Annotated in this window: 50 protein-coding genes and 1 pseudogene; 30 read left to right on the top strand and 21 right to left on the bottom strand. The window is 74.1% G+C overall.

Going from position 1 to position 48,418, the window contains the following annotated elements:
* The 7 genes and pseudogenes from V6V16_RS22060 to V6V16_RS22030 form a co-directional block, all read left to right on the top strand.
* Positions 1-403: pseudogene (locus V6V16_RS22060) on the top strand (nitrate- and nitrite sensing domain-containing protein); the annotation flags it as partial.
* Positions 403-822: a roadblock/LC7 domain-containing protein gene (locus V6V16_RS22055; protein WP_334564888.1), complete on the top strand. Its 420-nt coding sequence runs from the start codon at positions 403-405 to the stop codon at positions 820-822. The pseudogene V6V16_RS22060 and the gene V6V16_RS22055, both read left to right, overlap by 1 nt.
* Positions 812-1,201 (top strand): DUF742 domain-containing protein, encoded by a 390-nt coding sequence (locus V6V16_RS22050; RefSeq protein ID WP_334564886.1) that lies wholly within the window; start codon positions 812-814, stop codon positions 1,199-1,201. The genes V6V16_RS22055 and V6V16_RS22050 overlap by 11 nt, the downstream gene beginning before the upstream one ends.
* The gene (locus tag V6V16_RS22045) at positions 1,182-1,784 is read left to right on the top strand and encodes a GTP-binding protein (RefSeq protein WP_334564884.1); all 603 of its coding nucleotides are present in this window, start codon (positions 1,182-1,184) and stop codon (positions 1,782-1,784) included. Before V6V16_RS22050 ends, V6V16_RS22045 begins: the two co-directional genes overlap by 20 nt.
* Positions 1,785-1,931: 147 nt before the next feature.
* The gene (locus V6V16_RS22040) at positions 1,932-2,969 is read left to right on the top strand and encodes a lactonase family protein (protein ID WP_334564883.1); all 1,038 of its coding nucleotides are present in this window, start codon (positions 1,932-1,934) and stop codon (positions 2,967-2,969) included.
* Between the two features lie 143 nt (positions 2,970-3,112).
* Entirely contained in the window at positions 3,113-4,873 is a 1,761-nt protein-coding gene (locus tag V6V16_RS22035; protein ID WP_334564882.1) for a substrate-binding domain-containing protein, read from the top strand.
* A 212-nt stretch (positions 4,874-5,085) separates the two neighbouring features.
* On the top strand, positions 5,086-6,567 hold the full coding sequence (locus V6V16_RS22030; RefSeq protein ID WP_334564880.1) for a sugar transferase: 1,482 nt from the start codon (positions 5,086-5,088) through the stop codon (positions 6,565-6,567).
* A gap of 10 nt (positions 6,568-6,577) precedes the next feature.
* Here the strand turns inward: V6V16_RS22030 and V6V16_RS22025 are convergent, their stop codons facing one another.
* Positions 6,578-7,708 carry a PP2C family protein-serine/threonine phosphatase gene (locus tag V6V16_RS22025; RefSeq protein WP_334564878.1) on the bottom strand — a complete coding sequence of 377 codons (1,131 nt, stop codon included), beginning with the start codon at positions 7,706-7,708 and terminating at the stop codon, positions 6,578-6,580.
* Positions 7,709-7,765: 57 nt separating this feature from the next.
* On the opposite strand from V6V16_RS22025, the gene V6V16_RS22020 reads away from it, so the two are divergent.
* A complete protein-coding gene (locus V6V16_RS22020; protein ID WP_334564876.1) occupies positions 7,766-8,335 on the top strand; it encodes a MarR family winged helix-turn-helix transcriptional regulator in 570 nt (189 codons plus the stop codon).
* A gap of 13 nt (positions 8,336-8,348) precedes the next feature.
* Here the strand turns inward: V6V16_RS22020 and V6V16_RS22015 are convergent, their stop codons facing one another.
* Positions 8,349-10,013 carry a PP2C family protein-serine/threonine phosphatase gene (locus V6V16_RS22015; RefSeq protein ID WP_334564875.1) on the bottom strand — a complete coding sequence of 555 codons (1,665 nt, stop codon included), beginning with the start codon at positions 10,011-10,013 and terminating at the stop codon, positions 8,349-8,351.
* Positions 10,014-10,139: 126 nt separating this feature from the next.
* A complete protein-coding gene (locus V6V16_RS22010; RefSeq protein ID WP_442934130.1) occupies positions 10,140-11,405 on the bottom strand; it encodes an ROK family protein in 1,266 nt (421 codons plus the stop codon).
* Between the two features lie 49 nt (positions 11,406-11,454).
* On the opposite strand from V6V16_RS22010, the gene xylA reads away from it, so the two are divergent.
* The 4 genes from xylA to V6V16_RS21990 all read left to right on the top strand — a co-directional run bounded on the left by xylA (position 11,455) and on the right by V6V16_RS21990 (position 16,733).
* Positions 11,455-12,642: a xylose isomerase gene (gene xylA, locus V6V16_RS22005; protein ID WP_334564872.1), complete on the top strand. Its 1,188-nt coding sequence runs from the start codon at positions 11,455-11,457 to the stop codon at positions 12,640-12,642.
* A gap of 11 nt (positions 12,643-12,653) precedes the next feature.
* Entirely contained in the window at positions 12,654-14,102 is a 1,449-nt protein-coding gene (gene xylB / locus V6V16_RS22000; protein WP_334564870.1) for a xylulokinase, read from the top strand.
* A 40-nt stretch (positions 14,103-14,142) separates the two neighbouring features.
* Positions 14,143-15,246, top strand: a complete 1,104-nt coding sequence (locus V6V16_RS21995) for a DUF5925 domain-containing protein (protein WP_334564868.1) — start codon at positions 14,143-14,145, stop codon at positions 15,244-15,246.
* A gap of 62 nt (positions 15,247-15,308) precedes the next feature.
* Positions 15,309-16,733, top strand: coding sequence for an MFS transporter (locus V6V16_RS21990; protein WP_334564866.1), 1,425 nt, complete (start codon positions 15,309-15,311; stop codon positions 16,731-16,733).
* Between the two features lie 47 nt (positions 16,734-16,780).
* On the opposite strand, the gene V6V16_RS21985 is transcribed toward V6V16_RS21990, so the two are convergent.
* From V6V16_RS21985 to V6V16_RS21965, 5 genes are all read right to left on the bottom strand, one after another.
* Complete coding sequence (locus V6V16_RS21985; protein ID WP_334564891.1) at positions 16,781-18,457, bottom strand: glycoside hydrolase family 13 protein; 1,677 nt, start codon at positions 18,455-18,457, stop codon at positions 16,781-16,783.
* A gap of 60 nt (positions 18,458-18,517) precedes the next feature.
* Positions 18,518-19,564 carry a LacI family DNA-binding transcriptional regulator gene (locus V6V16_RS21980; RefSeq protein WP_334564864.1) on the bottom strand — a complete coding sequence of 349 codons (1,047 nt, stop codon included), beginning with the start codon at positions 19,562-19,564 and terminating at the stop codon, positions 18,518-18,520.
* 67 nt (positions 19,565-19,631) lie between these two features.
* Complete coding sequence (locus tag V6V16_RS21975) at positions 19,632-20,600, bottom strand: carbohydrate ABC transporter permease (protein WP_334564862.1); 969 nt, start codon at positions 20,598-20,600, stop codon at positions 19,632-19,634.
* A gap of 1 nt (position 20,601) precedes the next feature.
* A complete protein-coding gene (locus tag V6V16_RS21970; protein WP_334564860.1) occupies positions 20,602-21,651 on the bottom strand; it encodes a carbohydrate ABC transporter permease in 1,050 nt (349 codons plus the stop codon).
* 70 nt (positions 21,652-21,721) lie between these two features.
* A complete protein-coding gene (locus V6V16_RS21965; RefSeq protein ID WP_334564858.1) occupies positions 21,722-23,065 on the bottom strand; it encodes an ABC transporter substrate-binding protein in 1,344 nt (447 codons plus the stop codon).
* 246 nt (positions 23,066-23,311) lie between these two features.
* Between V6V16_RS21965 and V6V16_RS21960 the strand changes: the two genes are divergently transcribed.
* A complete protein-coding gene (locus V6V16_RS21960; protein ID WP_334564856.1) occupies positions 23,312-24,085 on the top strand; it encodes a M23 family metallopeptidase in 774 nt (257 codons plus the stop codon).
* A 63-nt stretch (positions 24,086-24,148) separates the two neighbouring features.
* Here V6V16_RS21960 and V6V16_RS21955 read toward each other — a convergent pair whose 3' ends face one another.
* The 5 genes from V6V16_RS21955 to V6V16_RS21935 all read right to left on the bottom strand — a co-directional run bounded on the left by V6V16_RS21955 (position 24,149) and on the right by V6V16_RS21935 (position 26,592).
* Entirely contained in the window at positions 24,149-24,658 is a 510-nt protein-coding gene (locus tag V6V16_RS21955; protein ID WP_334564854.1) for a TspO/MBR family protein, read from the bottom strand.
* A 156-nt stretch (positions 24,659-24,814) separates the two neighbouring features.
* Entirely contained in the window at positions 24,815-24,958 is a 144-nt protein-coding gene (locus V6V16_RS21950; RefSeq protein WP_165947907.1) for a GPGG-motif small membrane protein, read from the bottom strand.
* Complete coding sequence (locus V6V16_RS21945; protein ID WP_334564852.1) at positions 24,949-25,725, bottom strand: metallophosphoesterase family protein; 777 nt, start codon at positions 25,723-25,725, stop codon at positions 24,949-24,951. The genes V6V16_RS21950 and V6V16_RS21945 overlap by 10 nt, the downstream gene beginning before the upstream one ends.
* 10 nt (positions 25,726-25,735) lie before the next feature.
* Entirely contained in the window at positions 25,736-26,011 is a 276-nt protein-coding gene (locus V6V16_RS21940) for a hypothetical protein (RefSeq protein ID WP_334564850.1), read from the bottom strand.
* Positions 26,008-26,592, bottom strand: a complete 585-nt coding sequence (locus tag V6V16_RS21935) for a nucleotidyltransferase (RefSeq protein ID WP_334564849.1) — start codon at positions 26,590-26,592, stop codon at positions 26,008-26,010. The genes V6V16_RS21940 and V6V16_RS21935 overlap by 4 nt, the downstream gene beginning before the upstream one ends.
* A gap of 155 nt (positions 26,593-26,747) precedes the next feature.
* Between V6V16_RS21935 and V6V16_RS21930 the strand changes: the two genes are divergently transcribed.
* The 4 genes from V6V16_RS21930 to V6V16_RS21915 all read left to right on the top strand — a co-directional run bounded on the left by V6V16_RS21930 (position 26,748) and on the right by V6V16_RS21915 (position 30,939).
* Complete coding sequence (locus tag V6V16_RS21930) at positions 26,748-27,497, top strand: dTMP kinase (protein WP_334564847.1); 750 nt, start codon at positions 26,748-26,750, stop codon at positions 27,495-27,497.
* Between the two features lie 140 nt (positions 27,498-27,637).
* Positions 27,638-28,552 carry a MurR/RpiR family transcriptional regulator gene (locus tag V6V16_RS21925; protein WP_334564845.1) on the top strand — a complete coding sequence of 305 codons (915 nt, stop codon included), beginning with the start codon at positions 27,638-27,640 and terminating at the stop codon, positions 28,550-28,552.
* On the top strand, positions 28,549-29,505 hold the full coding sequence (locus V6V16_RS21920; protein WP_334564843.1) for an N-acetylmuramic acid 6-phosphate etherase: 957 nt from the start codon (positions 28,549-28,551) through the stop codon (positions 29,503-29,505). Before V6V16_RS21925 ends, V6V16_RS21920 begins: the two co-directional genes overlap by 4 nt.
* Before the next feature lie 444 nt (positions 29,506-29,949).
* Positions 29,950-30,939 (top strand): sigma-70 family RNA polymerase sigma factor, encoded by a 990-nt coding sequence (locus V6V16_RS21915; RefSeq protein WP_334564890.1) that lies wholly within the window; start codon positions 29,950-29,952, stop codon positions 30,937-30,939.
* 75 nt (positions 30,940-31,014) lie between these two features.
* Here the strand turns inward: V6V16_RS21915 and V6V16_RS21910 are convergent, their stop codons facing one another.
* Positions 31,015-31,989 carry a C40 family peptidase gene (locus tag V6V16_RS21910; protein ID WP_334564841.1) on the bottom strand — a complete coding sequence of 325 codons (975 nt, stop codon included), beginning with the start codon at positions 31,987-31,989 and terminating at the stop codon, positions 31,015-31,017.
* Positions 31,990-32,514: 525 nt separating this feature from the next.
* On the opposite strand from V6V16_RS21910, the gene V6V16_RS21905 reads away from it, so the two are divergent.
* On the top strand, positions 32,515-32,997 hold the full coding sequence (locus V6V16_RS21905) for a DUF6232 family protein (protein ID WP_334564839.1): 483 nt from the start codon (positions 32,515-32,517) through the stop codon (positions 32,995-32,997).
* A gap of 50 nt (positions 32,998-33,047) precedes the next feature.
* Here the strand turns inward: V6V16_RS21905 and V6V16_RS21900 are convergent, their stop codons facing one another.
* Together V6V16_RS21900 and V6V16_RS21895 are read right to left on the bottom strand one after the other, a co-directional pair.
* Positions 33,048-33,377: a DUF3817 domain-containing protein gene (locus tag V6V16_RS21900; RefSeq protein ID WP_334564837.1), complete on the bottom strand. Its 330-nt coding sequence runs from the start codon at positions 33,375-33,377 to the stop codon at positions 33,048-33,050.
* Positions 33,378-33,403: 26 nt separating this feature from the next.
* Complete coding sequence (locus tag V6V16_RS21895; RefSeq protein WP_334564835.1) at positions 33,404-33,832, bottom strand: hypothetical protein; 429 nt, start codon at positions 33,830-33,832, stop codon at positions 33,404-33,406.
* A gap of 120 nt (positions 33,833-33,952) precedes the next feature.
* On the opposite strand from V6V16_RS21895, the gene V6V16_RS21890 reads away from it, so the two are divergent.
* Genes V6V16_RS21890 through V6V16_RS21880 form a run of 3 tightly spaced genes read left to right on the top strand, consistent with a single transcriptional unit; the run spans position 33,953 to position 35,169 of the window.
* Positions 33,953-34,276, top strand: coding sequence for a DUF6158 family protein (locus tag V6V16_RS21890; protein ID WP_334564889.1), 324 nt, complete (start codon positions 33,953-33,955; stop codon positions 34,274-34,276).
* Positions 34,276-34,596, top strand: coding sequence for a hypothetical protein (locus V6V16_RS21885; RefSeq protein WP_334564833.1), 321 nt, complete (start codon positions 34,276-34,278; stop codon positions 34,594-34,596). The genes V6V16_RS21890 and V6V16_RS21885 overlap by 1 nt, the downstream gene beginning before the upstream one ends.
* Positions 34,597-34,632: 36 nt before the next feature.
* Positions 34,633-35,169, top strand: a complete 537-nt coding sequence (locus V6V16_RS21880; RefSeq protein ID WP_334564832.1) for a DUF1360 domain-containing protein — start codon at positions 34,633-34,635, stop codon at positions 35,167-35,169.
* A 60-nt stretch (positions 35,170-35,229) separates the two neighbouring features.
* On the opposite strand, the gene V6V16_RS21875 is transcribed toward V6V16_RS21880, so the two are convergent.
* The 3 genes from V6V16_RS21875 to V6V16_RS21865 all read right to left on the bottom strand — a co-directional run bounded on the left by V6V16_RS21875 (position 35,230) and on the right by V6V16_RS21865 (position 37,270).
* Positions 35,230-35,439 (bottom strand): hypothetical protein, encoded by a 210-nt coding sequence (locus V6V16_RS21875; RefSeq protein WP_334564830.1) that lies wholly within the window; start codon positions 35,437-35,439, stop codon positions 35,230-35,232.
* 69 nt (positions 35,440-35,508) lie between these two features.
* Complete coding sequence (locus V6V16_RS21870) at positions 35,509-35,769, bottom strand: hypothetical protein (RefSeq protein WP_334564828.1); 261 nt, start codon at positions 35,767-35,769, stop codon at positions 35,509-35,511.
* A 412-nt stretch (positions 35,770-36,181) separates the two neighbouring features.
* Positions 36,182-37,270 (bottom strand): 3-deoxy-7-phosphoheptulonate synthase, encoded by a 1,089-nt coding sequence (locus V6V16_RS21865; protein WP_334564826.1) that lies wholly within the window; start codon positions 37,268-37,270, stop codon positions 36,182-36,184.
* A gap of 366 nt (positions 37,271-37,636) precedes the next feature.
* Here V6V16_RS21865 and V6V16_RS21860 point away from each other — a divergent pair, with 366 nt between their 5' ends.
* A complete protein-coding gene (locus V6V16_RS21860) occupies positions 37,637-37,852 on the top strand; it encodes a hypothetical protein (RefSeq protein ID WP_334564824.1) in 216 nt (71 codons plus the stop codon).
* Here V6V16_RS21860 and V6V16_RS21855 read toward each other — a convergent pair.
* Complete coding sequence (locus V6V16_RS21855; protein ID WP_334564822.1) at positions 37,819-38,559, bottom strand: phosphodiesterase; 741 nt, start codon at positions 38,557-38,559, stop codon at positions 37,819-37,821. The two genes, V6V16_RS21860 and V6V16_RS21855, sit on opposite strands and share 34 nt — an antisense overlap.
* Before the next feature lie 89 nt (positions 38,560-38,648).
* On the opposite strand from V6V16_RS21855, the gene V6V16_RS21850 reads away from it, so the two are divergent.
* From V6V16_RS21850 to V6V16_RS21830, 5 genes are all read left to right on the top strand, one after another.
* The gene (locus tag V6V16_RS21850; RefSeq protein WP_334564820.1) at positions 38,649-39,941 is read left to right on the top strand and encodes a M16 family metallopeptidase; all 1,293 of its coding nucleotides are present in this window, start codon (positions 38,649-38,651) and stop codon (positions 39,939-39,941) included.
* Entirely contained in the window at positions 39,941-41,287 is a 1,347-nt protein-coding gene (locus V6V16_RS21845; RefSeq protein ID WP_334564818.1) for a M16 family metallopeptidase, read from the top strand. Before V6V16_RS21850 ends, V6V16_RS21845 begins: the two co-directional genes overlap by 1 nt.
* Before the next feature lie 246 nt (positions 41,288-41,533).
* Entirely contained in the window at positions 41,534-42,559 is a 1,026-nt protein-coding gene (locus V6V16_RS21840; protein WP_334564817.1) for an aspartate-semialdehyde dehydrogenase, read from the top strand.
* 119 nt (positions 42,560-42,678) lie between these two features.
* Positions 42,679-43,119: a PPOX class F420-dependent oxidoreductase gene (locus tag V6V16_RS21835; protein WP_334564815.1), complete on the top strand. Its 441-nt coding sequence runs from the start codon at positions 42,679-42,681 to the stop codon at positions 43,117-43,119.
* Positions 43,120-43,238: 119 nt separating this feature from the next.
* A complete protein-coding gene (locus tag V6V16_RS21830) occupies positions 43,239-43,655 on the top strand; it encodes a CBS domain-containing protein (RefSeq protein ID WP_334564813.1) in 417 nt (138 codons plus the stop codon).
* 86 nt (positions 43,656-43,741) lie between these two features.
* Here the strand turns inward: V6V16_RS21830 and V6V16_RS21825 are convergent, their stop codons facing one another.
* Positions 43,742-44,848: a DNA glycosylase AlkZ-like family protein gene (locus V6V16_RS21825; RefSeq protein ID WP_334564812.1), complete on the bottom strand. Its 1,107-nt coding sequence runs from the start codon at positions 44,846-44,848 to the stop codon at positions 43,742-43,744.
* Between the two features lie 146 nt (positions 44,849-44,994).
* On the opposite strand from V6V16_RS21825, the gene V6V16_RS21820 reads away from it, so the two are divergent.
* The 3 genes from V6V16_RS21820 (at position 44,995) to V6V16_RS21810 (ending at position 48,331) form a co-directional block, all read left to right on the top strand.
* Positions 44,995-45,372, top strand: coding sequence for an SCP2 sterol-binding domain-containing protein (locus V6V16_RS21820; protein WP_334564810.1), 378 nt, complete (start codon positions 44,995-44,997; stop codon positions 45,370-45,372).
* Positions 45,372-47,432, top strand: coding sequence for an amylo-alpha-1,6-glucosidase (locus tag V6V16_RS21815; RefSeq protein ID WP_334564809.1), 2,061 nt, complete (start codon positions 45,372-45,374; stop codon positions 47,430-47,432). The genes V6V16_RS21820 and V6V16_RS21815 overlap by 1 nt, the downstream gene beginning before the upstream one ends.
* 140 nt (positions 47,433-47,572) lie before the next feature.
* Positions 47,573-48,331 carry a lysophospholipid acyltransferase family protein gene (locus tag V6V16_RS21810; protein WP_334564807.1) on the top strand — a complete coding sequence of 253 codons (759 nt, stop codon included), beginning with the start codon at positions 47,573-47,575 and terminating at the stop codon, positions 48,329-48,331.
* Positions 48,332-48,418 lie beyond the last annotated feature (87 nt).

Raw genomic sequence — 48,418 nt, 5'->3', positions numbered from 1 at the left:
TTGCCCGGCCCCGGGGGGCGAGCCCGCCGGCGGCCCCCCGCCCCCGGGCGAGGCGGTCGGGGAGGTCGACGGGCTGCCCCGACGGGTGCGCCGGCGGGGGCCGGTGGCCCGGCCCCGGAGACCGGCCGTGGACGCCCCCGGCGCCCGCCCGTCCGCCGGGGACGCCCCGGGACGCCGGTCGGTGCTCGACGGGCCGACGGTGCGGCAACCCGTCATCGACAGCCCCGCCCCGCGGAGCCCGGAGGAGGCGCGGCGGACCATGTCGGCCCTGCAGTCGGGCACCGCCCGAGGCCGGGCCGCGGCCGCCAGGCCGGCGCCGGAGACGGCCGCGGACCCGAGCCCGACGCCGGCCGAGCGGCCGGCGGACCCCGAACCGATGACCGCGACTGAGAGGGACGCCTGATGCATCCGACGAGGCAGAGCGCCGATCTCGACTGGTTGCTCGACGACCTGGTGGAGCGGGTGCCGCCCGCCCGCCAGGCGGTGGTGCTCTCGGCGGACGGGCTGCTGATCGGCTCCTCCGCCGTTCCGGACCGCGCCGACGCCGAGCACCTGGCCGCGCTGGCCTCCGGCTTCTCCAGCCTGGCCCGGGGCGCGAGCCGGCACGTGGCCGGCGGGGCGGTCCGGCAGACCGTGGTGGAGATGGAGTCGGCGTACCTCTTCGTCACCGCCGCCGGCCAGGGCGCCTGTCTGGCGGTGGTCGCCGAGGCGGACGCGGACATCGGCCTGGTGGCGTACGAGATGGCGATGCTCGTCACCCGGGTCGGCGAGAACCTGAGCGCCCCGGCCCGATCCACGGCGGGGGCCGCCGATGCGGGCTGAGTCGCCCGGGCCGCAGCACGAGTGGCTGGACGACGACGCCGGCCCGGTCGTGCGGCCCTACACCCTCACCGGTGGCCGGGTCCGGTCCGCCGGCGACGGCTTCGACCTGGTCGCGTACGTGCTGGCCGAGCCGGGCGCCGACCCGGCGGTCCATCCGGAACTGCACCCCGAGCACCGGCGCCTGGTGGAGCTGGCCGCCCGCCCGGTTCCGGTGGCCGAGCTGGCGGCCGATCTAGACCTCGCGGTGGGCGTGGTCCGCGTGCTCCTCGGCGACCTGCTGGCGCGGGGACTCGTCGCGGTGCACCAGCCGACGGCCGCCGCCTACCTGCCCGACGACGACATCCTCAAGGCGGTGGTCAGTGGACTCCGTGCGCTATGACCGACCCGGATCCGGCTCCCGGATCCCGCTCGCGCTGAAGATCCTGGTCGCCGGGGGGTTCGGCGCCGGCAAGACGACACTGGTGAGCGCGCTGAGCGAGGTGCGCCCGTTGCAGACCGAGGAGGTGCTGACCGGTGCCGGCATCGGCACCGACGACCTCTCCGGCGTCGAGGCGAAGTCGACCACCACGGTGGCGATGGACTTCGGCCGGATCACGATCAACGACGACCTCCAGGTCTATCTCTTCGGCACCCCCGGCCAGGACCGCTTCTGGTTCCTCTGGGACGAGCTGGCGTTCGGGGCGCTCGGCGCGGTGGTGCTCGCCGACACCCGCCGGCTGGCGGACTGCTTCCCCTCGATCGACTACTTCGAGCAGCGGGGCGTCCCCTTCGTGGTGGGGGTGAACTGCTTCGACGACGCCCGCCGGTTCAGCCTGGAGACCGTACGCCAGGCGCTGGACCTCGACCCCGACGTGCCGCTGGTGCTCTGCGACGCGCGCGACCGGCAGTCCGGCAAGGAGGTGCTGATCGCGCTGGTCGAGCACGTGGCGCGGCAGCGCGGCGAGCCGGTGCCGGCGGCCTGAGAGCCGCGCGGTGGTGGTCGCGGCGGTCCCGGCGCGGCGGCGGTCGGGCCGGGAGCGCGTGATCCGGCGCGGTTTTCGGGGCTAAGAAGGTGCCCGACCGGGAAGGCTCTGGTGGGATCGACGGAGGAAGCGGCGAAGGGTGGACCGGTGACAGGTCAGGGCGGGATCGTCCATATCGGCGGCTACACGGCACACAGCGGCGGCCGGGGCACGGGCATCGTCGCCGCCCGGCGCGACCCCGGCTCCGGCGAGCTGTCCCCGCTCGGCACCGTCGCGGTCACACCCTCGCCCTCCTTCCTCGCCCGGCATCCGCGGCTGCCGGTGCTCTACGCCGTTAACGAACTGCCCGACGGGCAGCTCAGCGCGTACCGGATCGGCGCCGACGGCGGCCTGGCCCCGCTCGGCGTCCGGCCCACCGGGGGCGCGGAGCCCTGCCACCTGGCGGTCCTGCCGGACGGCGGTCACCTCGTGGTGGCCAACTACGGCGGCGGCAGCGTGACGGTCTTCCCGCTGGACGCCGACGGGGTGCCCGGCGAGCGCAGCGACCTGGTCGAGCACGAGGGGCACGGGCCGGATCCGGAGCGTCAGGACCACGCCCACGCCCACATGGTCGTCCCCGCCCCGGGACGCGGTCCGCTGCTCGCCGTCGACCTGGGCACCGACTCGATCCACCCGTACGACCTGGACGCCGCCGCCGGCCGGCTGGTGCCCGCGGCGCCCCCGGTGCGCACCGCCCCCGGCGTCGGCCCCCGGCACCTGGCCCGGCACCCGGACGGGCGGCGCTGCTGGGTGGCGGGGGAGCTGGACGGATCGGTCACCGCGTACGAGCTGACCGCCGACGGCGTGCCGCGCGAGCGGGGCCGGGTCGAGGCCAGCGACCGGTCCGGGCACGTCCAGCCGTCGGAGATCGCGGTCGAGCCGGGAGGGCGCTTCCTCTACGTCGCCAACCGCGGGGTGGGCACGATCGCGGTCTTCACCGTCGACGGCGAGCTGCCGGAGCTGGTGGCCGAGGTGGACACGGGCGGGGAGTGGCCCCGGCACTTCGCCCTCGTCGGGGAGCACCTCTACGTCGCGGACGAGCGGGCCGACATGGTCCGGGTCTTCCGGGTGGACCCGGCCACCGGCGTACCGGCCCCGGTGGGGGAGCCGGTCGCGGTGCCGAGCCCCACCTGCGTCCTGCCCTGAGCAGGCACTTTGCCCCGACAGATCAACTAGCAGCGGCGAACCGGTTACCCAGGGTCACGATTTTGTGATCAACTGACTATTCTGCGTAACTTTCGTCCGAACGGTTGTGGCAGTCCCACCTGCGGGTACGCAAGATGGTCAGCGTGTCAGCAGGTCGCCATCGCATGCGTACGAGTCTCCACGCAACCACCGCCGCCGCCGCCGTGGGCGTCCTCGCCGTCACGGCCGGCGGCTGGTTCGGCTACCAGCAGCTGGCGCAACCGGACTGCTCGGGGCGGATCGAGCTCTCCGTCGCCGTCGCCGCGGAGCTGGCCCCGGCCGTCGACGACGCCGCCGCCCAGTGGGTGAGGGATGGCGCCGCCGTCGGTGGCACCTGCATCGCGGTGAACGTCTCGGCGACCAACCCGGTCGACGTCGCCGCCACGGTCGCCGCCAAGCACGGCGTCACCCTGGCCGGCGTCGGGCAGGCCAGCGGCACGTCGGTGAGCCCGGACGTCTGGGTCCCCGACTCCTCCACCTGGCTGCTGCGGCTCAAGACCGGTGGCGCCACCGCCTTCGACCCGGGCAACGGGGCGTCCATCGCGCGCAGCCCCGTGGTGGTGGCGATGCCGGAACCGGTCGCCGCGCGGCTGGGCTGGCCGCAGAAGAAGTTCAGCTGGACCCAGCTGCTGGAGCAGGTGCAGAGCGACAAGCCGCTGCGCACCGGCATCGTCGAGCCCACCCGGGACGCCGCCGGGCTCTCCGGCCTGCTCTCGCTGACCGCCGCCGCCAGCGCCTCCGGCGGCCCCGACGCCGAGAAGGAGAAGGTCGCCGCGCTGCGCGCGCTGGCCACCGGTCGCTCGGCGCTGCGCCAGGACCTGCTCGCCCGCTTCCCGACCGCCTCGGACGCCACGACGATCGCCAGCAGCCTGGGCGCGGCGGCGCTCTCCGAAGAGGACGTGATCCAGTACAACAGCAAGAAGCCGCCGGTGCCGCTGGCCGCGCTCTACCTGGAGCCGGCGCCCGCGCCGCTGGACTACCCGTACGCGGTGCTGCCGGGCATCGAGCCGGCGAAGGCCTCGGCGGCGCGGGTGCTCTACGAGGTGCTCACCGCCGCCGGCTTCCGCGACCGGCTGGCCGCCCGGGCGCTGCGCGCGCCGGACGGCAACTGGGGCGCGGGCTTCGCCGCGCCGCAGGGGGCACCCAGCCCGGCCGGCGGCGCGCCGGCCCCGCCGGCCAACGGCGGCGGCTCGGCTCCCGGCGGGCTCGACCCGCAGGCCATGGACCGCGCGGTCTCCAGCTGGTCGATCGCCACCCAGTCCGGCCGCATGCTCGCCGTCATCGACGTCTCCGGCTCGATGAAGGAGAAGGTCGCCAACGCCGGCGACGCGACCCGGCAGCAGGTCACCGTCGAGGCCGCCCGGCGAGGGCTGAACCTCTTCGACGACTCCTGGTCGATCGGCCTCTGGACCTTCTCCACCGAGCTGGTCGGCCCCCGCGACCACCGGGAGCTCCTCCCCATCGCGCCGCTGTCCCGCCAGCGCGGCAGGCTGGAGCAGTCCCTCGGCTCCATCCGCTCCTCCGACGGCAGCACCGGCCTCTACGACACGGTGCTGGCGGCGTACCAGGAGGTGCAGGAGAACTGGGAGCCGGGCCGGGTCAACTCGATCGTGCTCTTCACCGACGGCAAGAACGAGGACAGCAAGGGCATCACGCAGCAGCGGCTGCTGACCGAGCTCGACAAGATCAAGGATCCGGAACGGCCGGTGCAGGTCGTGATCATCGGCATCGGCGGGGACGTGAGCAAGGCCGAGCTGAAGTCGATCACGGACGTGACCGGTGGCGGCGCCTTCGTCACCGAGGACCCTACGAAGATCGGCGACATCTTCCTCAAGGCGATCGCGCTGCGCAAGGCCCCGGCCTGAGCCGCCGCGCAGGGCGAAACGGGCCCCTCGTACCGTGACCCGGGGCCGCGGCCCCCTTCCGCGCGTGCCGGGGGATCGGGAAAAGTGACGGCAATGTGTCCGAGGCGATGGGCGAGCATGGTTCTCGGGGCACGATGACATGGTGCCCTGACGGTCGGCCCGCGCCACGAACCCGGCGGGCGGGCCGTCGGCGACCGGAGTGGGGAGGGTCGATGACCTCAGCGACGCTGTTGACCCCCGCCAGCACGTCGTCGAGGCCCGACGAGGCACGCTCCGGGCCGGCCCGCGCCCGCGAACGCGCCTACGTACGTTCACTGGTGGTGCTCGACACCACCGTGCTGACCGTCGCCGTGCTGGTCGGCTACGTGGCGCGGTTCGGCGACGAGGCCCCGGGCGGCTCGAAGATCCCCTACATCCTGGTGGCCCCCGGGCTGGTCCTCGTCTGGCTGATCTCGCTGCGGGTGCTGCGCTGCTACGACGACCGTGTCCTCGGCTACGGCGCCGACGAGTACCGCCGGGTCGGCACGGCCAGCGTGCGCCTCGCGGGCGGCATCGCGATCTTCGGTTACATCGCCGACGTCGCCGTCTCCCGGGGGTTCCTCGCCATCTCCCTCGCCGTCGGCATGGTCGGCCTGGAGACGGCCCGGTTCGCCGCCCGCAAGCGGCTGCACCGGGCACGGTCCGTCGGCGCCGGCTGGTCGCGCAAGGTGCTGGTGGTCGGCGACACCGCACACGTCCTGGAGCTGGTGCACACCCTGCGCCGCGAGCCGTACGCGGGTTACCAGGTGGTCGGTGCCTGCATCCCGGACGCGCTGCTCGCCCCCGTCGCGCAGCGGCTGGGCGACGTGCCGGTGGTCGGCTCGTTCCGGGGCATCCCCGAGGCGGCCGCCGCCATCGGCGCGGACACCGTCGCGGTGACGGCCTCCGGTGAGCTGACCGCGACCCGGCTGCGCCGGCTGGGCTGGCAGCTGGAGGGCACCGGCATCGACCTGGTGGTGGCGCCCGCTCTGACGGACGTGGCCGGTCCGCGCATCCACACCCGGCCGGTCGCCGGCCTGCCGCTGATCCACGTCGAGGCCCCCGAGTTCCGGGGGGCCCGCAAGCTGGTCAAGGGCTTCGTCGACCGGGCCGTCTCGTCGGTGGCCCTGACGCTGCTGCTGCCGCTGCTGGCCGCCGTCGCGCTGGCGATCAAGATCGACAGCCGGGGCCCGGTACTGTTCCGTCAGACCCGGGTCGGGCAGGGCGGCCAGGAGTTCGGGGTCTACAAGTTCCGCACCATGGTGGCCAACGCCGACGCCCTGCTGGCCGAGCTGGCCGCCCGCAACGAGACCGACGGCCTGATGTTCAAGATGCGCGACGACCCCCGGGTGACCCGGATCGGGCGGCTGCTGCGCAAGTGGTCGCTGGACGAGCTGCCACAGCTGGTCAACGTCCTGCTCGGGCACATGAGCCTGGTCGGCCCCCGCCCGCCGCTCCCCTCCGAGGTGGCCCGCTACGACGGCGACGTGGCCCGCCGGCTGCTGGTCAAGCCCGGCATGACGGGACTCTGGCAGGTCAGCGGCCGCTCCGACCTGAGCTGGGAGGACGGCATCCGGCTGGATCTCTACTACGTGGAGAACTGGTCGCTCGCGGCCGACCTGACGATCCTCTGGAAGACCTTCGGCGCGGTGCTCAACAGCCGCGGCGCGTACTGAGGGAGTGGCCTCAGTCCTGCGGGCCGGTCCAGTCCAGGCACACCACCACCGCGTCGTCGATCAGGTCGCCGGCGACGAACGCGCGCAGGTCGCCGATCAGTGAACGCACGGCGTCCAGCGGCTCCATCGGCCCGGTCCGGCGCAGGAACCGGTCCAGGGCGGTCTCGCCGTACCGGACGTCCTTGCCGGTCGCGTCGATGACGCCGTCGCTGACCACGAAGAGCCGGTCGTCGCGACACAGCTCGAAGCGCTGCTCCCGGTAGTCGGTGGCCTCGAACATGCCGAGCGGGAACTGCGCCTCCAGCGGCAACTCGCGGCTCTCCCCCTCGCGCAGCAGCATGAGGCGGGGCGACCCGGCGTCGACCACCGTGAGCACCCCCGAGCGCAGGTCGAGTTCCATCAGCAGCGCCGCGAGGTGCCGGTCGCCCCGGTGCAGGTCGTAGATCGCCTGGTCGGCGAGGGCCGCCTGGTCGGCGAGGCCGAGCCCGGACCGGCGGGCGTTGCGCAGCGCGTGGGTGGCGAGCGAGGTGAGCATCGAGGCGGCCACCCCCTCGCCCGTGCCGTTGATGGTCGAGAGCCAGACCCGGGCGCCGTCGTCGGACCAGTCGAAGCTGTCCCCCCGCACGGCGTACGCCGGCTCCAGCTGACCGGCGAGGCGGAACGAAGGGCGGGTGCGGCTGCGGCCGGGGAGCATCTCCCACTGCATCTCGGCGGCGAGGGTGAGCCGCCGGCTGCGCCGGGCGGAGCGGTACACGTCCGTGCCGTCGGTGACGGCGGCGATCTCGTGGGCCAGCGCGGTCGCGACCTCGGTCAGCTCGTCGAGCGCGGTCGGCCGCTCCGGCACGGGGGCCACCACCAGCACGCCGCGGCGTTCCCCGCGCATGGACGCCGGCAGGTATCCGGTGCCGTCGGCGACGACCGGGGTCTGGTGGTCGAAGCACCGCCAGGCGGGATGCCCCGGCCCCGTGACGGGCTCGTCGCCGGTCAGCGGCAGCAGCGCCGCCAGGCGGTAGTCGACCTGGAGCAACTCCACCCGGGTGATCCCGTAGCCCGCGGCCAGGACGTCGGCGATCCGGTCCAGCAGGAGGTCGGCTGGCGCCTCGTTGAGGACCCGCCGTGCCCGGTTGACCGGTTCGCTCATCGTCGCTCCTTGATCACAAGCCCGGGCCAGCGGATTCGGAGGTAGTCTCGGGCCACCATGGCGGAAGTGCACGGTTCCAACGGACCCCAGACGAGTATGGCCGTCGAGCTCGACGCGGTGGCCGGTGCCCTGCTGACCGTCTGGGAAGCGGCGCGGGAGCGGACGACGAGTCGGGTCTCCGGCGCCCAGCTGCGCGCCATCATGCTCGTCGAGCAGGACGAGGGGATCAACCTGCGCCGCCTGGCCACGGGGCTCGACATGCTGCTCTCCTCCGCCAGCCGGCTCTGCGACCGCCTGGTGGCGGCGGGCATGCTCGAACGGGAGCCCGGCCGGTTCGACCGGCGGGAGATCTCGCTGCACCTCACCCCGGAGGCCCGGCGACTCCTGGCCGAGCTGCGCGACGACCGGCGCCAGCAGTTGGCGGCCATCCTGGCCGACATGACCCCCGACGGGCGGCAGTCCCTGCTGCGGGGCATGCGGGAGTTCGACGAGGCGGCGCGGCGACGGGACGCGTCGGTGCAGTCCGTGGGGGCGGCCGGGTCCTGGCCGGGTGCGCCGGTGGAGCCCTCCGTGGGGCTGCCGGAGCAGGGGTGGGCGGACGGGGCACGGGTGGCCAGGACGGCCTGACCTCGGCCGGCGGTCACGCCGCCGCGACCGCGAGCATCGCGATGTCGTCCTGGCTCTGCCCGTCGAGCCACTCGTCGACGTGCCGCAGCAGCCGGTCGACCAGGGCGGCCGGGGGCAGCCCGGCGGCCGAGGCCAGCGCCGCCTGCAGCCGTTCCTCGCCGAACATCTCCTGCCCGCCGGGGCCGCCGCGCGCCTCGACCACCCCGTCGCTGTAGGCGAGCAGCGACTCGCCGGGGGCGAGCCGGAGTTCGGCCCCGGCGAACCGGGCGTCGGCGAGCGCACCCACCGGCATCCCGCCGACCGGGACCGGGGCGACCGCGCCGTCGGGGCGCACCAGCAGCGGGGACGGGTGGCCGCCGCCGGCGATCCGGACGGTCAACCCACCGCCCGGCGCGGGGTCGAGGGTGCCGAGCAGCAGGGTGGTGAACTGGCTGCGGCGGGCCGCGTCGGGGGCGTCGAAGAGGGCCCGGTTCAGCAGCCGCAACAACTCCAGCGGCCGCTGCTCGACCAGGCGCAGTGTCCGCAGGGACTGGCGGACCCGCCCGGTGAGGACCGCCGCGCCGACGCCCTTGCCGGCGATGTCGCCGAGGGCGAACATCGCGCCCCCGGGGAGGGGGAAGACGTCGTAGAAGTCGCCGCCGATGCGCAGCCGGTCCCCGGCCGCCCGGTAGCCGCCGGCGAGGACGGCGCCCGGCACGGCCGGCAGCTCGGGCGGGAGCAGGCTGTTCTGGAGCACCCGGGCGAGGTGGACCTGCTCGCCGTAGAGCTCGACGGCGCCGAGGGCGGCGCCGGCCCGGGCGGCGAACTCCCGGGCCAGCTCGACGTCCCGCCGGTCGAAGCCGACCCGCCCGGGGGTACGGAGCAGCACCAGGGCGCCCGTGCCGCGCCCGACGCCCCGCATGGGACTGACCAAAACGGTGCCGGGCGGGCCCAGGGTCGGCGGGAGCATGGCTGCCAACTCGGCCCGCACCGGGTCCGGCCAGGGGCCGGGGTCGGCGGGCTGGCCGGCGAGCGCCTCGGCCAGGCCGGGCAGCGAGCCGGTCAGCGACCACTCGGCCAGCCCGGTCACCGGTGCGGCGTCGGTGGCGGCGTACCGGACCCAGTGCGGCCGGCCCTCCGCCGGCGGGGGCGGCAGGTGCACCGCCAGGGCCAGGTCGGCGAGGTAGGGGACGGGCAGCGTCACCGCGGCCCGCAGCGTCTGCTCCCGCTGGAGGGAGAGCCCGAGCTGGCTGCCGGCCTGGGCGAGGAACGCCGTGCGGGAACGCTCGACGCGCAACGCCTCGGCGCGCGCGTGCTCGCCGGTGACGTCCCGTACGTACCAGGCGTGCCGGCCGGCGGCCAGGTCGCGCCGCACCCCGCGTAGGCGGCGGCCGCCGTGCTCGGTGTCGAAGCGCTCCGCCCCGTCGGCCGCCGCGCCGGCCAGGGCCGGTACGGGGCAGGCCGCCAGGCCCGTGCCGGGCACGACCTCGGGGAGGAGTTCGACCGCCTTCGCGTTCACCAGCGTCACCACGCCGGCGTCGTCGGTCGTCACGACCGCCTCGGCGAGCCCGTCGAGCAGTTCGAGGGTGAGCCGGGGATCAACCGGCGGCGCGGCGCCCGAGGGCTGGCGGGTGGGCGAGCGGAGAGGCTGCCCGCCACCGGCCGGGCCCGCGACACCGCCCCGGCGGGCGGTGGTCACCGTCGCTCGCCCGGTGCCCCGGTCTGTCGACCTGTCCGCATGCTGGCAGCGCGCTCCTCGGATGGGGGTCCTTGCCTCGGACAAGCGTACCGAGGCGGGACGGCGCCGACAGCGCGGGAAGTCGGCTCAGGCCGGGCGGGCCAGCCAGCCGGCCGGGCGCGCCAGGACCCGGCGTACCACCGAACCGGCCCCGCCGACGGCCGCGGCGGCGGTGCCGAGGGCCGCCGGGCGGACGATCACCGGCGACCACGCCGCGGTGAGCACCCGCCGGGAGATCTCGGCGAGCACCGGCGGGCGCAGCCACGGGGCCAGCGGGGCGTATCCGCCGCCGAGCACCACCGTGTCCAGGTCCAGCAGGTTCACCACGCCGGCGACGGCGACCCCGAGGGCGGTCCCGGCCTCCGCGAGGGCGCGCAGCACGGCGGGCTCGCCGCCCCCGGCCAGCTCGGCCAGCCGGGTCGTCGCGGTGTCCGCGGGAAGGTCCGCGCCGCCCAGGCCGGCCGCCGCGAGGATCGCCTCCTGCCCGGCGTACGTCTCCAGGCAGCCGCGGCCGCCGCACCGGCACGGCGGACCGTCGGGGCGGACCGGGATGTGACCGATCTCGCCGCTCCAGCCGCGCGCGCCCCGGAACAGGGACCCGTCGAGCACGATCCCGGCGCCGATGCCGACCTCGCCGGAGACGTGCAGGAAGCTGGCCGGACCCGCCGGCCCGGCGTGCAGCTCGCCCAGCGCGGCGAGGTTGGCCTCGTTGTCGACCACCAGCGGCGGTACGCCGTCGACGTGGGCGGTCAGCGGCGGCCCGGCGGCGAGCAGCGCGGGAACGGGCACGTCGCGCCAGCCCAGGTTCGGCGCGAGGCGCACCAGGCCGGCGTCGTCGACCAGTCCGGGCACCGCGAGGGCCGCGCCGGCCAGGGTGAGCCCCTCGCGGGCGGCGTCGGCGCGGGCGCGGGCGGCGAGGTCGGCCAGCCGGGCGAGGGTCTCGGCGGGGGAGGCCGGCCGCAGGTCGGCGCGGAGCACGGTGTGGTGGCGGACCCGGCCGGCGAGGTCCACCACGCAGGCGGCCAGATAGTCGACGTTGACCTCCAGGCCGAGCCCGGCCGGGCCGTCGGTGGCGAGCACCAGGCCCCGCGACGGCCGTCCCGCGCCGGTCCGCGGCGTCGGCTCCGCCTCGGCGACCAACCCGCCGGCCAGCAGATCCTCCACCACGGCCGAGACGGTGGCGCGGGTGAGGCCGGTGCCGGCGGCCAGCCCGGCCCGGGAGGGCGGGCGGTCGGCGGCGGCGATCCGGCCGAGCACCACGGCGAGGTTCCACTCGCGCAGGCTGCCCTGCCGTACCGCCCCGGGCGGGGCGTCTGGTCGGGTCACCCCTTGACACTGCCACAGGCCCGCCAAATAATTCAACCACTGAACAAATAGCCGACGACACCCTCGGAGGTCCGCCATGGCACCCCGTCCCACCCCCGCCGACAAGTTCTCCTTCGGCCTCTGGACGGTGGGCTGGCAGGGCCGCGACCCGTTCGGCGACGCCACCCGCCCCGAGCTCGACCCGGTGGAGGCGGTGCACCGGCTCGCCGACCTGGGGGCGTACGGGATCACGTTCCACGACGACGACCTGGTGCCCTTCGGGGCCGACGCCGCCAGCCGGGACCAGCAGGTGGCCCGGTTCCGCAAGGCCCTCGACGAGACCGGCCTGGTGGTGCCGATGGTGACCACCAACCTCTTCACCCACCCCGTGTTCAAGGACGGCGGCTTCACCAGCAACGACCGCGACGTCCGGCGGTACGCGCTGCGCAAGGTGCTGCGCAACGTCGACCTCGCCGCGGAACTCGGCGCCCGCACCTTCGTGATGTGGGGCGGCCGGGAGGGCTCCGAGTACGACCTCGCCAAGGACGTCCAGGCCGCGCTGGAGCGCTACCGGGAGGCCGTCGACCTGCTCTGCCAGTACGTCGTCGACTCCGGCTACGACCTGCGCTTCGCCATCGAGCCCAAGCCGAACGAGCCGCGCGGCGACATCCTGCTGCCCACCGTGGGGCACGCCCTGGCGTTCATCTCCACCCTGGCCCGGCCCGACCTCGTCGGCCTCAACCCGGAGGTGGGGCACGAGCAGATGGCCGGCCTCAACTTCGCCCACGGCATCGCGCAGGCCCTCTGGCAGGGCAAGCTGTTCCACATCGACCTCAACGGCCAGCGTGGCGTCAAGTACGACCAGGACCTCGTCTTCGGCCACGGCGACCTGCTCAACGCGTTCGCCCTGGTCGATCTGCTGGAGCACGGCGCCCCCGGCGGCGGGCCCGCCTACGACGGCCCCCGGCACTTCGACTACAAGCCCTCGCGCACCGAGGACATGACCGGCGTGTGGGCGTCGGCGGAGGCCAACATGCGCACGTACCTCCTGCTCAAGGAGCGGACCGCGGCGTTCCGGGCGGACCCGGAGGTGGCCGAGGCGCTGGCCGCCAGCCGCGTCGCCGAGCTGGGCACGCCGACGCTGGCGCCGGGGGAGGGCCACGCCGAGCTGCTCGCCGACACCTCCGCCTTCGAGGAGTTCGACGTCGACACCGCCGCCGCGAGGGGCTTCGGCTTCGTCCGGCTCAACCAGCTCGCCGTCGAGCACCTGCTCGGCGCCCGCTGAGGCCGGCGCAGATGGCGATCGTCGCGGGGGTCGACTCCTCGACCCAGTCGTGCAAGGTCGTCGTCCGGGACGCGGAGACCGGCGCCCTGCTGCGGCAGGGCCGGGCGCCGCACCCGGACGGCACCGAGGTCGACCCGGCGGCGTGGTGGTCCGCGCTGGGCGCGGCGGTCGACGCCGCGGGCGGGCTGGCCGACGTGGCGGCGGTCTCCGTCGCCGGGCAGCAGCACGGCATGGTCTGCCTCGACGAGGCGGGCAAGGTGGTCCGGCCGGCGCTGCTGTGGAACGACACCCGCTCCGCCGGGGCCGCCGCCGAGCTGGTCGAGGAGGCCGGCGGCGGGGAGCCCGGCCGGCGGTTCTGGGCGGAGGCGGTGGGCAGCGTGCCGGTGGCCAGCTTCACCGTCACGAAGCTGCGCTGGCTGGCCCGGCACGAGCCGGAGCACGCGGCCCGGGTGGCGGCGGTCTGCCTGCCGCACGACTGGCTGACCTGGCGGCTGGCCGGCGCGCCGGGCCTGTCGGCGTTGCGCACCGACCGGGGCGACGCCAGCGGCACCGGCTACTGGTCCCCGTCCACCGGCGACTACCGGCTCGACCTGCTGGAGCGGGCGTTCGGCCGGCGGCCGCACGTGCCGGCCGTGCTGGGGCCGGCGGAGCGGGCCGGCGCCGTGCGCCCCGACGCCCTCCGGGGCCTGCCCGACGGGGCGGCGCTCGGTCCCGGCACGGGGGACAACGCCGCCGCCGCGCTCGGCGTCGGCGCGGGCCCCGGCGACGTGGTCGTGTCGATCGGCACCTCCGGCACCGTGTTCAGCGTCGCAGACGCCCCGGCGGCCGATGCGAGCGGCACGGTCGCCGGCTTCGCCGACGCCACCGGCCGCTTCCTGCCCCTGGTCTGCACGCTCAACGCCGCCCGGGTGCTCGACGCCGCCGCGTCGATGCTCCGGGTCGACCTCGACGAGCTGGCCGGGCTGGCGCTCGCCGCCCCCGCCGGCGCGGACGGGCTGGTCATGGTGCCCTACCTGGAGGGCGAGCGGACGCCCGACCGGCCGCTGGCGTCCGGTGCCGTGCACGGGCTCACCCTGCGCAACTCGACGGCGACCCACCTGGCGCGCGCGGCCGTCGAGGGGCTGCTCTGCGCCCTCGCCGACGGCCTCGACGCGCTCACCGCCCAGGGCGCCACGGTGCGCCGGGTGATCCTGGTCGGCGGGGGCGCGCGCTCGGCGGCGGTGCGGCGGATCGCGCCGCAGGTCCTCGGGGTGCCGGTGGTCGCCCCGCCGCCCGGGGAGTACGTGGCCGACGGCGCCGCGCGCCAGGCCGCCTGGGTCGCCCTGGGCGGGGCGGCGCCCCCCGCGTGGTCCGTGGCGGGCACCGAGGAGTACGACGCCGTCCCCGTCCCCGCCATCCGGGAGCGGTACGCGGCGGCCCGCGGGCACTTCCTCGACCGGCTCGGCGCGGTGGCGGGGTAAAGGACTGTACGGCCCCGCGCCGGCTCGGGATCATCGACGGATGCGAACCACCCCCGAAGCGGACGAGGCGCCCGGCACCGGCATCCCCTCCATGCTCCAGTACGACGACGCGGACACCCCCTGCGACGTCATCGACGCGCTGGTCCTGGCGGACTTCGTCACCGGCCGGCATCCGTGGTCGCACACCGTCCGGCTCTCCCGGGTGCGCCCCGACGCGCCGCTGACCGCCCCGGACGGGCGGCTGCTGCGCACGGCCGTGGAGAACCGGCAGCGGTCCCGCCTGCTGGCGGGTGACGGTTGGACGGCCCGGGTGGTCACCTGGAAGGGGCGCGGCGCGGAGGTGACGGTCACGGCGGTCTCCGAGGAGGTGGGACGCTCGGCCCTCGGCCGGATCGTCGACGACGCCGCCGAACCGGAGGACCCGGGCGCCGGGCGGATCGGCTTCTGGCACCAGAACCCCCGCCGGGGCAGCCAGCGCGACGTACGCGCCATCGCCGCGCCGGAGTGGGCGCGGATCCGGCCGAACTACGCCGCCGCCGCCCGCGGCGGGCTCGACGCGCTGATGGCCACCACCCCGGAGCACCTCTCCGGCCGGCTGGTGCTGCTGCACGGGGCGCCCGGGACGGGGAAGACGACGGCGCTGCGCGCCCTGGCCCGGCAGTGGCGCGACTGGTGCCAGGTCGACGCCGTGCTCGACCCGGACGTCCTCTTCGCGGACACGGCGTACCTGTCCGAGGTGGCGGTCGGGGACGAGGACGGCGAGGAAGGGCCGGGCCGCCGCTGGCGGCTGCTCATCCTGGAGGACTGCGACGAGCTGATCCGGGGCGAGGCGAAGCAGGCCGCCGGCCAGGCCCTGTCCCGGCTGCTCAACCTCACCGACGGGCTGCTCGGGCAGGGGCGTGACGTGCTCGTCGCGATCACCACGAACGAGGACCTGTCCCGGCTGCACCCGGCGGTGGTCCGCCCGGGGCGCTGCCTGGCCCGGATCGAGGTGGGCCCGCTGTCGTACGAGGAGGCGACCGGTTGGCTGGGCACGGCCGCGGGGGTGCCGCCGCAGGGCGCCACCCTCGCCGAGCTGTACGCGCTGCGCGCGGGGGCCCCGGCCACGCCGGCCGTCCCGCCCGCGATCGGCGGCTACCTCTGAGCGGCCCGGCCCGCCCGCGCGTCGTCACCCGCTCGTGACCTGACCCTGGTTGGCTGCCGCACATGACCTTGACCAGGGGCGGGCCCGGGCGGGCGCGGGGCGGGGCGGCCGCGCGCCGGTTCTACAGCGTCGTGGTCTTCGTGCTGCTCGCCTCGCTCGACAACGTGGCGATCGGCCTGGTCCCCCCGCTGTACGGGCCCATCTCCGACGCCTTCGACGTGCCGCGGCGGCTGCTCGGCCTGGTCACCGCCGCGAGCTTCCTGGCCAGCGCGGTGGCCGCGGTCGGCTGGGCGTACGTCGGCGACCGCGCGAACCGCAGGCCGCTGCTGGTGATCGGCACACTGATCTGGGCGCTCGGCACGGGCGGCAGCGCGGTCGCGGCCAACTATCCGGCCTTCCTGGCCGCGCAGATCCTGGCCGCGGTCGGGCTCGGGGCGGTCGGGTCGGTCGGCTTCTCGGTCGTCACCGACCTGATCTCGCCCCGCCGCCGAGGTCTGGTGATGAGCTTCTGGGGGCTCTCGCAGGGCGTCGGCACGCTGGCCGGCACGCTGGTCGGCGGGCTGCTCGGGGCGGCCGACTGGCGGCGGCCGTTCCTGGTGCTGACCGTGGTCGGGCTGGCGGCGACCGTCGCCTACCTCTTCACCTACGACATCCGGCGCGGGCAGAGCGAGCCGGAGCTGGCCGACGCGCTCGCCACCGGCGCCGAGTACGACTACCGGATCAGCCGGGCGGACCTGCCGAGGATCCTGGGCCGGCGGACGAACCGCTGGCTGATCCTCCAGGGCCTCACCGCGCAGGCGGCCTTCGGGTCGCTGGTCTGGCTGCCGGTGCTCTTCGCCGAGCGGGCCGAGGACCAGGGCTACTCCGCCGCCACCGCCGTGGTCGTGGGCAGCGTCTTCGCCACCCTGTTCCAGCTCGGCGGGGTGCTCTCCATCGTGGGCGGGCTGGTCGGCGACGCGCTGCAACGGCGTACGCCCCGGGGCCGGGCGCTGGTCGCGGCGGTGGGCATCCTCGCGGCGCTGCCGTTCTACCTGGTCCTCTTCTTCGTGCCGGTACGCATCGACGTGCCGGACGGCGCCGGCGCCGGGTCGGTGGTGCGGGCGGTGCTGGCGAGCGTGTTCACCGAGCCGACGGTCGGGCTGAGCCTGCTCACCGCCGTGGTGGCGCTGGCGCTCACCTCGGCCAACTCGCCGAACTGGTTCGCCCTGATCGCCGACGTCAACCCGCCCGAGCACCGGGGCACCGTCTACAGCCTCGGCAACCTGGTCAACGGCGTCGGCCGGGCGGCCGGCAACGGACTCGTCGGGGCGGCCTTCCACGCCCTGCGGGGGGCCTTCCCGCCGCCGCTCAACTACGCCGTCGGGCTGGCCGCCTCCCAGCTCTTCTTCATCCCGACCGGCGTCATGTACTGGCTGGCCTCGCGCACCTCCCCGGGGGACATCGCCGCCGTGCGGGACCTGCTGCACGACCGCGCCGACCGGCTGTGAGGTCCCCGGGCCACGCGCCGCGTCGCCCGGGGACCTCAGCCGCGGGGTCAGGCCGGCCGGACCCAGACCGTCACGTCGGTGGGTACGGCGCCGTCGGCGTCCAGCGGGGCGCTGGCGTGCACCAGCTCGGTCCCGGCGGGCAGCGGCACGGCCGCGTCGCCGAAGTTGGTCAGCACGGTCAGCCCGCCGTTGCGGAACGACAGCACCTCGTCGCCCGAGGCGAGCCACTCCAGCGTGCCCTCGCCGAGCCGGTGCTCGCGGCGCAGCCGCAGCGCCGCCCGGTACAGCTCGTACGTCGAGCCGGGCGCGTCGCGCTGCCGGTCCAGGGCGTACTCCGCCCAGAGCGACGGCTGCGGCAGCCAGCTCGCGTCGGTCGGCCCGAAGCCGTACGACGGGGCGTCGGCCTCCCACGGGATCGGCACCCGGCAACCGTCCCGCCCCCGCTCGGTGTGCCCGCTGCGGACCCAGGTCGGGTCCTGCCGGGCCTCGTCGGGCATCGTGGTGTGCTCCGGCAGGCCCAGCTCCTCGCCCTGGTAGAGGTAGGCCGAGCCGGGCAGCGCGAGCATCAGCAGGGTGGCCGCCCGGGCCCGGCGCAGGCCGAGCGCGGCGTCCGGCTGCGGGTCGCCGATGCCGATGCCGTTGGGACGCTTGCTGCCGACGGGGAGCCCCAGCCGGGAGGCGTGCCGGACCACGTCGTGGTTGGAGAGCACCCAGGTGGTCGGGGCGCCGACGGCGTCGGTGGCCTCCAGCGAGCGGGTGATCACGGCGTACTGGGCCGGGGCCGTCCACGCCGCGAGCAGGTACTCGAAGTTGAAGGCCTGGTGCATCTCGTCCGGCCGGACGTAGCGGGCCAGCCGCTCGGCCGGTTCGACCCACGCCTCGGCGACCAGGATCCGCTCGCCCGGGTAGCCGTCCAGCAGCCGCCGCCAGTCCCGGTAGATGTCGTGCACGCCCTCCTGGTCCCACATCGGCGGGCGCGGCTTGTCGATCTCCTGACCGGAGAGAATCTCCTGCGGCTCCTGCCAGTCGGCCAGGTCCGCCTGCTTGATCAGGCCGTGCGCCACGTCGACCCGGAAGCCGTCCACGCCCCGGTCGAGCCAGAACCGCAGCACCCCCAGGAACTCCTCCCGGACCTCGGGGTTGTCCCAGTTCAGGTCGGGCTGGCCCGCGTCGAACAGGTGCAGGTACCACTGGCCGGGGCGGCCGTCGGCCTCGGTGACGCGGGTCCACGCCGGTCCGCCGAAGACGCTGGTCCAGTCGTTCGGGGGCTGCGCGCCGTCGGAGCCCGCTCCGTCGCGGAAGACGTAGCGGTCGCGCTCCGGGCTGCCGGGGGCGGCGGCGAGCGCCGCGGTGAACCACCGGTGCGCCGACGAGGTGTGGTTGGGCACCAGGTCGACGATGACCCGCAGCCCGCGCGCGTGCGCCCCGGCGATCAGCCGGTCGGCGTCGGCGAGGGTGCCGAAGAGCGGGTCCACGTCCCGGTAGTCCGCCACGTCGTACCCGGCGTCCGCCTGCGGGGACGGGTAGAACGGCGAGAGCCAGAGAGCGTCCACCCCGAGTTCGACGAGGTGGTCCAGGCGGGCCGTGATGCCGGGCAGGTCACCGATGCCGTCGCCGTCGGAGTCGGCGAAGGAGCGCGGATAGACCTGGTAGATGGTGGCCCTGGTCCACCAACCGGTGGCCGGGTCGGCGGGGCTTTCCTGCTGGGGCGGGTTGCTGTTCAGGGCCTTCTCCCGTGGGTCGAGCCGGACGGTCGGATGCCGCCCGGGCGTCGGCGGTCCCCGTCAGTGTGCCCGGGGCGGTGCGGTCGATTCACGCACGACAAGTCGAGTGGGCAGGATCACCGGCGAGCCGGGCGTGTCGGGGCGCCAACCGACGGTCGGCGGGAGGGACTTGCCGTGCAGCGGATCGAGCAGGATCCGCGCGGCGAGCCGGCCCTGCTCCGCCGCCGGCTGGGAGATCGTGCTCAACCCGAGGACGCCGGCCAGGTCGTGGTCGTCGACGCCGATCACGCTGACGTCCTGCGGCACCCGCAGGCCGGCGTCGCGCAGCGCGGTCATCGCCCCCATCGCCATCTCGTCGCAGGCCGCGAAGATGGCGGTCGGGGGTTCGCCGCGCCGCAGCAGCTCCTCTGTGGCCCGCGTGCCGCCGCCGATGGTGAACTGCGACTCGACGTCGAGCATCGGCTCCGGTTCGATGCCGGCGGCGCGCAGCGCGTCCCGGTACCCCCGCCGCCGGTCCAGGTGGGTAGTGTGGGCGAGCTCGTCGTCGGGGTCGCCGCTGATGTGCGCGATCCGCCGGTGGCCCAGGTCGAGCAGGTGCCGGGTGGCGCTGCGGGCGACGCCCACGTCGTCGATGCGTACGCAGGGCCAGCCGGGGACCACCGTGCCGGAGCTGATGGTCACCCCGGGCAGGTCGAGCTTCGCCAGGGCGGCGAGGTCGGCGGGGCGCAGCGGGGTGGCGACGAGGATGACCGCGTCCACCCGCTTGTGCAGGTTGGCGGTGCGCAGCACCCGCTGGCGAATCTGCTCCCGGCCGCCGAGGTTGTAGAGCAGCAGGTCGTAGCCCGCCTGCTGGAGGAAGCTCTCGACCGCCTCGACGACGGTGCCGAAGAACCAGCGGGTGATCCGGGGCACCACGATCGCGATCGTGCCGGTGCGCCCGCCGGCCAGCCGCGAGGCGCTCGGCGAGACGGCGTACTCCAGCTGCTCGGCCGCCGCGAGCACGCGGCGCCGGGTCGCGGCCGAGACCGTCGGGAGCCCTCGCAGCGCCCGGGACACGGTGGCGGTGGAGACCCCGGCCAGGCGTGCGACATCATCGATCCTCGTCACCGTATCCCCGCTCCCCGCTCCGCCCGGCTCCGCCGCCGCCGGTGGGCCCGGCGGCGGCGGAGACGCCTCAGCCCTTGACGCTGCCGGCGAGCAGGCCGCGCACGAAGAAGCGCTGGAGGGACAGAAAGACGATCATCGGTACGACGATCGAGACGAACGCGCCGGCGGTGAGCCGCTGCCACTCGTTGCCCCGGGTGCCGGCCATCTCGGCCAGCCGGACGGTGAGCGGAGCGGTCTCGTTGCCGCCACCGGCGAAGATCAGCGCGACCAGCAGGTCGTTCCAGACCCAGAGGAACTGGAAGATGCCGAACGCGGCCAGCGCCGGGGTGATCAGCGGCAGCACGATCGAGCGGAAGATCTTCGGGTGGGTGGCCCCGTCGACCCGGGCCGACTCCATCAGCTCCCCGGGCAGTTGCGAGATGAAGTTGTGCAGCAGGAAGACGGCGAACGGCAGCGCGAAGCAGGTGTGCGCGAACCACACCTGCGCGAACTTCTGTTCGTCGACCAGGTCCCAGGCCGGCATGACGGTGACCCCGCCGATGGTGACGCCGGTCGAGAAGAACTTCAGCAGCGGCACCAGGGCCATCTGAAGCGGCACGATCTGCAGCGCGAAGATCGCGATGTACATCCAGTCCCGGCCCCGGAAGTTGATCCAGGCCAGCGCGTACGCGGCGAGGGCCGCGAAGGCGAGCGGGAAGAGCACCGACGGAATGGTGATCGCCAGCGAGTTGATGAAGTAGCTGGCGAGCTGCCCCGACGACGAGGAGCGCCCGAACAGCACCTCCTGGTAGTTCTCCAGGGTGAACGACGGGTTGGTGAAGAAGTTCCACCACCCGCTGCTCTTGATCTCGTCCTCCGGCCGGACCGAGGAGATGAACAGGCCGAAGGTGGGGATGGTCCAGAGCATCGCGATGACGATCGAGACGAGGGTCGCGGTGCGGCTGTTCAGCCGCCTGCGGACCCGTCCGGCGGTGCTGGTGCCACGGCCGTCGGTCTTCTGGGTGCCGGCGGCGACGGTGGGCGTTGCGGTGGTCATCTCAGCCCTCCCGCTGCTGACGGAGGTTGCGGATCTGGTAGATCACGATCGGGATCACCAGGATGAACAGGAAGACCGCCAGCGCCGAGCCCTGCCCGTTCTGGCCGTACCGGAACGCCTGGTTGTACATCTCGTTGGCGATCACGCTGGTGTCGTAGTTGCCGTTGGTCGACGTCCGGACGATGTCGAAGACCTTGAGGGTGGCGATCGACAGCGTCACCACGACCACGATCAGCGCCGGCCGGATGCTCGGCATGGTGATCTGCCAGAACATCTGCCACGGGGTGACCCCGTCGAGCCGGGCCGCCTCCACGATGTCGGCGGGGATCGCCTTGATCGCGGCGGAGAGCACCACCATCGCGAAGCCGGCCTGGATCCAGACCATGATCACGATCAGCAGCAGCGTGTTCAGCGGCGAGTCCAGCAGCCACTGCCTCGGTTCGCCACCGAGGCTGACCACGATCTGGTTGAGCAGGCCGATCTGCTCCTGTCCCTCGCCCCGGTAGGCGTAGACGAACTTCCAGATGATGCTCGCGCCCACGAAGGAGATCGCCATCGGCAGGAAGATCAGCGACTTGGCCACCGCCTCGAACCGGGCCTTGTCCACCATCACGGCGTAGAGCAGGCCGAACGACGTGGCCACGAGCGGGACGAGGAGCACCCAGACCAGGGTGTTGACGAGCACCCGGACGATCGAGTCCTCGGAGAACATCCAGCCGTAGTTGCGCAGCCCGACCCAGTCGTTGCCGCTCGCGTCCATCAACGAGAGCAGCGTGGTGCGGATGGCCGGGACCACCAGCCCGATGGTGAGCAGCAGCAGCGTCGGCAGCAGGAAGAAGAGCGCGAACAGGCCCTCCCGTGGCTTGCGCCGGCGGGGGAGCGGGGCGCCGCTCGCGGCGGCGGCGATGATCTGCCCCTCCCGTCGGCGGGCGAACCAGGCCGGCACCACGTCGAGGAGCAGGAGCAGACCGCCCACCACCGCGACGAAGGCGACCAGCCCGTACATCAGCATGAGGAACTTCGGCTGTTCCGCAGCGAAGTCGAACTCCATCGACCCTCCCAGGTCTCTGATCAGCCGGGTGGGCCGGCCCGCGTGCGCGGACCGGCCCACCCGGTTCAGATCACTTCCAGCTGCCCTCGATGCCGTCGAGGACCGTCTTGGTGTCCTTGCCGTTGATCCACGCGACCATGCCCTTCCAGAACGTCCCCGCGCCGACGGCCGCCGGCATCAGGTCCGAACCGTCGAAGCGGAAGACGGTGGACTTGTCCTGGAGGATCTGGACGGAGAGCTTGTCGACGGGGTTGGCGACGTTGGCCAGGTCGAGCTTGTTGTTCGCCGACACCCAGTCACCGATCTTGGCCCGGCTGTTGGCGTACTCACCCGAGGCGAGGTAGGTCTGCACGGCCTGGATCTCGGGACGGTCGGCGAAGGCCGCGACGAACTCGCCGCCGCCCAGCACCGGCTTGCCCTTGCTGGCGTCGATGGCCGGGAAGTAGAACGCGAAGACGTCGCCGTCCTCGGCCACCTTGGTGCCCTTCGGCCACTGGTTGGCGTAGAAGGACGCCTGGCGGTGCAGCGCGCACTTGCCGGTGGTCACCGGCACGCCGGCCTCCTGGAAGGAGGTGGTGGCGATGCTCTTCACACCGCCGAAGCCGCCGTTGACGTACTTCTCGTTCTTGAGGATGGTGCCGGCCCGGTCGAGGGCCTCGGCGACCTTCGGGTCGTTGAACGGGATGCCGTGGGAGACCCACTGGTCGTAGACCTCGGGGGTCTGCGTCCGCAGCATGAGGTCCTCGACCCAGTCGGTGGCCGGCCAGCCGGTGCCCTCACCGGACTCGATGCCGGCGCACCACGGCTTGGTGCCGGCCGCCGCGATCTGGTCGCTGAGCTTGATCAGTTCGTCCCAGGTGGTCGGGACCGTCCAGCCCTTCTCCTTGAAGGTCTTCGGCGAGTACCACACGAAGGACTTCACGTTGGAGCCGAGCGGGGCGCCGTAGAACTGGCCGTTGACGGTGCTGTACTTCAGCCAGTCGGCCGGGTAGTTCTCCTCGGCCATCTTCTTGGTGTCGGCGCTGGTGGGCTTGAGCTTGCCCGAGTCGACGAAGCGCTTGAGCAGACCCGGCTGCGGGATGAACGCGAGGTCGGGGGCGTTGCCGCCGTCGACGCGGACCGGGAGCTGGGCCTCGAACTCGCCGCTGCCCTCGTGGTCGATCTCGATGCCGGTGCAGTCCTCGAACTGCTTCCAGGACTCCGCGAGGCGGTCGGCCTCGACGTCCCGGATCGACGAGTAGATCGTGACCTTCTTGCCGTCGTTGTCGCCGTACTTCTCGTATGCGGCGCACTCCGCGGAGCCCCCCGCGGAGTCGCTCTTCTTGTCGTTGCCGGTGCCGCAGGCCGTGGCGCTCAGCGCCAGCCCCAGTACGCCGGCGATCGCGAAAGCCTGGCGTGATCTGGCAAACGCCATGCCGTTCTCCTTCCTTGCCGGCGCGTCAGGGATCGAACCCGCGCCGGTCCGATGGGCGTCACCACATGTAAGCGTTTGCATCTGGTGCGGTCCACCCCTAACCGGACACGAGCGAGTAACAATCCGGAAACCCGTAGGCCCCCTAATGGGCGCGCTCCCACGCGGGAATTCAGCCCTTTCCATCGATGGCATTTTCTGTCACGCTGACACAACCCGATCGAAGGATTTCGACATAGGAGGTGTTGGATGGGCAAGCGGTGGTTCGGCCTGCTGGCGGCTGGTCTGCTGGTGGCGGGCGTGCTGGTGCCGGCGGCCCCGGCGATGGCCGCCCCCACGTTCAAGGTCCCGTTCCCGTGCGGGCAGTCCTGGTCCGGGCAGACCCGGACCAACCACAGCCCGGCGTACTCGCTCGACTTCAACCGCACCGACGACCTCGGCGACCCGGTGGTGGCGAGCGCGCCCGGCACCGTCGACCGGGTCACCGACCTCGGCGGCACCAGTTACGGAAAGTACGTGCGGATCAACCACGGCGGTGGGTACAGCACCTACTACGCCCACCTCAACGGCTTCAACGTCTCGGTGGGGCAGTCGGTCGGCTACGGCAAGGTCATCGGCTGGGTCGGCAGCACCGGTGGCTCCACCGGCCCCCACCTGCACTACGAGCAGCGCCTCAACGGCGCCGACATCCAGGTGCGGTTCAACGGGGCGCTCGCCCTCTACTGGGGCACGAAGAACTACTCCAGCGACAACGGTTGCGGCAGCAGCGGCGGCGCCGGCACGGTCGACACCAGCGGGACGCCGCTGACCGTCCGCTCCGGGCCGGGCACCGGGTACTCCGCCGTGGGCACCGTGGCGGACGGCGCCCGGGTGACCATCCAGTGCCAGACCAGCGGCACCAGCGTCACCGGCACCTACGGCACCAGCACGATCTGGGACCGGATCGGCTCCGGCCGCTTCATCTCCGACGCGTACGTCTACACCGGCCACGACGGGTACATCCCCGGCGTGCCCCGCTGCTGAGCGGGTGACGGGGCTCCGGGCGTGCCCGGGGCCCCGTGCCGTCGCCGCCCGGCCCGCCGCCGGTCAGCCGTTCAGCCGCCAGATCGCGAAGTTCAGCGCGGCGGCGAAGGTGACCCAGGCCCAGTACGGCAGCATCAGCAGCGCCGCCGGGCGGGAGACCCTCCGGAAGAGCGCGGTCGTCACGCCGATCGCCACCCACATCAGCAGGATCTCGGCGAACGCCAGGCCGTAGCGGCCGGCGCCGAAGAAGAGCGGCGTCCAGATCGCGTTGAGCACCAGCTGGACGACCCAGGCCCAGAGGGCCGGGCCGAAGCCGACGCGGCGCCAGACCAGCCACCCGGCCACGGCGATCAGCGCGTAGAGCAGGCTCCAGACCGGGCCGAAGAGCCAGGACGGGGGAGCCCAGGCGGGCTGTTCCAGGCTGGCGTACTCGGCCGAGGTGCCCCGCACGCCGAGCCCGCCGATCGCGGCGGCGACGAAGACGGCCGCCCCGAAGCCGAGCAGGGCCCACCACCGCCGTGCGCCACCCCTACGGTCGGCGCCCGTCCGGCCGGCCCCCCGAGCAAGCTCCATGGTCGAGATGTCTCCGCTGCTGGCGGCGGTAAACCCCGGGGAGCCCTCCAGACACGAACACCGGGGTCGTCATGTCCGGGCGCCCCTGTCGGGAGGACGGAGCTCCGGTCACGACGACCCCGGTGGGTCCTCGATCGGCGGCCTGTAGCCGCCTCGTCAATTGAAGATGCTCACACCACCCGGCCCGACGAGCAGGCCGACCACGATGAGGACCACGCCCCACAGGATCTGCCGCCGGAACAGCGCGAGGATGCCGGCGACCACGAGTACGACTGCGAGAATCCAGAGAATCAGCTCCATGGTTGCTGAATACCCGAGCCGCCGACGCGGGAAACCTGCTCTTGATCGAGGTGCTCGCCCAGGTGGAAGACGCTGTAGGCCTGCTTGATCACGGGGTGGGCGACGTTGCGGACGCGGACCCCGCCGGGCGTGGTGCCCCGCTCGCTGCCGGCGTGCGCGTGCCCGTGCAGGGCCAGCGCGGTCGGCGCCGAGTCGATCGCCTGACCGAGCTGGTACGACCCCAGGAACGGGTAGATCTCCAGCGGTTCACCGGCGAGCGTGTCCGGCACCGGGGAGTAGTGGGTCAGCGCCACCAGCACGTCGCAGTCCAGGCCGCGCAGCGCGGCGGAGAGGGCGTCGGCGCTCTGCGTGGTGGTCCGGACGAACGCCTTCATCTCCGGCTCGCCGAAGTCGCTGGCGCAGCGGCCGGCGAAACCCCCGCCGAACCCCTTCACCCCGGCGACGCCGAGCCGGCCGCCGGCGCACTCCAGCACGACCCCGTCGCCCTCCAGCACCGTGATCCCGGCCTCCTCCAACACCTTCACCACCTGCGGCACCTGGTCGCACTGGTGGTCGTGGTTGCCCAGCACCGTCACCACCGGCACGCCGAGCCCGCCGAACTCGGTGGCCACGCACCGGGCCTCGGCCTCAATGCCGTGCCGGGTGAGGTCGCCGGCGAGCAGCAGCACGTCGGCGTGCTCGGGCAGTTCGTCCAGTGCCGGCCGGAACCGGCCGACCACGTCCTCGTCCAGATGCACGTCGCCCACGGCGGCGATGCGGATCACCATGGAACCCTCCTCAGGGCAGTTGCTCGATCTCCGTGGGCGCCTGCGCGCGGATCACCCCGATGTCGCTGGTGACCGGCACGTCCGGGAAGCGCGCCGCCACCCGGCGCAGGATCTCCTCCCGACGCTGCGGGCTCTCCACCTCGCCGTAGAGCACGAGGCCGCGTTCGCTGCGGACCACGGTGATCCCCTGCTCGGCCACGTCCGGATCCTCGGTGAGCATCCGGTGGACCTCGGCCTCGACGTACTCGTCGGGCGGCCCGGTGGCGACGTCGCGGTGCTCGGTCACGGTGTCCCCTCTCCCTCCGGGGTGCCGGATTGCGGCACCACGTCCAGCCGGTCCAGCAGCACCAGGAACGCCTCCGCGTACGGCGAGTGCTGCGTCTCCTTGCGTACCCGTTCCCAGTCGATCTGCTCCCGCAGCGAGCGGGCCAACGGCAGCCCGCGGGCGAAGTCGCAGTAGTGCTGCGAGAAGCTGAGCAGCTTGTGCACCATCAGCTGGGAGGCGGAGAGGACCGGCATGTGGATCGCGTCGACCGGCCGGACGACCGTGTCGGCGAACGTCTCCTCGGTGACCGGGGTCTCGATGGGCCGGTGGATCAGGTCCACCATGCGGCCGTCGTCGAAGACCTTGACCAGCCAGTCCTCCGGCGGCCGCTCGGCGGTGAAGCCCGCCGCGACCAGGGCCTCCAGGGAGCGTTCCACGTCGACCTCGCGGATCAGGAAGTCGACGTCGTGCTCACTGGAGTGACCCCCGTGGGCGTACACGGCGAAGCTGCCTCCGAGCGCGAAGGGAATCTCTTCCTGCTTGAGCACGGCGGCGACCTTCTTCAACGTGTGCACCAGGCTCTCGTCCCCGCGCTCTGCCATTGGCGTCTCCCGTCGACGGTCGTGGGCGGCTGATCCAACTTCGGTACCCGGCTTGCCGGTGGGCCACACCTGGCAGGAGGCACGGGTGGTCACAACCGGGAGGAGGCGGCACAAATCTCCGGGGACGCGAGCGCGGGTCGGATAGCCTGTGCAGAGTGTCCAGATCACCGCAGGCGCGGCGCGGCAGGGCCCGATTGCGTGCCGTCGCCCTGATCGGCATCGACGGCTCGGGCAAGACCACCCAGGCGCGCCAGCTCGCCGACGCGCTGACCGCGGCGGGACGCCCCGCCACCTACCACCGCAACGCCGGCGGCCGGCGCTGGCTGGGCCGGCTGGCGCACCGACTCGGCCGGCCGGACGCGCAGCGGCTCGTCGGGCGCGGCGGCCTGCTGGCGGTGGAGTCCGTGCTGCGCTGGCTCGCCATCGCCGCCGCACTGCTCGCCTGCCTGGCCACCGGCCGGGTCGCCGTGATGGACCGCTACTCCGCCTGCCAGTACGCGAGCATCCGCGCGCACGGGGGGCAGCGCTGGGAGCGGCTGGCCCGGGTCGGCTACCGGATGTTCCCGCGACCGCAGGTGACGTTCCTGCTCGCCGTCGACCCCGCCGAGGCGTACCGGCGGATCGAGCAGCGCGGCACCGACCACGAGAGCATGGGATATCTGGCCGCGGCGGACGCGGCGTACCGGAGCCTGCCGGAGTACCCCACCTTCGTGGTGGTCGACGCCGGGCGTCCGCCCGAGGAGGTCTCCCGGCAGATCCGGGACCATCTCGCGGACTGGATGGTCGACGGCCGCGCCGAGCCGGTCCGGTTCCCGGCCGCCGACGGGCGCGGATCCGCTCGGCCGGGCCTCGCGCCCGCGCCGACGGGCGTGGAACCGGTCGCGGCGGGAGGGCTGACCGCCTGAGCCGCCGCGACCCGGCGGGGGGAGACGGCGGCGGCTCGGGGTGGCACGCTGGACCCGACGGCGGGCCCGGGCGGGCAGTACTTTCCCGAATACGGGGAGTCATGGTTGACGCTCACGCTTCGTGAAAGTAAGTTTCATCCGTGGCGAAGAGTCCGAAGATTTCTGCGAGTCACGAGCCGGGTGGGCTGATCGTCCACGTCAGCGGCCTGCTCCCGTCGTTGTCGCCGGCCGAGCAGCGGGTCGCCCGGCTGGTGGTCGCCGACCCGGCGGACGCCGCGCGTCGGACCATCACCGACCTCGCCACCGCCGCCGAGACGTCCGAGGCGACCGTCATCCGGTTCTGCCGCTCGGTCGGCATGAACGGCTACCCGCAGCTGCGGATCCGGCTCGCGGCCGAGGCCGCCCGCCGGATCGAACCGCCGGACGCCCGGGTCGTCGGCGGCGACATCCCGCCCGGGGCCGACCTCGCCCAGATCATCGCGACCATCGCCTTCAACGACGCGCGGGCCGTCGAGGAGACGGCGGAGCAGCTCGATCCGGCGATCTGCGAGCAGGTCGTCGACGCCATCGCGGGGGCCGGCCGGATCGACGTCTACGGCGCGGGCGCCAGCGGCTTCGTCGCCTCCGACTTCCAGCAGAAGCTGCACCGCATCGGGCGCACCGCCTTCTACTTCCCCGACGTGCACACCGCCCTGACGTCGGCCGCGCTGCTCGGGCGGGGAGACGTCGCGGTCGGCATCTCGCACACCGGCACCACCTCCGACGTGGTCGAGGTGCTCGAGCAGGCGCGGGCCCGCGGCGCCGCCACGGTGGCGCTGACCAACTTCCCCCGGTCGCCGATCACCGAGGTGGCCGACTTCGTGCTCACCACGGCCGCCCGCGAGACCACCTACCGCTCCGGCGCGATGGCGAGCCGGCTGGCCCAGCTCACGGTCGTCGACTGCCTCTTCGTCGGGGTGGCCGCACGCAACCGGTCCCGGGCCAGGAAGGCGCTCGAGGCGACAGCCGAGGCGGTCCGGTCGCGCCGGGTCGGCCCGGGACGGAGGCGGTCATGACGGCGGGTGCGGTGGAACCCCACGGGACGACGACCCCGGTGGCGGCCCGGCCGGTGATCCGGGTCGGCGCGCCGACGGAGCGGCGCAACCCGCTCAGCGCCGACCTCGACCTGATGTCGACCCGGGACGTGCTCTCGGTGATCAACGAGGCGGACCGCCGGGTGCCCGCGGCGGTCGCGGCCGTCCTCGACGAGATCGCCGCGACGGTGGACCTGGCGGTGACCGCCCTGCGCGGCGGGCACCGGGTGCACTACTTCGGGGCGGGCACCTCCGGCCGCCTCGGCGTGCTCGACGCGGCCGAGCTCGCCCCCACCTTCAACTCCCCCCGGCACTGGTTCTGCGCCCACATCGCCGGCGGGCCGGCGGCCATGTGGCGGGCGGTCGAGGACGCCGAGGACGACGACCGGGGCGGCGCGGCCGAGGCCGCGGAGTGCGTCCGGGCCGGCGACCTGGTGGTCGGACTCGCCGCCAGCGGGCGCACGCCGTACGTCCTGGGGGCGCTCGCCGCTTCGCGGGCCAAGGAGGCCGCGACCGTGCTGCTCTGCGCCAACCCGGAGGCGAAGGCCGCGGGGTCGGTGGACGTCTTCATCGGCGTGGACACCGGGCCGGAGGTCGTCACCGGATCGACCCGGATGAAGGCGGGCACCGCGCAGAAGCTGGTGCTGAACACCTTCTCCACGGCCGTGATGGTCCGGCTGGGCCGGGTCTACTCGAATCTCATGATCGACATGGTGGCCACCAACGCCAAGCTCCGGGGCCGGATGATCTCGATCCTGATCGAGGCCACGGGCTGCTCGGAGGAGATCTGCCGGCGGGCGCTCAACGAGGCCGACGGCGACATGAAGGCCGCGCTGGTCTCGCTCGTCTCCGGGGTCGAGGTATCCGCCGCGCGGGCCGCCCTGGCGCGCGCGGCCGACCAGGTCCGCGGCGCCCTGGCCCTGCTCGCCTCCTGAATCGGCCCGGCCCCGCCGGCCGCCTCCCGGCCACCCCTGCGAGCCCCGTCACGTACCGGCATGGATCCGCGGCGCGGATTGTTCCCCCAGGGGCGGGGTATTACCAAGGGCGTGGATGAACCGACCGGTCCGTCGACGGGTGTTCGACAGTGACCGGCATCGCAGCGCGGCGGTGACCCGGGTCGCTGCGGCCGTGGGGCGGACGGTGTTGCCATGTTCCGGCAAGCGGCGACGCGGGTGTCCGCCGCCCCCGTGGGGTGCCCGCCGAAGAGCCGCCACCTGGGGTGCTGACAGCAAACATGGACCGCGCTCTCAGCGGATTATCAGGCATTCGTGACAACTTCGACTCACGACATGGAATCCCCGACGCGTCTCAACTGTTGTGTAGGTGTCAGCACCGGTGGGCACAGCGGAAGTTACGGGGGAGGGCTGATGGACGTGGGGATGGCAAGGAACCGGGCAACCGGCGCTAGCGAGGGGACCGTGGGCAACGTGGACAAGAACATCGGCATGCGAACCGACGAGGTTGCCGAGGAGCGCGACCTGGTCGGCGTCTACCTTCACGAGATCTCCCGGACGCCGCTGCTGGACGCCGCCAAGGAGGTCGATCTCTCCAAGGCGATCGAGGCCGGCCTCTACGCGGAGCACCTGCTGGGCGAGGAGCGCGTACCCGCCGGGTTCGAGCGGGACGACCTGGAGCGGCTGGTGGCCGAGGGCGAGCGGGCCAAGGACCTGTTCATCCGGGCCAACCTGCGGCTGGTCGTGTCGATCGCCCGCCGCTACGTCCGCTCGGGCATGCCCATGCTCGACCTGATCCAGGAGGGCAACACCGGCCTGGTGCGGGCGGTCGAGAAGTTCGACTACGTGCGCGGCTACAAGTTCTCCACCTACGCGACCTGGTGGATCCGCCAGGCGATCAGCCGGGCGATCGCCCAACAGGAGCGCACCGTGCGACTGCCGGTGCACCTGGTCGAGGACGTCAACCGGATGCGCAACGTGGCGCGTCAGCTGACCCGCGAGCTGGGCGGCGACCCGGAGCCGGAGCAGATCGCGGCGTCCCTCGGGGTCACCGTCGAGCGGGTCAACGAGCTGGTCCGCTGGTCGCAGGACACCGTCTCGCTGGACACCCCGGTGGGCGACGACGGCGACACCAACCTGGGTGACCTGGTCGCCGACAGCGACGCGCCGTCGCCGGAGGAGATCGTGCTCACCGGGCTGGAGCGGCAGCGGATCGAGGGGCTGCTCAACCACCTCGACGACCGTTCGGCCGGCATCATGCGGGCCCGCTACGGGCTGGAGGACGGCCGTGAGCACTCCCTGACCGAGGTGGCCTCGCGCTTCTCGCTCTCCCGGGAGCGGATCCGGCAGCTGGAGATCCAGGCGCTCGGCCGGCTCCGCGAGCTGGCCCGGGCCGAAGGCCTCCAGGCGGCCTGAGCAGGGTAGGAAAGCGGCGAACGGCCGGCGTCCGATTGGGGGCGCCGGCCGTTCGCCGTCGTGACCGTGCTCGGCTCAGCGGACCCGGCCGTAGCCCTGGATGGGCATCAGGTTCATGCCCCGTTTGAGCACGTTGCGCCCGGCGCTCGGCGCGTCGATCACCTGGCCGCCGCCCACGTAGAGGGCGACGTGCCCGAGCCCGCTGTAGAAGACGAGGTCGCCGGGGCGCAGCTCGCCCCGGCCGATGTGGGCGACCGCGCCCCACTGCATCCGGGTGTTGTGCGGCAGGGACTTGCCGGCCGCCCGCCAGGCCGCCGAGGTCAGGCCCGAGCAGTCGTAGCCGTTCGGCCCGTCGGCGGCCCAGACGTACGGCTTGCCGATCGCGCCGTACGCGTACCGCACCGCGACGCCGGCCCGGCCGGAGATCGCCGGCGCGTCGTTCGCCGCGTCGGGTCGGGGGGCGGGCTTCTCGGTGGCGCTCCCGTACGCCTGGCGGCGCAGCTCGTAGAGCCCGGCCAGGTCCCGCTCGATCCGCTTCTTCGCGGCGGTCATCTCGCGCGCCTGGACCGCCTGCCGGCCCAGCGTGACCTCCAGCTGGGTCTTCTGGCCGATCAGCTTGCGCTGGTTGCCGGTGAAGGTCGAGATCTTCTCCTGCCGCTGCCGGGTGAGCTGGTCGAGCATGCCGATGCGCTCCAGCAGGGTGTCGGCGCCACCCGGGCGCAGCAACGCGTCCGCGGCGGTCAGGTTGCTGCCGGTCTTGTAGGCCGTGACGGCCAGCTCGCCGACGTCCGCCCGGCTGCGCTCGGTCTCCTGCTCCAGCGGGCCGATCCGGGTCTGCAGCCGCGCCACGGCGGCCTGGTTGGTCTTGATCTCCTCGCGGAGCTTGTTGTACGCCTCGACCACCTTCTCCAGCTCGGTGGAGGACTTCTCGATGCGCCGGGTCAGCTCGGCGGGGGACGGTTCGGCCCGGGCCGGCACCGCCGGCGCGAGCAGCGTGGCCGACACCACGGCGACCGCCACGGCGCGCAGCGTTTTCCTGAGGGACGACAAGAGCGGAAGGCTCCTCTCCCACCGGCCGCCGCGGGCTGCTGACGCCCTCGGCGACACCGGGCCGGTGCGTCCTGGTGGACGGCGATAGACCGGGTCCGGCCCGGACAACCTATCCCGGGGCAGGAGTGATGCGCAGTTGAAGCAGGGGCGAATGTTGGCCGAGTGGCGGAACCCGCCGACCGGCGCGGACACGCGAGCACGCTTCGCGGACGCGCTTCTCGTCGCGTTCGGGGCGGTACGCGGCATTCGTCGTTGTCGGCGGATGTCGGCGGAGGCTGGGTGGTTATGACCGACAAGCCCGACTCGGGCGGCCTTACCGGGCGGACACCCGCCCGAGCACGCGGACCTCGGGCGGTGAATCCCCACCCCTCCTGGCGCCTGGGTCACAGAATGAACCGCGGAGCCGGGAATCCCGTCGGCCAGCACCGATGCGCGACCGTCGGCGAGGGCGCCCCCGGCACACCAGCCGCGGGAGGTGCAGCCGTGAACCCTCAGGGCACCACACGACGGACGTGGCCACCCCGGGTGGCCCCGGGGAGGAACACGCTCCTCTACGCCCGGCCCGGGATCATCGTGACGGTCGACCGGTTCACCGTCGGACGCAACAGCTGGCAGGTGACCGAGCTGACCGACCTGCAGACGGGGCGCGGCCCGCACGACCCGGTGGCGATGCGGGCCGTCGCCGTGACCGGGGCGATGATCGGCGGGGTCGGGCTCCTGCTCGGCTTCAGCGGAGGGTTGCAGCGGCTCACCGCCGGCGCGTACCTCCTCCTCGGCGCGGTCTTCCTGCTGCCGGTGCTGGTCGCGGTGGCGGGGGACCGGTGGCGACCGCCGGCGTACGAGCTGTGGGGCCGGCGCCGGGGCGAGCGGGTGCTGCTGTTCAGCAGCGACGACGAGCGGCAGTTCGGCCAGGTCGCCCGGGCCCTGCGCCGGGCCCGCGAGATGCACCGGTACGGCGGCTGGGAGGACCCGCTCGCCACGGTCGACCCGTGGCGGCCGAACCGGTGACCCCCCCGGGCGCCCGGCGCCGCCCGGGGCGGCCGTCCGGTCGGGCCCGGTCAGCCGGCGACCGGCTCCGGGGTGCGCTCGGCCCGCTCGGCGGTCAGCCAGCCGCTGACCCGGCGTTCGGCGTAGAAGGAGACGAACGGCACGGTGCCGGCCAGCATCACCAGGACCATCCGCTTCAGCGCCCAGCCCGCCCGGCGGGACAGGTCGAAGGCGGCGACCAGGTAGACCATGTAGAGGAAGCCGTGCGCCTGCCCCACGGTCTCCACCAGGATCGGGTTGTCGAAGCCGTACTTCATCGGCATGCCGATCACGACCAGCAGGATCAGCGCCACGCCCACGATCCAGGCGATCACGCGGTACCGGGTCAGCGCTGCGCCCACCGTCGTCCGTCCCTTCGTCCCCGGTCTCAGCCGGGGTAGTCGCCGGGCTTGGCGCCCGGATTGTCGTTCAACCATTGCAAATAGCGGTTGTACGCGGCCAGGTCGGCGTCCTCGCCGACGGCGGCGGTGCCGGCCGCGCGCGCGACCCGCACCGGCCGGCGTACGACCGGGCGCGTCGCGGTGCCCGCCGGAGCCTCGGCCGTGCGCGTCGCGGCGGCGGCCGACGCCTGGTCGGGAGACGTAGCCGGCCCGCGCAGCGTGTGCCGGACCTCGCGCCACCACACGAAGACCACGAAGCCCGCGAAGATCGGCCACTCGACGGCGTAACCCCAGCTGATCGCGTTGCCGGCGGCGGCCCGGCTGACCTGCCACCAGCCCAGCCCCAGGAAGGCGGTGACCAGCACGACCATGGCCACGTGGCGCGCGATCCACGCCGGGGTCCAGAGCCGTTTCATGGCATCGAGAGTACCGGGGGGCGCGGGAGTCTCCGACGGGGTGTCGTAGTCACGGATGGTTTGGTGCCATCCGGTGTGGGCATCCGTCTAGACGCGAGGCCAAACCAGACCAGGGGGTCGATCATGACGGGATCGGTACGGCAGGACGACTTCGGCAGCCCGGAGCAGCGGATGCCCGAGTGGGACGGCGACAACGTCCACGACAGGGCCTCGGGCGAGGCGGACTCGCCCGGCGAGCTGCTCGGCGTGGACCCGGCCGAGCTGGACGACGAGGACCTGATCCGGGAGATGCAGAGCCTGCACCGCACCCGCCTGGACACCCTCCGGCACGCTTCGGACTCCGCGCTCGCCAACCACCTGCGGCGCACTGCGGAGCTGGAGACCGAGTACCTCGCCCGCCACCCCGGGCGCGAGGTCGACCCGCACCGGCTGCGGGACGCGTGATGGCGTCCGCCGAGCGCGGCATGTCCGCGCCGCCGGAGGTGGTGTTCAGCACCGCCACCGATCCGGCCCGGGCGTCGGCGTGGCTGCCCGAGCCGCTGCGGGTCGACGGCAGCCCGGCGGAGGAGGTCAGCGCCGAGGAGCTACGGGCCCGGTGGAGCGCGGCCGACGATTGGTCGGCCGAGATCCGGGTGGAGCCCGCCCAGGCCGGTGGCGCCCGGGCGCGCCTCGACCTGACCGGCGGGCCGGACGCCGTGGGGCTCGCCGACCAGGCGTTGGACAGCCTGGCCCGCGAGGTGGCCGACAACCTGCAGGCCGGCTGAGGCCGGACCGCACGAACCAGACATCGAGGAGACCGGGTGACCGCCCTGAAGGAAAAGGTGGCGCGACTGCGCCAGGCGTACGCGCCCCACGAGCATCGCCCGCTCGGCGGGTATCTGGTGTCGATGGGCACCTACACGGGAGTGGCCGCCGGGATCGCCGGGCTGGTGAAGGTGACCGGCCGACCGGTGCCGGAGCGGCCCGCGCCGGCCGACGTGGTGCTGCTCGGCATCGCCACCCACAAGCTGAGCCGGCTGCTCACCAAGGACGCGGTTACCAGCCCGCTGCGCGCGCCCTTCACCCGGTACGACAAGCCGATCGGCAGCGGCGAGGTGATGGAACAGGTCCGGGACCAGGGCAGCTCCACCCGGCACGCGATCGGGGAGCTGCTGAGCTGCCCGTTCTGCCTGGCCGTCTGGGTCGCCACCGGGCTGACCGGCGGGCTGGTGCTCGCCCCCCGGCTGACCCGGCTGGTGGCCACCGCGCTGACCGCCGTGGCCGTCTCCGACTTCCTCCAGATGGCGTACGCGGTGGCCCAGCGGGCCGCCGAGGGCGACGGGCACGACGAGGACTGAGCGCGCGACGGGAGGGGGGCCGGCGGTTCGCCGGCCCCCCTCGTCGTGTCGGTGCGGCGATCAGGTCGGGGTCGTGCCGTGGTCCTCGCCGGCCCAGCCGCGGGACGTCTCCGGCTCGCGCTCGTCGGCGTCGGCGCCGGTGATGATGTCCCGGTCGACGGCGGTGCGGTCGTGTTCGTTGGCGAAGTCCGGCTCGGGCAGGGTGTCCTGGCCCTCCGGGGGTTGACCGAGCGCCGGCAGCTCCTCGTGCCGCTCCTCGTGATGGGGCATCTCGCTCTCCTTCTTCTCGTCGGCGCCGTCCTCCCGGGGCGGGTGGGCCGGCGGCCGGCGCTGCGGGGGTCAGGTCACCGATCCGCCGAGCAGGTCGGCCGCCTCGTCCACGGCGTACTCGCCCTCGGGCAGCGCGGAGATCCGGGTGAGCAGCCGCGCGGGAAGCTCCGCGGCGACCGCCCGGCGGTAGATGTCCGCCTGGCTGATCCGCTCCTGGCCGTGGTAGAGGTCCTCGAGCAGGTCGTCGAGGCGTCGGGCGTCCGGTTCCTCGGTCGCGGAGCCCTCTTCCTCGGTCGCGGGTACGTCGGTCACGGGTGCGTCGTCGGTCACGTCGGCTCAGCTACCCGAGTCCGAATCGGTCAAACTTCGCCCCCGCGCGGGCGGCGCCCTCGGCCGGCGCCGCCGTGCCCCGCACCGGCCCGGCTCCGGTCCGCGCCCCGGCGCGGGGGCGGGGCGTGACGGCGCTCACGGTCGGGGCCGGAACACCGGCGGGGGGTCGCCCGTTGAGTCAGGTGTCGGTGTGTCCAGTGTCCCCGGGCCTCACCAAATTGCCTTCGCGGAATACCGTCCGGCTGGAGCCGCGTCGTGCCACTCGCCGAGAGGCGACCTGCACACCGACACCGGCGCCGCCCCCGAGCCCACCAGGGCCCGGGGGCGGCGCTGTGCTGTCCGTGCCTCCCAGGGACCGGCCGGCTGGGCGCGGCCCGGTCGGGCGAAGCGCGTCCCGCCCGCCGCCGGCGTCTCAGGCGGGGGCGGGGGCCGGGGTGCGGCGGCGGGAGCGGACCGCGGCCGCCAGGTGGGTGAGGACCTCCTCGGTGCTGTCCCAGCCGATGCAGGCGTCGGTGACCGACTGGCCGTAGGTCAGCTCGCGGGTCGGGTCGAGGTCCTGGCGGCCGGGAAGCAGGAAGCTCTCCAGCATGATCCCGACGATCCCGCGCTGCCCGGCGTCGAGCTGCGCGGCCACGTCGGCCGCCACCCGCGGCTGGTTGCGGTGGTCCTTGCCGCTGTTGGCGTGGCTCGCGTCGATCACCACGCGCTCGGGGAGGCCGGCCGCCCGCAGCAGCGTCAGGGCGCCGGCCACCGACTCGGCGTCGTAGTTGGGCCGGCCGCCGCCGCCGCGCAGCACCAGGTGCCCGTCGGCGTTGCCCCTGGTGTGCAGGATCGCCGGGGTGCCCGAGACGTCGATGCCGGGGAAGACGTGCGGCACGCCGGCGGCCCGGATGGCGTCCACGGCGGTGCCGATGCTGCCGTCGGGGCGGTTCTTCATGCCGATCGGCATGGACAGCCCGGAGGCGAGCTGCCGGTGCACCTGGCTCTCCACCGTCCGCGCGCCGATCGCGCCCCACGCCACCGTGTCGGCGATGTACTGCGGGGTGATCGGGTCGAGGAACTCGCAGCCCACCGGGAGCCCCAGGCGGATCACGTCGAGCAGGAGCGCCCGGGCGGTACGCAGTCCGGTGTTGACGTCACCGGAACCGTCCAGCCCGGGATCGTTGATCAGGCCCTTCCAGCCGACCGTGGAGCGCGGCTTCTCGAAGTAGACCCGCATCACCACCAGCAGGTCGTCGGCCACCCGCTCGGCGGCGGCGGCGAGCCGGCGGGCGTATTCCAGGGCGGCGGCCGGGTCGTGCACCGAGCACGGGCCGACCACCACCAGGAGCCGGTCGTCGGCGCGGTCCAGCACCCGGCCGACCGCGCGCCGCCCGGCCAGCACGGCCGAGGCGAGGGTGTCGTCGAGGGGCAGTTCGTGGTGCAGCAGGGCGGGGGTGGTCAGCGGCACGACGCGGTCGATCCGCTGGTCGATGACCCGATGGGTTTCCGGGGTCGTCACGGTGGAAGTCCTTCCGCCGACCGTGCCCCGGGGCCGGTGCCCGGGTCGAGCCGGCTGCTCGTACGCAAAAGGCAGGAGCGAGAGCTCCTGCCCGGCCGGCTCGAATGTGGTGACGTCAGATCATGGAGAAGTCACCGGCGTGCGAGCCGGCTGCCTAAACCATCGATACGAACGCGTCACGCGGACCAGCGTACCCGACGGTGCGGGAAGGTCCACCCGGTCGTCGTAAAGCTCTCGGTCCGATTTTATCGCCGTCGATGAGCCCGGCGATAACTTCGGTGATGCTGACCGTGGCCCGCCGGGAGACGGCGCGAGGGGGCGGCGCCGGCCGCGTGGCGGAGCCGTCGGCGGGGTATGTGTGCGGTCATGAGTCACGAACAGAGCGACCAGGAACGGGTGGAGTCCCGCGCCCACCTGCTGCCCGAGGAGGCGGCGGTCGGCAGCGACGACCCCCAGGCGCAGGCGGAGGCCATCCTCGCCGAGTCCGACATCCGGGAGGAGGACCGCAACGCCGCGCCGGACACCGTGCTGGAGCAGCGCACCTCCGATCAGACGGTGACCCCCATCGAACCCCCCGACTGAGGCACGGCGCCCCGGGCCCGTCGCGAGCCCCGGTAGGTCTGCTCCCGCAGCCAGGCGATCGGGCCCACCGCCCGCAGCCCCGGCGGCAGGTTGCCGATCGGGTCGAAGGCCAGCGCGGCGTCCTCCCGGGCGCTGAGCTGGGCACCGAAGCCGACCTCTCCGAACGGCCGCCAGGGCCCGACGGCGGACGCGACCGCGAGCACCAGGCGCGGCGCGTCCGCCCGGGCCGCGGTGGCCACCTCGGCGAGGCTGCGTCCCAGGTCGGGGGAGTCCGGGTCGGCCAGCGCGGCCAGGAAGAGCCGCCGCCGCCCCGCCCGCAACGGCATGATCGTGCTGTACGTCCCGGCGAAGCGCCGCCGCGGCAGCGGCAGGTTCCGCAGCACGGGCGCCGCCCCGCTGGAGCTGACCAGGAGGTCGAAGGGGCGGCCGGAGTCCCGGTGCAGCCGCACGGCGAGCCCGAGCACGTCCGGCCAGCCCTCCGGCGTGGGCACCCCCCTGGAGAGCCGGACGGTCGCCGGGAAGCGCCCCGGGTCGTCCAGCAGCGGCACCCCGGTCGGCGGGCCGGGCGTGCCCCAGACGGTGACCTCGCCCACGAAGGAGCGGCCCGCGGGGTGCAGCAGGCGCGCCCGGCGGAGCCGGGTCAGGGCGGCGGTCGCGTGCTCGACCGCGACGGCGGCGCGGTCGGTCAGGCTGGCGGCAGGCGGCATCCCTCCCCGGTACCCGGCCACCGGCCGTCGATGCCTCGCCGCGTGCGGTGTGTCCCCTTCCGGCGCGCGTGATCGGATAGCGTCGTGCCATGCCCGACAGCGGTTACCCCTGGCCCATCGAGACGACCCGACTGGACAACGGCCTGCGTGTGGTGGTGAGTGAGGACCGCACCGCCCCCGCGGTGGCCGTCAACCTCTGGTACGACGTCGGCTCCCGGCACGAGCCCGAGGGGCAGACGGGCTTCGCCCACCTCTTCGAGCACCTGATGTTCGAGGGCTCGGTCAACGTGGCCAAGACCGAGCACATGAAGCTGGTGCAGGGCTCGGGCGGCTCGCTCAACGCCACCACCAACCCGGACCGCACCAACTACTTCGAGACCGTCCCGGCCGAGCACCTGGAACTGGCGCTGTGGCTGGAGGCGGACCGGATGGGCGGCCTCGTCCCCGCGCTGACCCAGGAGACGCTGGACAACCAGCGGGACGTGGTCAAGAACGAGCGGCGCCAGCGCTACGACAACGTGCCCTACGGCGACGCCTGGCTGCGGCTGCTGCCGCTGCTCTTCCCGCCCGGGCACCCCTACCACCATGCCACAATCGGCTCGATGGCCGACCTGAACGCCGCCGACCTGGCGACCTTCCAGGCGTTCCACGAGACGTACTACGCGCCGAACAACGCGGTCCTGACGGTGGTGGGCGACGCCTCGGCCGCCGAGGTGTTCGCGCTGGCCGACAAGTACTTCGGCGCGATCCCGCCCCGGGCGGACATCCCGCCGGCGCCGGACGGTCGGCACGTCCCGGCCACCGGCCGACCCGCCGTGGAGACGGTCACCGCCGAGGTGCCGGCGCCCCGCGTCTACGTGGCGCACCGCACCCACCCCTTCGGCAGCCCCGGCTACGACGTGGTGACCGTGCTCGCCACCGTGCTGGGCAGCGGCCGGGGCAGCCGCCTCTACCAGCGCCTCGCCGACGGCGAGCGGATCGCCCAGCCCGATCTCGTCGGTGCGTACGGGGTGGACCTGGCGCACGCCCCCGCGCCGCTGATCGCCACCGCCACGGCCCGCCCCGGCATCAGCGCCGATCGGCTGGCCGCCGGGCTGGCCGAGGTGGTCGACGAGCTGGCCACCGTCCCGGTCACCGCCGCCGAGCTGGACCGGGCCAAGTCACTGCTGAGCACCTCGTGGTGGCGGCAGATGTCCACGGTGGACGGCCGGGCGGACACGCTCGGGCGCTACGCCACCCAGTTCGGTGACCCGGCGAGGGCCGCCGGACGGCTGCCGGCCTGGCTCGCGGTGACCGCCGAGCAGATCGCCGAGGCCGCCGCCGAGGTGCTCGCCGCCGACGACCGGGTGACCCTGACCTACCTGCCCGAGGAGAAGCCCTGATGACGCTGATCACCGACCGTCCCGGGCCGGGCGTCGCCCGCCCCTACCGGTTCCCGCAGGTCGTCCGCCGCACGGTGGCCGGCGGTCAGGTGGTCGCCGCGCACCTGCCCGGGCAGAACCTGGCCATGGCGCTGCTGCTGCTCGACGCGGGCGCCGGCCGCGAGTCGACCGGCAAGGAGGGGCTCGGCGCGGTACTCGCCAAGGCGCTGGAGGAGGGGACCGCGCAGCGCGACGCGACGGCGTACGCGCTGGCGATCGAGGGGCTCGGCACCGAGCTGGTGACCGGGCTGGACTGGGATTCCTTCCAGGTCAGCGTGCAGGTGCCGGTGGAGCGGCTGAGCGCCGCCGTGGGGCTGCTCGCCGAGGCGGTACGCACCCCGAAGCTCGATCCGGACGACGTGCGGCGGGTCCGCGACGACGAGGCGACCGCGCTGCGGATGGACTGGGCCAATCCCGGCCCGCGCGCGGACGCGGCCCTGCGCGCCGACCTGTTCGGCGCGGAGAACCGCTGGGGCCGCCCCCTGTACGGCGACCCGGACTCGGTGGCCGCACTTGACGTGGAGGACGTCACCGTCTTCCACTCCGAGTGGTTCCTCCGCCCGGGCACCCTCGTCGTCGCCGGCGACCTGGACCGGCTCGACCTCGACGCCCTCGCCGCGACCGCGTTCGCCGGCACCGGCGGCGGGCCGGCCGACAAGGGCGGCCCGATCGAGGTGCCGACCCGCCCCGGCCGGCGGGTCATCCTGGTGGACCGTCCCGGCTCGGTGCAGTCCACGCTGCGGCTCGGCCACCCGTCGCCGCACCGCGCCCACCCCGACCACGTGCCGATGACGCTCGCCGGAACGGTGCTCGGCGGGGCGTTCACCTCCCGGCTCAACCACCTCATCCGCGAGGTGCGCGGCTACACGTACGGCATCCGCGGGGACTTCGCCTCGTCCCGCCGGTTCGGCCGGTTCGGGGTCAGCTCCGGGGTGCAGACGGCGGTCACCGTGCCGGCCCTGGTCGAGGCGGTCGGCGAGATCACCCGTACCCGCGACACGGGGGTGACCGAGGACGAGCTTGCGGTGGCGCGCTCCTGGCGTGCCGGGCAGCTCTCGGTGGAGTTGCAGAGCCCCCGGGCGATCGCCTCCGCGCTGACCACCCTTGTCGTGTACGACCTGCCGGACGACTACCACGCCCGGCTGCGGGAGTCGCTGCTCGCCGCCGAGGTCGCGGAGGTCTCCGCGGCGGCCGCCGCGCACCTGCGCCCGGAGGAACTGACCCTCGTGGTGGAGGGTGACGCCGCGGTGATCCGCGACGAGCTCGCCGCCGCCGGCCTGGGCGAGCTGGTCGAGCACGACTCCTGACCGGCCGGGGCGGTGTGATCTGGGTCGCGCCGCCCCCGCCCGGCGACGCCGCCGCGACGGGGCGACCGGCGTGGATGCTCCGGTGGGCCGCCCCGCCGGCCCGCGATTCTTGCGGAGAGGCGGGCCGTCCGGCGGTGTCGTTCCGTCCCGCACCGTGGCCCGGCCCGTCGGGGCCGCGGCCGGGCGGGCCCCGGCCGGTGGGAAAGCGTTCCCGCCGGGCCCCCGGCTCTGGGTAGCCTCGCGGGCATGAGGATCGGCATTGTGGGGGCCACCGGCCAGGTCGGTGGCGTGATGCGGCAGGTGCTGGCGGAGCGGGAGTTCCCGGCGGAGCAGGTGCGGTTGTTCGCCTCGGCCCGGTCGGCCGGGCGCACCCTGCCCTGGCGCGACGGCGAGGTGACCGTGGAGGACGCGGCCACCGCCGACTACTCCGGGCTCGACATCGTGCTCTTCTCCGCCGGCAAGGGCACCGCGAAGGAGCTCGCGCCCCGGGTCGCCGCCGCCGGTGCCGTCGTCATCGACAACTCCTCGGCGTTCCGGATGGACCCGCAGGTGCCGCTGGTCGTCGCCGAGGTCAACCCGCACGCCGCCGCCGTACGCCCCAAGGGGATCATCGCCAACCCGAACTGCACGACGATGGCCGCGATGCCCGTACTGCGCCCGCTGCACGCGGAGGCGGAACTGGTCAGCCTGGTCGTCTCGACCTACCAGGCGGTCTCCGGCGCCGGCCTGGCCGGCGTCGCCGAGCTGGACGAGCAGGTCCGCAAGGTCGCCGAGCACGCCACCGGTCTCGCCTTCGACGGCGCGGCGGTGGAGTTCCCGGCGCCCCGCGCGTTCGCCCAGCCGATCGCGTTCAACGTGCTCCCGCTCGCCGGCTCGATCGTCGACGACGGCAGCTTCGAGACGGACGAGGAGCAGAAGCTGCGCAACGAGAGCCGCAGGATCCTGGAGCTCCCCGGGCTGCGGGTCTCCGGCACCTGCGTCCGAGTGCCCGTCTTCACCGGCCACTCCCTCCAGATCAACGCCCGGTTCGCCCGCCCGATCACGCCGCAGCGGGCCCGCGAGCTGCTCGACGGCGCGCCCGGCGTGGCGCTCGCCGACGTGCCGACCCCCCTGCGGGCCGCCGGTCAGGACCCGACCTTCGTCGGCCGGCTCCGCGCCGACGAGACGGTCGACCACGGCCTCGCGCTGTTCTGCTCCAACGACAACCTGCGCAAGGGCGCCGCGCTCAACGCGGTGCAGCTCGCCGAGCTGGTCGCCGCCGAGCGCCGCTGACCGACGCGTCCGCCGGGCCCCCGCCGACCGCGGCGGGGGCCCGGCGCGTCGGCGTACGGGGCGGATGGGCACCCGCCGTGGTTCGATGGGAACGCGTGACCGGTCGAGCGGAGGTTGCCGTGGCGGACGACGAGACCCAGCGGGCGTTGACGGAGCTGATCGCCGGCCGCCGGTTGGGGGTGCTGGCCACGCTCCGGCGCGACGGGCGCCCGCAGCTCTCCACCGTGGTCTACGCCTTCGACCGCGGGTCGGCGCTGATCCGGGTCTCGGTGACCGACGGCCGGGCCAAGACCGCGAACCTGCGCCGGGACCCGCGCGCCTCCTTCCACGTGAGCAGTGCCGACGGCTGGGCGTACGCGGTGGCGGAGGCGCGCGCCGAGCTGACGCCCGTGGCCGCCGACCCGGACGACGCGACCGTGGCGGAACTCGTCGACCTCTACCGGGCGATCCAGGGCGAGCACCCCGACTGGGCCGACTACCGGCGGGCGATGGTCGCCGAGGGGCGCCTCGTGCTCCGGCTGCGCGTCGAGCGCCTCTACGGCATCCCGCCGCGCGGCTGACGCCGGCCACCCCGCGGCGCTCGACAGCCCGGGCGGCCCTCGCGCGGGCGACGCGAGCCCGCGTTACCCCGTCCGGTCGGCGGGTAGACGGGGCGTGCCGACACCGAGAGGGGAGCACCATGACAACGGTCGGAGAGTTCATGACGACCCGGTTGGTGACGATGGACGGCAACGACACGCTGATCGCCGCCGCCCAGGAGATGCGGGACAGCGCCATCGGCGACGTGGTGGTGACCGACGGCGACGACGTCGTCGGCATCGTGACGGACCGGGACATCACGGTCCGGGGCGTGGCAGAGAACATGGATCCGAACTCGACCCCGCTCCACCAGATCACCAGCAAGGACGTCATCACCGTGAGCCAGTACGACGACGCGGTGGCCGCCGCGGACCTGATGCGGACCTACGCCGTGCGCCGGCTGCCGGTGATCGACGACGGGCGCCTGGTCGGCCTGGTCTCGATGGGCGACCTCGCCGTGGAGCGGGAGCCGCAGTCCGTGCTCGCGGACATCAGCGCCGACGATCCGAACAACTGACCCGTCCGCCGCGGCGCGCCGGCTCCCCGCGCGGGCGGGAGCCGGCGTGGCGGGCCGCCGGGTGCCGGGGGCGACCCGGCACGCGGTCAGTCCGCCGACACGGTGACCCGGACGTCGCCGGCGCCCCGGGCGACCGCCACCCCGGCGGCCTCCGCCTCGACCTCCCGGCGCGCCCGGCCCGACAGCGCGCCCCACGGCGTGACGCTCACCTCCAGCACGCCCCGGCCGCCCTGCTTCGCGCGCCAGGTGCCGGCCACGTCGCCGTCCACGAGCAGCGCCCCGGGTCTGCCGATCACCCGCCAGAGCTGGGGCTGGCGCGCCCGCTGCGGAACCAGCACGTCGCGGTCGCGGGCCTGGAGGAACGGGTCGCCGGGCGGCAGCAGCCGGACCCCCGGCAGGGGCCGGGCCTCGCGCAGCGCGTCGAGCCGCTCCGCCGGCAGCCACGCCCGCCGGCCGTCCACCCGCACCTCGACCAGCCCCTGCGGCCACACGGGCCGCAGCGCCGTGGCGGTGGTGCCGAGGAAACCCGCGACGTCCGCCGTCGACGCCGGCCCGAGCAGCCGCAGGCAGGTCAGCACCAGGGCGCCGGTGCCCGCCGCCTCGGCCGGCGGACCGGGCCAGCCCGGCAGCGGCGCGAGCGTCGTCGCCCGCCCGGAGACCTCCAGGCGTACGCCTCCGGCGAGGCCGGCCTGCTGGAAGAGCGCGCCGGAGACGTGCCGCGAGCCGCACGGACCGCAGTCGTAGGTCAGCTCCGCCGGCACCCGGTCGCTCACCGCGCGGCTCGCCTCGCCGCGCGCCGTGGGCGCGGTCACCACGGCGGAGAAGGCGCGCGCCGCGGCCCGGAACGCGGCCAGCCCCTGCTTCGCGCCGTCGCGGATCTGCCCGGCGATGCGGCGGGTGGCGTCGGCGTCGCTGAGCGGCCAGAGGGCGGCGGCCAGCGTGGGCAGCGCGGCCCGTCGGTGCAGGTGCGGCGCGCCGCGCATCGACCAGACCAGCTCCAGCCGGTCGTCGTCGACGTCGGTCACGCCCCGCGCCGCGAGCGCCAGCCGCGCGGAACCGTGCGGCGTGTCCTGCACGCCCAGCTCCGCCACGGCCAGTTCCGCCGGCCGCAACGCCGGACGGTGCAGCTCCTGCGCGGCCGCCCGGTAGGCGAGGACCCGCCCCCGGTCGACCCGCGGTCCGTCGCCCGCCATGCCACTCCCGTCGTAGAACGATCCGTCCGGAGGCTACCGCCGGGGTGCGACGCGCCGGGCGGGCGACTCACCCGATCCGGGCGAGATTGGCCCGGCGCCGGCGGGGGACCCCGGTCGGGACCCAACCGACGGGAGGAGTGGACCCGATGGCGGACGCGACCACGAGGTTCTTCGAGGGCCTCGACCGGCGGGGGTACGACCCACTGCTGGCGAAGTCCTCCGGGACCCTGCGCCTGGACCTGCACGAGGGCGCGCAGACGACGCACTGGCTGCTGCGCATCGACCAGGGCCGGCTCCAGGTGAGCCAGGAGGACCAGGAGGCCGACACCGTGGTGGGCACCAGCCCCGGCCTCTTCGAGGACCTCGCCGCCGGCCGGGAGCACGGGGTGGCGGCGCTGCTGCGGGGGGACATGACGGTGACCGGTGACCTCCGGCTGGTGGTGCAGTTGGAGCGGCTCTTCCCGAGCCACCCCGACGCCCGGGGACCGCGCCGCCACTTCGAGGCGCAGCAGGAGGTGCGGTGATGGCGCAGAGCAACACGATCCGGATCCTGGACGGCAGCACCTTCGTCGTGTCGCAGGACACCGGCGACATCGAGGGGACGCCCAGCGAGCCGACCGGCTTCTTCTCCCTGGACACCCGGTACCTGTCGACCTGGGTGCTGACCGTCGACGGAGAGCGGCTCACCCCGCTCTCGTACGACGACCTCCAGTACTACGAGGCCCGCTTCTTCCTGGTGCCGGGCATGGCGACGCACTACGTCGACGCGAAGCTGTCGATCGTCCGGGAGCGGGCGGTGGGGGGCAGCTTCCGGGAGACGATCACCATCCTGAACCACGACGAGAAGCCGGTCGACCTGGAGATCAGGATGGCCGCGGGCGCCGACTTCGCCGACCTGTTCCAGATCAAGGACGAGATCCTGAACAAGAAGGGCGAGCTCTACACCGAGGTGGAGGCCGACCGGCTACGGCTGGGCTACCGGCGGGGCAACTTCATCCGGGAGACGGCCATCTGCGCGTCCCCGCCGGCCCGGTACGACCGCGACGGCTTCTCCTACACCATCCACCTCGAACCCAACGAGCGGTGGGAGACCCAGATCGACGTCAAGACCCTGGCGCTCTCCCCGGGTGGCCGGGACCTGCGGATGGGGCTGCGGGCGCACAGCACCGAGCGGCTCGCCCTCAAGCACGACCTGGACGAGTGGATGGCCCGGGCCCCCAAGGTGAACAGCCAGCACGAGGACCTGGCGAGGACGTACCGGCGCAGCATGATCGACCTGGCCGCGCTGCGCTTCTCGCCGCTCTCCCTCGGCGGGGCGTCGCTGCCGGCCGCCGGGCTGCCCTGGTTCATGACCATGTTCGGTCGGGACAGCCTCCTGACCTGCCTGCAGACGCTGCCGTTCACCCCGGAGCTGTCGAAGACCACGCTGCGGATCCTGGCCTCGCTCCAGGGCACCCGGTTCGACGACTTCCGGGACGAGGACCCCGGCCGGATCCTGCACGAGATGCGCTACGGCGAGACCGCCGCCTTCGAGGAGCAGCCGCACTCGCCGTACTACGGGTCGGTGGACGCCACCCCGCTGTTCATCGTCCTGCTCGACGAGTACGAGCGGTGGAGCGGCGACTCGGCTCTGGTCAAGGAGCTGGAACGGGAGTGCCGGGCCGCGCTGGCGTGGATCGACGGCTACGCCGACCTGGTCGGCACCGGCTACATCTGGTACGAGCGGCGCAACTCCGACACGGGCCTGGAGAACCAGTGCTGGAAGGACTCCTGGGACTCCATCTCCTACCGCGACGGCAAGCTGCCGCCGTTCCCCCGGGCCAGCTGCGAGGTGCAGGGGTACGCGTACGACGCGAAGGTGCGCGCCGCCCGGCTGGCCCGCGAGTTCTGGGGCGACCCGGACTTCGCCGACCGGCTGGAGCGGGAGGCGGCGGCGCTCAAGGAGCGGTTCAACCGGGACTTCTGGGTGCGCGACGGCGAGTACTACGCCCTGGCCCTGGACCCGGAGGGCCGCCAGTGCGACGTCCTGAGCTCCAACATCGGCCACCTGCTCTGGAGCGGGATCGTCGACCCCGACCGGGCCGAGAAGATCGCGCAGCACCTGGTCGGGCCCCGGCTCTTCACCGGCTGGGGGGTGCGGACGCTGGCCGAGGGCGAGGTCCGCTACAACCCGATCGGCTACCACAACGGCACGATCTGGCCGTTCGACAACTCGTTCATCGCCTGGGGGCTGCGCCGGTACGGCTTCGCCGAGGAGGCGGCGGCCGTCGCCAGCGGCATCCTCGACGCGGCCAGCTACTTCCAGGGACGACTGCCGGAGGCGTTCGGGGGTTACCCCCGCGAGCTGACCAAGTTCCCGGTGGAGTACCCGACGGCGTGCAGCCCGCAGGCCTGGTCGACCGGGACGCCGCTGCTGCTGCTGCGTACGATGCTCGGCCTGGAGCCGCACGAGGGGCACCTCGCGGTGGAGCCACGGCTGCCGATCGGGATGGGTCGGATCGAGGTGCTGGACATCCCGGGCCGGTGGGGCCGGGTCGACGCGTTCGCGCGCGGCCGGCTCGACATGGACCGGCTCACCGACTGACCGCGGGCGCGCCCGTCCGCGCGGCACGGGCCGGGGTCGGCCGCACGGTCCCCGCGGCCACGGGGAGCGTGCCGGGCCCCGGCCCGTACCGGGCGTGGCGGGCAGGGATGGAGTCCAGGCTGGCAGGGTAAGTTCGCGCCATGCCGGAACTCGTGTACCCGCCCGTCATCGCCGCCGCCAAGACGATGTTCCGGGTCCTGGACCTGAAGATCACCGTCGAGGGTGCCCACCACGTGCCGCGTACCGGCGGGGCGGTGCTGGCCAGCAACCACGTCAGCTACCTCGACTTCATCTTCTGCGGCCTGGGCGCCGACCCGGCGAAGCGGCTGGTGCGTTTCATGGCCAAGAAGTCGGTCTTCACGCACAAGGTGTCCGGCCCGTTGATGCGCGGCATGCGACACATCCCGGTGGACCGCCGGGCCGGCGCCGGGTCCTACGCGACGGCGGTCAGCGCGCTGCGGCGCGGCGAGGTGGTCGGCGTCTTTCCCGAGGCGACGATCAGCCGCTCGTTCACGGTGAAGGAGCTGAAGAGCGGGACCACCCGGATGGCGGCCGAGGCCGGCGTGCCGGTGCTGCCGGTGGCGCTATGGGGCACCCAGCGGCTCTGGACGAAGGGCCGGCCGCGCACCCTGAACCGCCGGCACACCCCGATCACCATCCTGGTGGGGGAGCCGATGGACCCGGCCTCCTACCCGGACGCCAACGCGATGACCGCCGACCTCAAGACGCGGCTCACCGCCCTGGTCGAGAGGGCCCAGCGCGAGTACCCGGACAAGCCTGCCGGCCCCGACGACAGCTGGTGGCTCCCGGCGCACCTGGGCGGCACCGCCCCCACGCTGGAGGAGGCCGCCGAACTGGAGGTACGCCGCCGGGCCGCGACGGTCAACCCCGACGCCTGACGGGCGGCCCCGGGCGACCCCGGCGCCCGCCGGCCCTGGCGGCCACGGGCCGCGGCGGCCACGGGCCGCGGGCCGGCGCCGGGGGCG

The sequence above is a fragment of the Micromonospora sp. CPCC 205561 genome (assembly GCF_036906775.1).
Taxonomy (GTDB): domain Bacteria; phylum Actinomycetota; class Actinomycetes; order Mycobacteriales; family Micromonosporaceae; genus Micromonospora.
Note: the sequence above shows the minus strand (reverse complement) of the source record. Positions and strands in the feature narration are given on the sequence as shown.

Bases quoted from the DNA above. Each gene is read 5' to 3' on its own strand.
- V6V16_RS21825 (WP_334564812.1), bottom strand. From the start codon at position 44,848: ATGGCGGGCGACGGACCGCGGGTCGACCGGGGGCGGGTCCTCGCCTAC.
- V6V16_RS21990 (WP_334564866.1), top strand. From the start codon at position 15,309: ATGACCTTGACCAGGGGCGGGCCCGGGCGGGCGCGGGGCGGGGCGGCC.
- V6V16_RS21945 (WP_334564852.1), bottom strand. From the start codon at position 25,725: ATGGTGATCCGCATCGCCGCCGTGGGCGACGTGCATCTGGACGAGGAC.
- V6V16_RS21810 (WP_334564807.1), top strand. From the start codon at position 47,573: ATGCCGGAACTCGTGTACCCGCCCGTCATCGCCGCCGCCAAGACGATG.
- V6V16_RS21915 (WP_334564890.1), top strand. From the start codon at position 29,950: ATGGCAAGGAACCGGGCAACCGGCGCTAGCGAGGGGACCGTGGGCAAC.
- V6V16_RS21955 (WP_334564854.1), bottom strand. From the start codon at position 24,658: ATGGAGCTTGCTCGGGGGGCCGGCCGGACGGGCGCCGACCGTAGGGGT.
- xylA (WP_334564872.1), top strand. From the start codon at position 11,455: ATGGCACCCCGTCCCACCCCCGCCGACAAGTTCTCCTTCGGCCTCTGG.
- V6V16_RS21840 (WP_334564817.1), top strand. From the start codon at position 41,534: ATGAGGATCGGCATTGTGGGGGCCACCGGCCAGGTCGGTGGCGTGATG.
- V6V16_RS22050 (WP_334564886.1), top strand. From the start codon at position 812: ATGCGGGCTGAGTCGCCCGGGCCGCAGCACGAGTGGCTGGACGACGAC.
- V6V16_RS21820 (WP_334564810.1), top strand. From the start codon at position 44,995: ATGGCGGACGCGACCACGAGGTTCTTCGAGGGCCTCGACCGGCGGGGG.
- xylB (WP_334564870.1), top strand. From the start codon at position 12,654: ATGGCGATCGTCGCGGGGGTCGACTCCTCGACCCAGTCGTGCAAGGTC.
- V6V16_RS21845 (WP_334564818.1), top strand. From the start codon at position 39,941: ATGACGCTGATCACCGACCGTCCCGGGCCGGGCGTCGCCCGCCCCTAC.
- V6V16_RS21895 (WP_334564835.1), bottom strand. From the start codon at position 33,832: ATGAAACGGCTCTGGACCCCGGCGTGGATCGCGCGCCACGTGGCCATG.
- V6V16_RS22025 (WP_334564878.1), bottom strand. From the start codon at position 7,708: ATGAGCGAACCGGTCAACCGGGCACGGCGGGTCCTCAACGAGGCGCCA.
- V6V16_RS21850 (WP_334564820.1), top strand. From the start codon at position 38,649: ATGCCCGACAGCGGTTACCCCTGGCCCATCGAGACGACCCGACTGGAC.
- V6V16_RS21860 (WP_334564824.1), top strand. From the start codon at position 37,637: ATGAGTCACGAACAGAGCGACCAGGAACGGGTGGAGTCCCGCGCCCAC.
- V6V16_RS21960 (WP_334564856.1), top strand. From the start codon at position 23,312: ATGGGCAAGCGGTGGTTCGGCCTGCTGGCGGCTGGTCTGCTGGTGGCG.
- V6V16_RS21885 (WP_334564833.1), top strand. From the start codon at position 34,276: ATGGCGTCCGCCGAGCGCGGCATGTCCGCGCCGCCGGAGGTGGTGTTC.
- V6V16_RS21855 (WP_334564822.1), bottom strand. From the start codon at position 38,559: ATGCCGCCTGCCGCCAGCCTGACCGACCGCGCCGCCGTCGCGGTCGAG.
- V6V16_RS22020 (WP_334564876.1), top strand. From the start codon at position 7,766: ATGGCGGAAGTGCACGGTTCCAACGGACCCCAGACGAGTATGGCCGTC.
- V6V16_RS21970 (WP_334564860.1), bottom strand. From the start codon at position 21,651: ATGGAGTTCGACTTCGCTGCGGAACAGCCGAAGTTCCTCATGCTGATG.
- V6V16_RS21950 (WP_165947907.1), bottom strand. From the start codon at position 24,958: ATGGAGCTGATTCTCTGGATTCTCGCAGTCGTACTCGTGGTCGCCGGC.
- V6V16_RS21920 (WP_334564843.1), top strand. From the start codon at position 28,549: ATGACGGCGGGTGCGGTGGAACCCCACGGGACGACGACCCCGGTGGCG.
- V6V16_RS21875 (WP_334564830.1), bottom strand. From the start codon at position 35,439: ATGCCCCATCACGAGGAGCGGCACGAGGAGCTGCCGGCGCTCGGTCAA.
- V6V16_RS21935 (WP_334564849.1), bottom strand. From the start codon at position 26,592: ATGGCAGAGCGCGGGGACGAGAGCCTGGTGCACACGTTGAAGAAGGTC.
- V6V16_RS22030 (WP_334564880.1), top strand. From the start codon at position 5,086: ATGACCTCAGCGACGCTGTTGACCCCCGCCAGCACGTCGTCGAGGCCC.
- V6V16_RS21965 (WP_334564858.1), bottom strand. From the start codon at position 23,065: ATGGCGTTTGCCAGATCACGCCAGGCTTTCGCGATCGCCGGCGTACTG.
- V6V16_RS22055 (WP_334564888.1), top strand. From the start codon at position 403: ATGCATCCGACGAGGCAGAGCGCCGATCTCGACTGGTTGCTCGACGAC.
- V6V16_RS21815 (WP_334564809.1), top strand. From the start codon at position 45,372: ATGGCGCAGAGCAACACGATCCGGATCCTGGACGGCAGCACCTTCGTC.
- V6V16_RS21995 (WP_334564868.1), top strand. From the start codon at position 14,143: ATGCGAACCACCCCCGAAGCGGACGAGGCGCCCGGCACCGGCATCCCC.
- V6V16_RS21975 (WP_334564862.1), bottom strand. From the start codon at position 20,600: ATGACCACCGCAACGCCCACCGTCGCCGCCGGCACCCAGAAGACCGAC.
- V6V16_RS21830 (WP_334564813.1), top strand. From the start codon at position 43,239: ATGACAACGGTCGGAGAGTTCATGACGACCCGGTTGGTGACGATGGAC.